Annotated in this window: 37 protein-coding genes and 2 pseudogenes; 21 read left to right on the top strand and 18 right to left on the bottom strand. The window is 34.0% G+C overall.

What is annotated here, in order from left to right; translation table 11 throughout:
- Window positions 1–466: 466 nt before the first annotated feature.
- The 6 genes from POF52_RS28585 (at window position 467) to POF52_RS28560 (ending at window position 6,867) form a co-directional block, all read left to right on the top strand.
- Window positions 467–997 carry a MerR family transcriptional regulator gene (locus POF52_RS28585; protein WP_074683099.1) on the top strand — a complete coding sequence of 177 codons (531 nt, stop codon included), beginning with the start codon at window positions 467–469 and terminating at the stop codon, window positions 995–997.
- 1,125 nt (window positions 998–2,122) lie between these two features.
- The gene (locus tag POF52_RS28580) at window positions 2,123–3,424 is read left to right on the top strand and encodes a replication protein (protein WP_271997205.1); all 1,302 of its coding nucleotides are present in this window, start codon (window positions 2,123–2,125) and stop codon (window positions 3,422–3,424) included.
- Between the two features lie 109 nt (window positions 3,425–3,533).
- On the top strand, window positions 3,534–4,316 hold the full coding sequence (locus tag POF52_RS28575; RefSeq protein ID WP_271997202.1) for a plasmid stabilization protein: 783 nt from the start codon (window positions 3,534–3,536) through the stop codon (window positions 4,314–4,316).
- A 19-nt stretch (window positions 4,317–4,335) separates the two neighbouring features.
- The gene (locus POF52_RS28570; RefSeq protein ID WP_200508728.1) at window positions 4,336–4,632 is read left to right on the top strand and encodes a hypothetical protein; all 297 of its coding nucleotides are present in this window, start codon (window positions 4,336–4,338) and stop codon (window positions 4,630–4,632) included.
- 811 nt (window positions 4,633–5,443) lie between these two features.
- Window positions 5,444–5,668: a helix-turn-helix domain-containing protein gene (locus POF52_RS28565; protein WP_053488680.1), complete on the top strand. Its 225-nt coding sequence runs from the start codon at window positions 5,444–5,446 to the stop codon at window positions 5,666–5,668.
- 371 nt (window positions 5,669–6,039) lie between these two features.
- Complete coding sequence (locus tag POF52_RS28560; protein WP_271997196.1) at window positions 6,040–6,867, top strand: STAS domain-containing protein; 828 nt, start codon at window positions 6,040–6,042, stop codon at window positions 6,865–6,867.
- A 295-nt stretch (window positions 6,868–7,162) separates the two neighbouring features.
- Here the strand turns inward: POF52_RS28560 and POF52_RS28555 are convergent, their stop codons facing one another.
- From POF52_RS28555 to POF52_RS28540, 4 genes are all read right to left on the bottom strand, one after another.
- Window positions 7,163–7,339, bottom strand: a complete 177-nt coding sequence (locus tag POF52_RS28555; protein WP_034655793.1) for an aspartyl-phosphate phosphatase Spo0E family protein — start codon at window positions 7,337–7,339, stop codon at window positions 7,163–7,165.
- A gap of 308 nt (window positions 7,340–7,647) precedes the next feature.
- On the bottom strand, window positions 7,648–8,352 hold the full coding sequence (locus tag POF52_RS28550; RefSeq protein ID WP_271997192.1) for a hypothetical protein: 705 nt from the start codon (window positions 8,350–8,352) through the stop codon (window positions 7,648–7,650).
- A complete protein-coding gene (locus POF52_RS28545; RefSeq protein ID WP_271997191.1) occupies window positions 8,349–9,482 on the bottom strand; it encodes an FtsK/SpoIIIE domain-containing protein in 1,134 nt (377 codons plus the stop codon). The genes POF52_RS28550 and POF52_RS28545 overlap by 4 nt, the downstream gene beginning before the upstream one ends.
- A 12-nt stretch (window positions 9,483–9,494) precedes the next feature.
- Complete coding sequence (locus POF52_RS28540) at window positions 9,495–9,794, bottom strand: hypothetical protein (RefSeq protein ID WP_271997188.1); 300 nt, start codon at window positions 9,792–9,794, stop codon at window positions 9,495–9,497.
- A gap of 548 nt (window positions 9,795–10,342) precedes the next feature.
- On the opposite strand from POF52_RS28540, the gene POF52_RS28535 reads away from it, so the two are divergent.
- The 3 genes and pseudogenes from POF52_RS28535 to POF52_RS28525 all read left to right on the top strand — a co-directional run.
- The gene (locus POF52_RS28535) at window positions 10,343–11,752 is read left to right on the top strand and encodes a GH1 family beta-glucosidase (RefSeq protein WP_271997185.1); all 1,410 of its coding nucleotides are present in this window, start codon (window positions 10,343–10,345) and stop codon (window positions 11,750–11,752) included.
- Between the two features lie 88 nt (window positions 11,753–11,840).
- Entirely contained in the window at window positions 11,841–12,548 is a 708-nt protein-coding gene (locus POF52_RS28530) for a GntR family transcriptional regulator (protein WP_271997182.1), read from the top strand.
- 191 nt (window positions 12,549–12,739) lie between these two features.
- Window positions 12,740–13,216 (top strand): annotated as a pseudogene (locus POF52_RS28525) (quercetin 2,3-dioxygenase); the annotation flags it as partial.
- A gap of 561 nt (window positions 13,217–13,777) precedes the next feature.
- Here POF52_RS28525 and pdxR read toward each other — a convergent pair.
- On the bottom strand, window positions 13,778–15,157 hold the full coding sequence (gene pdxR, locus POF52_RS28520; RefSeq protein WP_271997179.1) for a MocR-like pyridoxine biosynthesis transcription factor PdxR: 1,380 nt from the start codon (window positions 15,155–15,157) through the stop codon (window positions 13,778–13,780).
- A 111-nt stretch (window positions 15,158–15,268) separates the two neighbouring features.
- On the opposite strand from pdxR, the gene POF52_RS28515 reads away from it, so the two are divergent.
- Both POF52_RS28515 and POF52_RS28510 read left to right on the top strand, forming a co-directional pair.
- Window positions 15,269–15,901 (top strand): FMN-binding negative transcriptional regulator, encoded by a 633-nt coding sequence (locus POF52_RS28515; RefSeq protein ID WP_271997176.1) that lies wholly within the window; start codon window positions 15,269–15,271, stop codon window positions 15,899–15,901.
- A 427-nt stretch (window positions 15,902–16,328) separates the two neighbouring features.
- Window positions 16,329–17,105 (top strand): arylamine N-acetyltransferase family protein, encoded by a 777-nt coding sequence (locus tag POF52_RS28510; protein ID WP_271997174.1) that lies wholly within the window; start codon window positions 16,329–16,331, stop codon window positions 17,103–17,105.
- Between the two features lie 704 nt (window positions 17,106–17,809).
- On the opposite strand, the gene POF52_RS28505 is transcribed toward POF52_RS28510, so the two are convergent.
- The 3 genes from POF52_RS28505 to POF52_RS28495 form a co-directional block, all read right to left on the bottom strand.
- Window positions 17,810–18,292, bottom strand: a complete 483-nt coding sequence (locus POF52_RS28505; RefSeq protein WP_271997171.1) for a hypothetical protein — start codon at window positions 18,290–18,292, stop codon at window positions 17,810–17,812.
- A gap of 184 nt (window positions 18,293–18,476) precedes the next feature.
- Window positions 18,477–18,653, bottom strand: a complete 177-nt coding sequence (locus POF52_RS28500) for a hypothetical protein (protein ID WP_271997168.1) — start codon at window positions 18,651–18,653, stop codon at window positions 18,477–18,479.
- A 202-nt stretch (window positions 18,654–18,855) separates the two neighbouring features.
- Entirely contained in the window at window positions 18,856–19,440 is a 585-nt protein-coding gene (locus POF52_RS28495) for a LysE family transporter (protein WP_271997165.1), read from the bottom strand.
- Window positions 19,441–19,553: 113 nt separating this feature from the next.
- Here POF52_RS28495 and POF52_RS28490 point away from each other — a divergent pair, with 113 nt between their 5' ends.
- Entirely contained in the window at window positions 19,554–20,108 is a 555-nt protein-coding gene (locus POF52_RS28490) for a helix-turn-helix domain-containing protein (protein ID WP_028409913.1), read from the top strand.
- 38 nt (window positions 20,109–20,146) lie between these two features.
- Here POF52_RS28490 and POF52_RS28485 read toward each other — a convergent pair whose 3' ends face one another.
- The gene (locus POF52_RS28485; protein ID WP_271997162.1) at window positions 20,147–20,482 is read right to left on the bottom strand and encodes a YolD-like family protein; all 336 of its coding nucleotides are present in this window, start codon (window positions 20,480–20,482) and stop codon (window positions 20,147–20,149) included.
- Between the two features lie 14 nt (window positions 20,483–20,496).
- Complete coding sequence (locus tag POF52_RS28480; protein ID WP_271997159.1) at window positions 20,497–21,762, bottom strand: Y-family DNA polymerase; 1,266 nt, start codon at window positions 21,760–21,762, stop codon at window positions 20,497–20,499.
- 148 nt (window positions 21,763–21,910) lie between these two features.
- Here POF52_RS28480 and POF52_RS28475 point away from each other — a divergent pair, with 148 nt between their 5' ends.
- Window positions 21,911–22,144, top strand: a complete 234-nt coding sequence (locus POF52_RS28475) for a hypothetical protein (protein ID WP_271997156.1) — start codon at window positions 21,911–21,913, stop codon at window positions 22,142–22,144.
- Between the two features lie 209 nt (window positions 22,145–22,353).
- Here POF52_RS28475 and POF52_RS28470 read toward each other — a convergent pair whose 3' ends face one another.
- Together POF52_RS28470 and POF52_RS28465 are read right to left on the bottom strand one after the other, a co-directional pair.
- A complete protein-coding gene (locus POF52_RS28470; RefSeq protein ID WP_271997154.1) occupies window positions 22,354–25,536 on the bottom strand; it encodes a DEAD/DEAH box helicase in 3,183 nt (1,060 codons plus the stop codon).
- Window positions 25,526–26,458: a hypothetical protein gene (locus POF52_RS28465; protein ID WP_271997152.1), complete on the bottom strand. Its 933-nt coding sequence runs from the start codon at window positions 26,456–26,458 to the stop codon at window positions 25,526–25,528. The genes POF52_RS28470 and POF52_RS28465 overlap by 11 nt, the downstream gene beginning before the upstream one ends.
- Window positions 26,459–26,664: 206 nt before the next feature.
- Between POF52_RS28465 and POF52_RS28460 the strand changes: the two genes are divergently transcribed.
- The 4 genes from POF52_RS28460 (at window position 26,665) to POF52_RS28445 (ending at window position 31,116) form a co-directional block, all read left to right on the top strand.
- Window positions 26,665–27,498 (top strand): putative phage abortive infection protein, encoded by an 834-nt coding sequence (locus POF52_RS28460; protein WP_271997149.1) that lies wholly within the window; start codon window positions 26,665–26,667, stop codon window positions 27,496–27,498.
- A 401-nt stretch (window positions 27,499–27,899) separates the two neighbouring features.
- Window positions 27,900–28,874 (top strand): thermonuclease family protein, encoded by a 975-nt coding sequence (locus tag POF52_RS28455; protein ID WP_271997147.1) that lies wholly within the window; start codon window positions 27,900–27,902, stop codon window positions 28,872–28,874.
- Between the two features lie 623 nt (window positions 28,875–29,497).
- Entirely contained in the window at window positions 29,498–30,403 is a 906-nt protein-coding gene (locus POF52_RS28450; RefSeq protein ID WP_271997144.1) for a LysR family transcriptional regulator, read from the top strand.
- A 125-nt stretch (window positions 30,404–30,528) separates the two neighbouring features.
- A complete protein-coding gene (locus POF52_RS28445) occupies window positions 30,529–31,116 on the top strand; it encodes a LysE family transporter (RefSeq protein ID WP_074897602.1) in 588 nt (195 codons plus the stop codon).
- A 774-nt stretch (window positions 31,117–31,890) separates the two neighbouring features.
- Here the strand turns inward: POF52_RS28445 and POF52_RS28440 are convergent.
- A complete protein-coding gene (locus POF52_RS28440; protein WP_271997141.1) occupies window positions 31,891–32,571 on the bottom strand; it encodes an NAD(P)H-dependent oxidoreductase in 681 nt (226 codons plus the stop codon).
- A 317-nt stretch (window positions 32,572–32,888) separates the two neighbouring features.
- Between POF52_RS28440 and POF52_RS28435 the strand changes: the two genes are divergently transcribed.
- Window positions 32,889–33,464 carry a TetR/AcrR family transcriptional regulator gene (locus tag POF52_RS28435; protein ID WP_271997214.1) on the top strand — a complete coding sequence of 192 codons (576 nt, stop codon included), beginning with the start codon at window positions 32,889–32,891 and terminating at the stop codon, window positions 33,462–33,464.
- A gap of 293 nt (window positions 33,465–33,757) precedes the next feature.
- On the opposite strand, the gene POF52_RS28430 is transcribed toward POF52_RS28435, so the two are convergent.
- Complete coding sequence (locus tag POF52_RS28430) at window positions 33,758–35,203, bottom strand: DHA2 family efflux MFS transporter permease subunit (RefSeq protein ID WP_271997139.1); 1,446 nt, start codon at window positions 35,201–35,203, stop codon at window positions 33,758–33,760.
- Window positions 35,204–35,365: 162 nt separating this feature from the next.
- Window positions 35,366–36,268: an NmrA family NAD(P)-binding protein gene (locus POF52_RS28425; RefSeq protein ID WP_271997137.1), complete on the bottom strand. Its 903-nt coding sequence runs from the start codon at window positions 36,266–36,268 to the stop codon at window positions 35,366–35,368.
- Between the two features lie 163 nt (window positions 36,269–36,431).
- Between POF52_RS28425 and POF52_RS28420 the strand changes: the two genes are divergently transcribed.
- The 3 genes and pseudogenes from POF52_RS28420 to POF52_RS28410 all read left to right on the top strand — a co-directional run bounded on the left by POF52_RS28420 (window position 36,432) and on the right by POF52_RS28410 (window position 38,469).
- Window positions 36,432–37,046 carry a TetR/AcrR family transcriptional regulator gene (locus POF52_RS28420; RefSeq protein WP_064107349.1) on the top strand — a complete coding sequence of 205 codons (615 nt, stop codon included), beginning with the start codon at window positions 36,432–36,434 and terminating at the stop codon, window positions 37,044–37,046.
- Window positions 37,047–37,071: 25 nt separating this feature from the next.
- A pseudogene (locus POF52_RS28415) lies at window positions 37,072–37,170 on the top strand (arsenate reductase); the annotation flags it as partial.
- Window positions 37,171–37,302: 132 nt separating this feature from the next.
- Entirely contained in the window at window positions 37,303–38,469 is a 1,167-nt protein-coding gene (locus POF52_RS28410; RefSeq protein WP_271997133.1) for an MFS transporter, read from the top strand.
- A 452-nt stretch (window positions 38,470–38,921) separates the two neighbouring features.
- Here POF52_RS28410 and POF52_RS28405 read toward each other — a convergent pair whose 3' ends face one another.
- The 3 genes from POF52_RS28405 to POF52_RS28395 all read right to left on the bottom strand — a co-directional run.
- Window positions 38,922–40,253, bottom strand: coding sequence for a DUF4179 domain-containing protein (locus tag POF52_RS28405; RefSeq protein ID WP_271997131.1), 1,332 nt, complete (start codon window positions 40,251–40,253; stop codon window positions 38,922–38,924).
- The gene (locus POF52_RS28400) at window positions 40,243–40,716 is read right to left on the bottom strand and encodes an RNA polymerase sigma factor (protein ID WP_442956662.1); all 474 of its coding nucleotides are present in this window, start codon (window positions 40,714–40,716) and stop codon (window positions 40,243–40,245) included. Before POF52_RS28400 ends, POF52_RS28405 begins: the two co-directional genes overlap by 11 nt.
- Before the next feature lie 588 nt (window positions 40,717–41,304).
- A partial coding sequence (locus POF52_RS28395) for a DMT family transporter (RefSeq protein WP_271997129.1) occupies window positions 41,305–41,783 on the bottom strand: 479 nt, incomplete at its 5' end.

The raw sequence follows: 41,783 nt of genomic DNA, 5'->3' as shown, positions 1-41,783 counted from the left end.
TGTCGACATGTTCTTTATTGCCCGGACATGATGCAGGGCGACATTAAAACTGAGGATTATCAGGTTGTGTTGCCTGTCGACACGCTCTTTATTGCCCGGACATGATGCAGGGCGACATTAAAACTGAGGATTATCAGGTTGTGTTGCCCATCGACATGTTCTTTATTACCAGGTACAATACAGATTGATGTAGAATTATAATAGGGGGAAACTATGTTATTCTAATTAATATAAGTTTCCCAATTAATGCTACATAGATATACTTTGAAATCTTTTTACTATCAATAAAAGGAATTTGGTAAAGGACCTTTTACAAAAATGATGTAGCCTTAAAACATTATAACTACGAAAAATTTCTAATTCCCAGTAACTTATTAGTTAGCAAACCAATTTTCTAAAGAAAATTGGTCTATAAAGGACTTCACTTTACCATATAGAATTCTACATATAAAAGGAGGGTGTCGCTATGGAAAACGACACAACAAGATCTGAAAAAGCATATTGGACAAACGAAGTTGCTAAAAGATTAGACATAGCAGTTACAACAGTACGCAAGTATGCTACTTTGATGGAAAAACATAATTATAAATTTATACGTAATGAACATGATCAAAGGGCCTTTTTGGAACGTGACATAATTGTTTTAAAAGATATTCAATCCCTAAGTAAATCACCTGGTATTACATTAGAAGAAGCTGTAAAAACTGTCCTCGAAGATATCCCTAAGACACCCGTGTCGCCACCCGACATAAAGGAGAATGACCAGTTACAAGCTATAATTAAACAATATGGTAATGAATTTACTACACTAAAAAATGAGAATGCTGAGCTGAAAAATATGATGTTAGAATTACAGGATATGATGAGGGAGCAAAAAGAATATATTGCTGTTTCACTTGAAAAACGTGATAAACAAATTACTGAGTTTTATAAAAAGACTATTGAAGAAAAACAAGAGAGAAAAAAAAGTTGGTTCCAGCGTCTCTTTAATAATTAATTACTATTAACCTGAACTTGAGCTAAAATAGTTCATTCAAAACTGTATCGCCCATCGACATAGTATTTTTCCCTAAATAAGATATAATTTAGGATTAAAATAGTAGTTAGTTATTTATATGTCGCCCTGCGATATAAAATTAAACTTTAAGTACAACATAAGTTAGACTTAAAATAATAACTAGTTATTTATATGTCGCCCTGCGATACAAAATCAAATTTTAAGTACGACATAAGTCGAACTTAAAATAATAATCAGCATTCATATGTCGCCCTGCGATATATGCTCCCTTCCACAAGTTGAACTATAGTTCGACTTGTTTTTTTTATACAAGCACTTTAAAAGAGTATTTGTTTTACTAAATGATCTTTAAACCCTAATTATTTAATGTTTAGAGATACTTACATCTCTAAAATCCACGTTGTATGCATAGTAGGATACATTTGAATGTAATATAAAATGAAAATTCAACTTTAATACCAAGAAAAGGGATTATAAATGTTACAGTCATGAACTTATTTTTATAAAAAAAATGGATGTAAAAGAGGATTATAAAAGCTGAGAGGAATAAACAATATTATTTCTAATAGATAAAGACTTATATATCTTTCTTTTTTAGGCAGGGTGAGAAAAAATCACCCTACCCAAACTAATCTTTTCGCATTAACATAGAGAGAGAGTAATTAATCTATTACCTTTGAACAAACCTTGTCTTAAACATTTCATTTTCTAATTAAGTACTCTATTCTGTAATAGTTTCATTTCTACGTAGATATGTAATTAAAAATAATTGTTTCAAGAGATATTATAATTTTTATTGAATTTTGAGACGAGTTAACGCTATAATAAAACTAACAAAAATGACCGGAATAGAAAAAAGACTTCAACTGTTTAAGAAGTGTTGACCGCACTCTTAAACCGTTCCCCCTAATGACGGTAGGGAAAACACTTGTCGAAGTCTCTTGTTAATAGAGTTAGTTTTTCTATAAGATAAAACTTATGTTTTTATTTTATACGAAATAGCTATCTATTTCAAGGGCTTAGTTCATCAAAATCAAGGCATTGTTTTCCTTTTTCCAGGGAAACAGTGTCTTTTTTGTGTTCCTTAAAGGAGACGATGAACAAATGACAAAGATCTTGACCTGTTATTTAAAAGATGTAGATACCTTCAATGGACGGTTCAAATGGTTATGGACCAATAAGTCCACACTTCGGAAAAAGAAAGAAGAGTTTTTAGAAACTCTTCGTACCCACTTTAAACAACAACAATCAGCTATACATAAAGAATTTCCTAAAAAGAGAATGGAAATGCTTGATCACGTCATCTATAACCTAGTGGCTACGGGTATTCAAGCGATCCGTTCTGAAACGCTTATGAAGAAATTTAATGTTTCCAAAAGTACGGTTTCTCGTTTTGTACGCTCATTAAAAGCGACACCTTTTATCATTGTCTCTCGTTACATTAAAGAAGACACAAAAGGTGCTCATCCTGACAGCTATGTATTTATCCTTAAAAGCCATAAAAACTTTGACAAAATTTGTGATGAGATCTTTTTTGCCCATGACACGACAGAAGTTCAAAACTTCCAAAAAGAAGAAATGACAACTCCTGTGACAACTCCTGTGACGAATCAAGAAATGGCTGAAAACGTTGATATAACAGGCGTAGAGACTGATAAATCGCCTAATGCCTTTATTAACCTTGATTTACCTGTAAATCATATAAATAATCATTTAATGTCTGTTTCACAGTCCTTCAGCTATATCAAAGGTGTACCTAAGAAAGTGAATCAAGTCTATGCAGGTAAATATGGTCATCAACTACAAGACTTCTATGCTCGTATTCAAAATGCAGCAAAAGCCGTAAAACGAGATACAGAGATTACGATTGAGAAAGAACAAGTACATGAAGTAGCTTATTCAGCTATTGTTGGGTTAGATAAATATGTACATGAAGCCAATCAACAAGGCAATCCTTTATCCCTGGGGGATATGTGTCGATTAATCTATCAAATTGCAAAAAATCAATTCTACGAATTGGTAAATCCTAAAGGGCAGGATTATTCATCAGTATACGCAAACCAACAAGAAGTTATACATAACGAAAGCGAAACAACAACATTGGCCAAACCAAAACATATTATCCGTAAGGAACTCGTTCCTGATTGGTTAAAAACTGAACAGGACCAAGAAGAGAGTGCACAAGAAACAAATATTTCTTTGGATCAACAGCTTGAAATGATTGAACTGAAGCAAGATTTAGGACAAGAACTTACGCCAGAAGAAGAGGACTTGCTGCAAGAACACAGTTCTACGTACAGTTTGCTAGAAATGGCGCAGTTGAAACAGGATTTAGGACAATTCTTAACCCCAGAGGAGCAAGAATGTTTGCGTCAACATAACCAGTTAAAAGACACAGCTTCCTAATCAAAAAAAGTAGAAATCTCTTAGAAGCTGATGTTTTAATAGAATATGTTTATTTAGAACCGTGTTCTAAATAAACAATAACTAAAAATCTACGCAGGAGGAGACTATTATGCCACATAAAATTACGTTAACCGGATCAGCTACAGGACCCTTACGAGAATACGATCGCTACGTTGCCTTTGATATGCGTGAAAAAGGCTCACCGTCTGCGCCTAAAGGTCTGAAGAAGAGTACGTTTATTTCGTACACCGTGTTTGTTGCCAAGAAGGCCTTTAATAAAACAGGTCTTACGAAAAAAAGTATTATGCATGAAAAAATCCTCATTCAAGGGGAACCAACGTTAGATATTCCGATTGATGAATGTCCTGGTGAGGTAGGAGTGATCTGTTTCCAGATTACTGTTCTCCCGAACAAAAATGATAAAGAGAAGAATCAGTCAGATGCGAAAAAAGAACCTAAACAAGAGGCTTCTGCGCCTTCTCAAGAACAAAAAAACACGGAATCTACTAAACAGGAAGAACAAGAACCTATTTCTCAACCTGCAGCAAAAGAAGAGAAGAAAACTGAAACGGTAAAGCCAGAAGCGAAAGAAACGCCTGTTTCAGAGAAAAAGGCTACGCCACAAAAGAAACAGCTACCCACTCAGCCAAAAGGGACGCAGGATGTGTTGAGTTTCGATGAAATTGTGGTACCTGAAGAGTTCCTGAAGACACGACCAAACCCCGAAAAAACACAAAAAGTTATTGAATTTGTGAAGCGTACTGGTTATTTAGATGAACCCTTAACAATTGATAAAGAATCTAAGGTCTTAAAGGATGGTTATCGTCGTTATGTGGTGGCTAAGACGATTAAAATGGACAAAGTTCCAGTTGTCTATGAATATCAAAAATAAGGGGATAGGAGTCTACTAGATGAATAATAAACAAAAAGCGATTGAATATATTCAAAAGGCATCTGATGAATTGGAAAAGCATCGGGAATTTCTTGCAAATTTAGGCCTGAATGTATCCTTTTTGAATACGGCTGAAAGAAAGCTAGATCAAGCCGTCCATTGTCTCGTTCATTCAATCGAAGAGCCGGAAGATGATAATGAAAAAGAAATTAAAGAAGTTTCTTTTCATGAAGATGAAAAGATTATTGTGTTCAAAAATGGGGATATCAAAACAATTAAATATTTTAATCAAGCAGAGAATGCAGATAAAAATTAGATCATTTTAAGAATTATTTAAATGGGAAGGGTAGCTGGTGTAGCTACGTCCAAAGCTTACGTTATAAAAGCACGATCAAGCCCTGAGAAAACTTAAAAGGTCATTAGTTTCTTGAGACGTACGGGATACTTACTAGATGAAATGTTTGTTAAACATTACAAAGTAGCGAGTAGCACCCAATAAAAAAAGAGTTTCCACAAAAATTTTCTCCAAATAATAAAATGTTACACTAGAAGTGTATAATCTTTTATTCTAAAAAAACTCGGTTTCTATAAGAATAGGCTTATTGATTATAAGAACATTCATTTTGAAATTCTGGTTTACTATTCAATAAATAATGTTAATTGTAACTAATTTCCTTGATGTGTACCATTTACATCCAATAAATTGATGTTATCGCCATATTCAATGGGAAGTATTCCTTTGATAAAATAAAATGGCAACCCTTTTTCATCGGTTTTTTCTTCATAGGTAATATCCCTATTATCTAATATTCAGGATTCTTTGTTAGTGTGCACGCATTTTATAATGCGTGCCTTTTTTTATGGTAATTGTATATATCTATGAATATTCACAACAAAGACCGCCCAATATGTATCAGTGTATAAGGCGGTCTTAACTGTATTCATGCTATATGATTATGACAAAAATATCGACATTATTCTAAATAACTTTATAGATTTAAATACACCCATTTTTCTATCGTACTTTATTATATGATGCATCTACATTATATTTCCTATTTCTTTAAGAAAAATTCGAATACTTTTAGGAAAAAGTGGCAAGCCTTCTTAAAAAGGAGGTTTTTACGTTGTGGAGTGGCGGTAAAAAAAGAAGTAAGCTTGGCAGATTTCTAGATAGACAGGGTTATTCTCAAACTGAGTTAGGCGAAGTTGCTAAACTTAATAAGAATACAGTAAGCAAAATTTGTAATGATCCAACTTATACTCCTTCTGTAGTCACTATAAAAAAGGTAATGAAAGCCTTAAAAAAGCTTGACCCTAAATTGAAATCTGAAGACTTTTTTGACATATAAAAAGGCGCAATTACGGTGCTTTTACTTATTCCCTCGACATATAAAGGAAATGACCCTCTATCCTGACAAATAGAAGGTCATTGATTCGTGCCTGCCTGTCAATAGTCACTCTTCAGAAGGTGACATCTCTATTCATATCCAACATATATGTAATTTAAACTTTTCACATAAAGATTTGGTTAACATAAGATGTATTACAGCAACTACGTAATTAATAGATCTCTTACTAAGTAAAGTAAGATAATTTTAAATACAACCACTAAATATTACGGTTTAAGTTATTTAGCTTTTGTATAAAGGAATCCGTTTTACCAAAAACTTATATATGTTATGCTTTTACTACATAATCATGATGTTTAGTAGGTGAAAAAATGGAAGATGTATTGCTAAATAAAAAATTACAACGGATTACGACTGTAATCTTACATAAAAAAGAAGAATTAGCTGAGCAAAAAAGACATTATCATTTTTATAATCAAGATGTTTATGTTCAACTAGTTCCCTGGCGAAAGAATTTAATTGAAATTTATGCAGAATCTATATCTATTGATGAAGAGCATACTTTTCAAATCTTAGAAAAGTGGGGAATCGAAGTAGCAGATCTCTTAACAACTCTTCAACTTCCTTTAGATATTGCTTTAGAAGAAATCAGTTATTATCGAAATCAAATTGGAGAAGTCATTACAGAAGAAGCAAAGAAAGAAAATCTTTCTTTTGATTTATTCTCTAAAGTGATATCTAGATACAATTTAGTTGTAGATAAAGCTGTACATTGGGTAAGTAAATCTTATATGAAAGATTATACAGATAAAATTCAATCTGCTCAGTACGCTATAGATGAACTGTCTATACCTGTAGTGCGTATAACAAAAGAAATTGGTGTAATTCCTCTTGTAGGGGAGATTGATACACATAGAGCTCAAATTTTAATGGAAAATGCATTGAAACAAGGTAACACTTACAGACTGAGTTGGTTAATTATTGATCTATCTGCCGTACCTATCATTGATACTATGGTTGCAGACCAACTTTTCAAAGTGGTTGCGGCTTTGAAACTTATAGGAATAGATATTGTATTAAGTGGCATTCGCTCTGAAATTGCCCTTACAATGGTTCAGTTAGGTGTAAAATTAAATGACATCGTCACTTTTAACACTCTTTATGGGGCATTAAAATACACAAGTTCTCGAGTTAAGTAAACATTTACATATCAATAAATGATTGTAAGACAAAAAGCCTTGCCTACTATGGATTAGAACGTCATCTTTATAATTAGCATTCCTACTAAAAAAGCTATCTCGCTTATTAACGCCGAGGTAGCTCTTTTTGTGTAAATAAAGGCACAAAAACACCTTTACTTTATTATCCAAATTATTTATAATTTACAAGTCGATTAGTAAGTTAATCACCACTTACTAAAAAGCTATCGCTTTCTCATGCTAGGCCAATGCTAATAGAATGCGATAGCTTCTTATGTATAAAGAAAGACAAAACTTACTTTGTTAATCTAATCTTATGTAATTCATTTAACAATTGATCAATGAACTGGCTGACTTGAAGTGCGTTGTCACTTGTCATTCCTTCTTCTAGTGCTACTTGAATCATATTCTCCCGGGCTTTTTCTATCTCTATAATCAAAGTCTGTTTTAAAACACCCTTATAACCCTGCAATGACCATCCCACCCATTTACCAAAAATGTTAATATTTATAACCTATTTAACAATAAATATATTACGCTCATATATCAACAGTTAACCTCTAAAGGGGACAGTTATATAACTTGTAAAACGGACCTAATAGCTCGAAATCTGGAAATAAGGGGATGAATAGCCGTCTTAAATTTATACACTTTAATGAAAAATATAGATTTAATGGAATAAATTTAATATTATTTAATTGCTGTAGCATTCACATTTCAACGAGTGTGAAATCAAAAAAGCTGCCTCATTCCCTATTTTGAGGCAGCTTTTTATATTGTTTACCATCCCGTTAGATTGATTTTAATCCTACCAGACGATACTACTGGCTTTATTGGTTTTGCATCTCTTTGCTGTTCAGAAGAACTCTTATATCTCTCCATGAGCTCATGTATATTTGCTACTTGTATAATGCGGATATGATCAGAATGAACAGCATAACGAACAGGTGTAATCAGAATAACAGAAGGGAAGATAGCTGATCGATCCTCTGGCTGCCAGTGCAATGCCTTCCATTCATCCGAAAAGAAAAACTCTTCATAGAGGTTAATCTTCGCTTGCATTTTTTGCTCCGAATACTGATTTCGTTGAATTTCGATCCAAAAAGGAGATCCTTTGAAAATGCAAAACAGATCTGGTTCAATGCCTCCTTTTTTTCCTGTGGGCTTATCTTCGACAATGACCTGTTTAGGTGTGCTATACGTACACATTTGTTTATAGATATCTAGAATTGAAAGAAAATGGAGGATTTTTTGAGAGTTCTTTTTGATTTTCGCATCTATTGGTAAATAAACCGTGGGAGAATACTGCTGTGTGCGTTCAATGAGCCCTAATCGATATAAACGTACCATCACGCTATTACACGCATTTATGGGAGATTTCAGTTGTTTAAAGAACAGTTCCACCAATGAGTCTCGGTCCACAGCTCGAAACTGATTAATAAACCCTATGATGTCTTTATCACGCTGCGATAGTCGAAAACTCATCGCTGTTCCTCCTTCTCTAATAATCCAAAGAGGGGCTGTGACACAACCTCTAGTTGCGGATCAGGATCCTTCACACGTGTTTTATGAGGAGAAAGTATTTCCTTGCAAGCTCCTTCATCTAAGAAATAGGCTTGAAACTCTTTCACATCATCAATTTTAATTCTCATGCGCCCCCTGGCTGCGGCATCAATCTCTTCTGCACCTACAACTCCGGCTACCTTCGCATTTGTAGCATCAGCTTGCCTTCCAGAGATTCTTACTCGTAAGTTGGCTTTTAACGCTGAATTCAACAAATCGGCATCTGGACGCTGCATGGCAATAATCGTATGAACACCTAACGCACGACCTTGGCTGGCAAACTGTTGGATCATTTCTACAAGATCTGTTTCTCTTTTTACTATAGACATTTCATCAATTACCACGACAATTCGAGGCAGCTTAAATGGAAGCCTGCTAATATGTGTGACTCCATGCTCTAACAATAAATCGCCTCTTCGGTACATTTCAGCTCGTAATAAAGCAAAAGGTTTTCTCATATCCTTGGCCTCAAAGCAAAGCGCATCCACATGCTCAATCCCATGAAATAAGCCTAAATCTGCTCTTTTGAGATCGACTAATACTAATCGCAGATCTTCAGGAGATGTATATTTCACCCATGTTGTGAGTATAACGCGCATGAGGCTGCTTTTTCCAGCTCCAATTTCGCCAGAAATCAGTAAGGTTTCTAAATCCGCAAAATCCCATGAGACAGGGCTTCCATAGATATCTTGACCAATACATACTGGAAGCTCCATTTTCTCTATATGAGGATGAATTAAATCATATTTGTATTCGAGCATCTTAGGTAGGCTTTTGTGATGAACGGTAATGCTGAAATTCTTCAGGTTGCCATTTATCTCAATATTGCTGCCTAATACTTGGCGTAAGGCCCATCTTTTTTTATTTAAAAGTTCAGGATCAATACCGTTCAGTAAGGAAAAAGCATACCGAGTGTAGGTGTTCTGATGATCGATCCGATGGATCTTCGGAAATTGATAGGAGGTACGATCCCCATGCTTTATGACCCGATAAATCTCTGCTGTACGAAACGCTTTAATAAGCTTTCCACGCAATTTTAGTTTCTCAAACATCTAAAACCCTCCTCAAAACATAAATTTCACAAAAAAGTAAATCAAGGCGCTATAGAAGGTGACAGGCAGGATAAAACGCATCACCTTTGCGAACTGATCAACAAGGTCGATGACACCCCATCGCTCTAATATTCGTTCGATGATAGCAATTCCTAAGACAATGCCTCCTATAATTAGAATAGTGGGGTCAAGCATAGCTAGGGGACTAAATGGAACAAAGGAATAAGCCTTGAAGGGACGAGGTCTCGTAAGAGATGGTTTGTGAGGTGGAGGGAAGATTTTTCGAAAGGTAAATACTTTTGCTTTTCTCATGTTGATACCTTCTTTCACTCTTTTAATTTTTTTGCTTGTTACGTACCTGTTTTTTCAGCTCAACCCATCCGGTCGCCCCCTTCGCCTCTTCGGCTCAGCTCCCTTACAGATTCCACGAAGGGCTTCACTAGGCCTATACAGCTTGTATTAACGCGGTATCGTTACTGAACTAGATACTAATTAGGTAATGAAGTCGTAATTCTTTAGATACTATGTAGCTACTGCAGTAAGCTTGCCTGTCCACTCTAAAATTAAAAAAGAACCTTTACTGCAGTAAGTAAGGGGTAGATGGTTATGTAAGAGATGCTGGGCTTTTATATACTGAGGTTTGTCCTAATGTTCCATTTTTTTATGCAATGGATGAGAGGTCAGAAAGTGTCCAGACAACTAGATCTTCTCCAATTAAATAAAAATAAAAAGGTCTTTATCATACATTTTCTGTAGTCAAATGCAAAAAATAAGTATATAATCTATATTAAATTTGTACCTATAAATTTAATATATAGTAATGAATTTTAGATATTAGTATAAATGTAAGGAGTGTTATCATGAAATTTGCAAAAGATTTTTTATTTGGAGCTGCATCAGCTTCTTATCAAATAGAAGGTGCATGGAATGAAGATGGAAAAGGTGAAACCAATTGGGATGTTTTTTCAAAGATTCCTGGAAAAACATATCAAGATACAAATGGAGATGTAGCCATTGACCATTACCATCGCTACAAAGAAGATATTAAGTTAATGGCGGAGATGGGGTTAGAATCGTACCGTTTTTCTATTTCATGGGCACGTATCTTGCCAACTGGCGATGGAGAAATCAATCAAAAAGGATTAGATTTTTATAATCAAGTGATTAATGAATGTTTAAAGTATGGAATTGTTCCATTTGTGACGCTGTATCACTGGGATCTACCTTTAACACTGGAAGAAGACGGCGGATGGACAAATAAACGAACAGCTCACGCTTTCGTTAAATATGCAGAGGTTTGTTTTAAAGCATTTGGAGACCGTGTTAAACATTGGATTACGTTTAATGAAACCGTTATGTTTTGCGGATTAGGCTATTTAAAAGGCGCTCATCCACCTGGTATTCAAAACGATGAAAAGAAGTACTTTCAAGCTACACATTATGTGTTTTATGCACATGCCAAAGCTGTAGAGAGCTATAAAAAGCTCAAACAGTATGGAGAAATTGGTATCACACATGTTTTCTTACCGGCTTATAGCGTTGATAATAAAAAGGAAAATATCTTAGCTGCTAAACATGCGAATGAATATGAAACGTTTTGGTATTATGACCCGATTTTAAAAGGAGAATATCCATCTTACGTCGTACAGCAATTAAAAGAAAAAGGATGGACTCCAAGCTGGACAGAAGAAGAACTCAATACATTAAAAAGAAATGCCGAACACAATGATTTCATTGGCCTTAATTATTATCAACCGATTCGCGTAGAGAGAAACAATGAAACCGTTTCGTCTATGGAGCACTCAAGGGAAACCTCTACTTTAGCTCCTGGAAATCCATCATTTGACGGCTTTTATCGCACCGTAAAAATGGCAGATAAAACCTATACAAAATGGGGATGGGAAATTTCACCTCAAGGATTTTTAGACGGGCTGCATATGTTAAAAGAGCGTTATGGTGATATTAAAATGTATGTAACCGAAAATGGGCTTGGTGATGAAGATCCGATTATTGATGGAGAAATTGTAGACATCTCTCGTATTAAATATATTGAAGAACATTTAAAAGTGATTAAGCTTGCTATACAAGAAGGCATACACCTAAAAGGATATTACGCTTGGTCTGTTATTGACTTGTTAAGTTGGTTAAATGGTTATAAAAAACAATACGGATTCATCTATGTAGATCATAACGATAACTTAAACCGAAAGAAAAAACTCTCGTTTCATTGGTACAAGCATATTATTAGAACGAGAGGAGAAAACCTATAAGTAAAAAGAAAACCTCTTGATTTTGATCAAGAGGTTTTGTGTATAATAGAGGCAGTAAATTAATGAGAATGCAGACTAGGGAGATTATATGGCTATAAAATATAAAGAAATTGCAGATCGTTTAGAAAAAGAAATTCAAGAAGGAAAGTTTAATCAAACAAAGAAACTACCGACGGAAGAAGAAATGATAAAAGAATTTGAAGTAAGTCGTAATACAATAAGAAAAGCAGTGACTCAGCTTGTTAATCGCGGTTATATCTATCAAGTTCAAGGAAGTGGCATGTTTCTACGTGAAGAATCAGTCACAGACTATATTAACTTAGGTAGCCTTAGAGGGTTAACGAAAGACTTAAAGTCTAAAAAAGTGGAGACTAAAGTTCTCTCGCTTCACGTAGTAGAAGCTGATGAATTAACCGCAAAAGGCTTACGATGTGCCCCCGAAACCAAGCTATATTATGTGAAACGCCTGCGAATTGTAGATGATGAACCTTTTTCTATTGAAATTAGTTACTTTAAGAAAGATGTGGTACCTTATCTAAATGAAGAGATTGCATCGAGTTCTATCTATAGTTATCTAATCGATGACTTAAAATTAAATATTGGATTTGCTGACAAAGTCATTAACTGTGAAAAGGTTGATGAAGAAAATGCTGAACTCCTTCATATCGATCCATTTGATCCAGCATTGATTATTGAAAATACCGTATGTTTAACAAACGGAACAATCTTTGAATGGTCTAAGTCAATCTTTCACTTTCAAAAAGCAAAAATCTTAAATCGAATCAATTTTAAATAACATCAGCATTAAGCAGTTTAATTATGAATTAATCTTTTACTTTTCTATTTCAGATTTCATTTTTAATTTAAAAAGAGAATTTTGACTTTTATATGATAGCTTTCTATACTTAAACCGATTTTTGATATTGAGTTTTGACAAACGAGAAACCTATAGATACTGAAGCTAAACTTGTAACAAACTCAAAACGTCCTGATGAAGTAGTTCCATACGTTCTTGAATCTGGCGAAGGTGAACGCCTTTTAACAGGGGACCAGCTTCACCGAATAGTAGCAGCACAAACAAATACGAATGGACAGTTTATTGTGGTTTCATCTGAAGGTCCTAAAGGAGATCGTATTGTGGATCATTACCACGAACATCATACGGAAACATTTTACTGCTTAGAAGGGCAAATGACCATGTGGGCAAATGGCGAAGAAATTGTGTTAAATCCGGGAGATTCTCTTCATGTTCCGGCTCATACCGTTCACTCATATCGTTTAGATTCTCCTTATACTAAAATGGTAGGCGTACTGGTTTCTGGTCTGTTTGAACCATTCTTCCGTACGTTAGGAGATCAATATGAGTATCACATTTTCCCAGTTGAACCTCAGCCACTACGTTTTGATCGAGTTATTAAAAATATTGACAACCTTGATTTAAAAATGCCCGACCAAAAGAAATAGATTGAACGTTACATGTTGCGCCATCTGTGAAAGAAGTATTTTTAACGTTATGTATAACCCTTGTTTTTACAATTAGAAAAGCAGTCTTTTAATTATTTAAGGACTGCTTTTTCGCTTTATTCTACACCAAGCCTACCTCTTTCTCCTTCATTCCTATATGAAAAAACATCTGAAGCCTGTATAGCAGAAAGGAATATATAGAAAAGCTGTTAGGGTTTATTTCCTTTAAATATGATCTTTCTTTTTTCCTGCTTAATCTGTTTTAAGCGTAGCTTTATCTTTTTAACTAAAATTCTATATATTATTTCGCTAGTGGCGCATATACAAATTAAGATTATAGAAAAAGGCCCCTTTAAATCCTGAAAGGCCCAGTTATCATATATTTATACTTTATATACTCTTCTTCATGTCACATTCATCTGCCATTCTTTTAGCGATAGACTCTTCATTAAAGAGAAATGTACCATCTGAATTGCCTCCCAATTGTTAAATTATGTCTAACTATTGAGGGGGACAGATCATACCATACATCAAGGTGCTAAAAGGATTATGAGAAGGCTTTTATGACCAAGCCTTTTTTAAGAGTTCCACACCTCTCGTAATTTCATCGTGAGAAAGATTGCTAAAGCCAAGCTTAATAGTTGGTTTATCGGGATTATTTTTAATGACGTAAAGTGAGATAGGATACACTTTAACATTATAAAGGGAAGCTTGTCTGATTAGCCATTCTTCTGAGTGATTCAGATGCACTTTCACTAATAAATATAAACCAGACTGTTCCCCAATAATGGATATACTTTGATCAAACTCTTTCTTTAACATTGATACTAAGTGTTGCATTTTTCGTTTATAAACCAGGCGCATCCGTTTAATATGTCGACTCCATTCTCCCTCTTCCATGAATTTAGCCATTGTGAGTTGGCTAAGAATTGAAGTGGTACTTTCAAATTGAAGAAATTTATTTTTGTAATGATTTAAAATGGGTTGGGGCAATACCATATAACTTAAACGGATTCCTGGGAGAAAAGCCTTCGAAAAATTCCCTAGATAGATGACTCTTGTCGAATCAATGGAGGAAAGAGCAGGAAATGGCTTTTGTGTATAGCGAAATTCACTATCATAATCGTCTTCGATAATATATCCATGCATCTTGTTAACCCAATGAATAAGCATTTGCCGTTGTTGAATAGACATGCTTGCTCCAATTGGGCTTTGATGGGAAGGGGTTACATATATTAATCGTGACTTCATTTGTTCTAATTGTGAAAGATCAGCACCTGTTTCATAAACGGGCAGAGTTTCAAGCATAAAACGATGGAATTGAAAAGCTTCTCTAGCGCCGTCATAACCAGGGTCTTCAACTATAATACTCTGGAATTCATCTTTCATTATATGTCCAAGAGATACAAGCATTTGTTGGGTACTACTACCGATGATAATGGAGTCTGCATCTGCTTTTACTCCTCTAGATTGTAGCAGGTACGCAGAAATTTGTTCGCGCAGGCATTCTTCCCCAAATGGTTCTCCGTATCGAAAGCTGTCCTTTAATGTTAATACCTGATTGGAAATTCGCCTCCAAATTTTTAGTGGGAAATGTGTTTGATCAACGGCATCTGCCCTAAAATTAACTACTGGAGGTTTCTTTGACTCTTTTTGCTTTTTATTATGGGAGATTAATGATTCCTGAAATATTAGGGGTTCTAACTCATTTGCAAAATAACCTTTTCGTCCCTCCCCGCGAATGTACCCTTCAGCAACCAGTTGTTCATATGCCATTAATGTTGTATTTCGGCTTACATGTAAGGAATCTGCGAGTTGACGAATGGAGGGCAATTTCTCATTCATCTGAATGTCCCCTTGCTCAATAAATAATTTAAATTTCTCATAGATTTGTTTGTATTTAGGAGAATTATTTTTGAAGGTAAAAATAGTATTTTTCATTTGCATTCCCTCTGTCATGTATATTTGTTTGATATTGTACCTTTTTTCATGTCAGTTTGTATAATATTATTTTTTTATCGAATATTTGTTTTTAATGCTTAAGTTGAAAGGATGATTAGTGTGTACATTCCTAAGCAATATCGTATGAATAACGAAGAGGCAGTTCAAATTATGAAGTCTAACTCGTTTGCTTTATTAATTACTGTTGATGAACATCGTCCCTTGGCTACGCATATTCCTTTGGAAATTCGAGAAGATGAAGGGAAAATCTATGCGACTGGGCACATTGCATACGGAAATATGCAGAAAAAAACTTTAGACAATAATAGCGATGTGTTACTCATTTTTCAAGGGCCGCACGCTTACATTTCATCTAGTTGGTATCAGGGTGAAGAGGTTCCTACATGGGACTATCTAGCTGTCCATGCGTATGGAACAGCTCGTATAATCACAGAAGATGAGCTGACATTGGCTTTGGATACCATGCTTAAACACTATGAATCTCACCGGGAAAATGGTCGGACCTGGGACACGTTTGATCCAGAGTTGCTTAAGCGTGAAATGAAAGGAATAGTTGGCTTTGAAATTGAAATTACATCTATTCAAGGTGCAGCTAAAATGAGTCAGAACCGTAATGCAACCGATTATAAATCGATTGTTGCAGAGCTTGAAAAATCACATGAACAAGAGGAAGTTCAGGTTGCACAATGGATGCGCGAGCAACGTAAAGAGTTATTTAAATGATTAGTTTAATATTTTTTGAGTTGGATCATATTGTGAACGCTGTATAGTAGAGTACGTTCAAAGTTACAAAATCAAATAACTGGTTATTTTCATACTATTCTAAGGGTTGTAGTCGATGTCTTAATAACTCAGTTTTAAAAGATATTTAAAATTTATTTTCTATTTTAGTTTTTTGTTCTTCTTATACTTTTACTTCACATATAGTTTTCAACACTACCTAACTAAATATTGTTTTCTTAATTATTTACATCCAAGTATTTATAGAAATATTCGTATCCGAGTAGTCAAAAAGCGAGTGTTCATTGTTCAGCAATCGCGCCCGATTGTTAAAGATCGCTTCAACTACCTTGTTGAAGAAAAGCCCCGTAACCTAATGTATCAATGGTACATTAGGTTAGCCGTTCATAGTAGAAAGGATAGAAACAAAATGACGAATTTAAATATACTATTCCGAAAAAGATTAGGAATCCCATGCGACAAAGTAATTACATTTGAAAACTTAAATGCTGTTCTCGAAAAGGCAGCGAAGGCAATCCCGTTTGAGAATTTATGTATTATAGAGAATAGGACAAATGAAATTACGAAGGAGAATTTGATAAAAAAAATATTAGAACAAAACGAAGGCGGTCTTTGTTATGAACTAAATTCTATTTTATATTTCTTCTTGATTGAAAATGGCTTTAATACAAATTTAATCCGTGCTATTAGATACGACTACAATAATCAAAAATGGAGTACAATGGGAAAAACTCATGTGGCTAATATGATCAAACATAACGGGCAGTTCTATATAGTGGATATTGGATTTGGGGGGAACTCACCATTAAAAATTGTTCCAGTAAATGGAGAGACGGCGACATCTAATAATGGTGAATTTAAAGTAGAAAATATAAATAGTGAACATGGGGATTCTGTTTTTTATATAAAATTAAAGCATAAAGATACCGATTGGAAAATAGGTTATGCCTTTGATTCTAAAAAAGTCATGAAGGATTTAGCTGAATTAAATGAAGTACAAAAGATCAACATTGAACATTCAGAATCAAAATTTAATAAGAAGTCGTTAATTACCAAATTTACGGATAAAGGGACTATGACATTAACAGACACTTCATTTACTGAATGGGTGGATGGGAAGTTGAAGAAAAAAGAGATCGATAAAAAATTATTCCTTGAAATCGCAAAACGTTATTTTGGTCTTTAACCATTTTCCTCCATTGGCTCCGGCAGGCCGTCACTTTAGCCGTTAATTTGCACATCTAATTTAAAGACAAATCCCTTCATATGGGGGAGCATTAAGAAAATGAGAATTTACAATGTTGAAGATAATCCAAAATATAAAAAGTCTAATTTCTCGGTACTATAAGTGGAAAATTAGGCTTTTGTTACTTCGTAAAAGCGCCCGGTTGCGTAAGATTGTAATTAAGGAGAAATACATATATATACTTTTAATCTTGTAAATTATTTTGCACATCTAAACTTCTTTTTAATTCTTCTACAGTCAAATGCGCTGCTCTTTTTATAATTGAACAAATAGATACTGGTTAATGAGTGAAGTAGTAATTCCTTAGATACTATGTAGCTACAGCAGCAAGGTTGCGTGTCCAATCGAAAAATAAAAAAGACCCCTTACCTCAGTAGGTAAGGGGTAGCTGATTATGTAAGAAGTAAGGGGTTGTTATATGCTGTAGGTTGTCCCAGTTGGTTACCTTTTTCGTGAAATGGACGAGAGGCTCTAAGTTGTCTATGTCTATACGTCTAAAGAGAACATAAGAGGACAATTCCTTCATATAACCTTAATTGAAGCGAAGAACGATTTCATATATTCAATAAAAACTCTAAAGTTTTGCCGATTATTGCTATCACTTATATAGAGTTGATTGCTTGTGAATGACATGCTTTTGCATCTCAATCCCTGTGATTTTGTAGTCGTATCAGCAAATGGTTTAACCTATCTGTATCTTTTTTAAAACACTTAAAAATACGAAGCGTTACATGATAGTTTTCTCCACCTCTAGAGGCTACCAGTTCATGTTCTTTCAATTCTTTCTCTACTTCATGTTCAAGCACTGTTACAACATCTAATTCATCTACCTCGTTTAATGCAACTCTGCAAGCAAGTAATGCGATGCAATAGTGATATCCAATGCTATCGTAGTCAGGAAAGCAACTGTCGCCAAGCAACTTCAGCTCGTACGGTTGTATAGTTTTAATCACAACTTCTGTGATCTCTTTAGAATCAGCAAATGGCGCCATACGTAAACAATGTTTGCGATTGAGTGGGGTAGTAGAAAATGATTTTATTTTTCGTATCAATTTCTTTAACAGTTCTTGATTTTCATCGCTTAGAGAGTTTTTTTTAGTTTCTAATATATCAACTATGCGTTCCATATTCATACTCCTTGTTATCAATGTATCTTTAGTTTACCACTAAAGGCTAATGCGAAATTTCCGTTAAAATCAGTAGGAGCAATAATAACGTTTTTTAAGACATAGGCGTAAAATGAGTTAAGATACCGTTAAATAAAAAAGAGAAGGGTAAAACCTTCTCTTTTTACTATATAGCTCTTTATGATTAGATACTCTTCTTCATACCGCATTGGCGACATTCACGTAAGAAAACGCCACCTTTTACGGAACTTTTGAAGTAAGCTGAATTGCAATTATCACATCGACCACTAATCTTATCTGGATATTCAGCGTAGTCATACACTTTATCAAGATCTATTTCTTCCTGCTGTTTCTCTTCCATGTTTTTCACTCACTTCTTATGTTATTATCTGAACTTGTCAAATTATATCTTTAAATTAATACAAAGTATAATATATACGTTATAACGACCAACAAGGGGTTAATATTTCGCATAACACAAGTACTGACCCTTTAACAAAACGAATATTTACAACGTTAAAATTTTTCCGATGTTAAAATGTATCCTTAATTAAATAAGAAACTTATTTTATAAGAATTGAGACTGCACTATACATTAATAATAAAGCCATAACTATATTAAACTGGCTTTTATACTTTGAGAGAAATTTTTGAAAAACCGAACCAAATAAACTCCAACAGAAAGTACTTACAAAGCCCACAAAAGCTAGAAATAAAGAATACATTATTAAACTAAAATTCGAGTCGTGATATGGAAGAATAAAGGTTGCTATAGCCGTTATACCATACAGAATACCTTTTGGATTTATAAATTGTAAAAGCATTCCCATTAAAAAACTGTTATTCCTGTTTTCATCGTTATTTTTATCATCATCTTTACTCAAAATAATTTTTATAGCTAGATAGACCATATAGATTGCTCCTAAGACCGTCATGAAAAACTCAATTTTCGGGATGGAATTTTGGAGTAAAACATTAAAATAACTACATAACAACATTACTATAAGAAAGCCTGCACCTACTCCTAAACAAAATTTTGTAGTCTTTCTCAAACCGTATTTGTTAGCAAATAACATGGCCATAATATTGTTAGGACCAGGGGTAAAACTGGTCACAAAAATATATAGCAAAAATGATAATAATGGCATATTTGTACCTCCTCCAATATGTATATTATAATGTTCAAAAAGGACGATATAACGTCGTGCTTTTTATTTTACATTACGGTCGTTATATTGTACATAGTGATAGGAGTGTATTTATGGAGGAAATAAATCTTATTATCGCCAAAAACCTAAAAAATTTTAGAGAAAGTAAGAAATTAAGTCTCGAAAAAGTTGCAGAATTAACTGGGGTAAGCAAGACAATGATAGGGCAAATCGAAAGAGGAGAATCAAGTCCTACAATTACAACTATTTGGAAAATAGCTAATGGATTAAAAATTTCTTTTACTTCATTAATAAATAATCCTCAGCCAGACACCAAAGTCATTTCAAAAACCGACATTCAAATATTATCTGAAGACAACGGAAAATATCAAGTCTACCCTTATTTTCCCTTCGAGGATGATAGGCGCTTTGAAGTTTATTCTGTAGAAATAGAAGAAGGTGGATCTCTAGACGCTGATTCGCATAGGGAAGGGACTGAAGAGTTCATAACTGTCTTTGAAGGCGAACTCACTATAAGTGTAAATAGCAATGAATATACGATAAAGAGTGGGAATGCTATTAGGTTCAAAGCTGATAGAGCTCATTCTTATTATAATCGCGGAAAAACATTAGCTAAATTAAGTATGATTATATATTATCCAGTTTAAATCTCGTTCTTCAAGAACGAGATTTTATTTCTGTGGCCTTACTGGAAACGAACATCAATTAGTTCACTTAACTTCATTTTGTTTTTTAATTCAAATACTTCATCGATAAAAATAAACAAATTCCCCAGGGAATCAACAAATTGGATGAATCCCTTTTCTGTAATACATTGTCCCTTTTTGTAGTATGTAAGATAAACTTGTTTATTTGTATGTAATGCTTCAATCAATGTGAAATTAATTTGTTCTATTTGCTCTTCTGTTAAAAGAGGTTGAGGTACTTCTAGTTGCTTGTTTATGACTTCCTCTAACCCTATGTATTGCTCTGGCATACTCACAAAAGGGCGCCATTTTTTCATTCCTCTATCGTAATTCATAGTATCATCCTCCTTTAAGATTTATGGCCGCCTATAAGACCATTTCTATAACGAGCTGTTGAGTGATCCAGATAGCTTGAAGCCCGTAGCACACTATTCTTGCCATAACGCATACGAATTTCATCAATCGTTTTGGCAAGAGCATAGGCTCTTTCACGCTGATCGATATCCTCAAATAAGCTCATTTGCTCCTCTTCTTCAATGCTTGTGTTGGATAAGGAAATCCCAATGGAGCGAATCGGCATTCCATTATCGAAATTATGTAAAATAGTTAAACAATAAGGGAAAATATCTTGGCTTAAGTTCGAAGCTCGCCCCATTTTCTTTTGTCTAGAGAAGCCTCCACCTGTTTGTTTGCTGTAGCCAATGGATAAATGGACAGTTTGAGCCACCACTTGATGCATGCGTAAACGAAAACAAACATCGTCCAATAGCTCCAATAGTAATAGTTCCACTTCTTTTCGGCTTGTATAATCTCGAAAGAGAATCTGACTTTTCCCAAAGGAACGGGAACTAGGGATGTACACATCGGAAATACGACTAAAATCAATCCCATTCGCATGCTGGTGGATTTCTTCCCCCAGGACACCAAATTCTTTTTGTAACATCTCCTTAGAAGAAAGAGCGAGTTCTTTTATGGTATAGATGCCTAAACGGTTTAAGCGTCTTTCTGTAGCTGACGAGATCCCCCAGAAATCCTTCATTGGATGAATCGACCATAACTTAAAGGGAATATCCTCATATCGCCAATAAGCAACTCCTGTTGGGCTGTGCTTCGCTTCATGATCTAAGCTGACTTTAGCTAGTAAGAGATTCGGACCGATTCCTGCGGTAGCTGTCAGTCTGGTTTTACGATAGATCTCATGAAGTATTCGGTGAGCTAGCTCCTCTGGTGTTCGAGCAAATAAATGCAAAGAAGCTGTCGCATCAATAAACAACTCATCAATGCTATACGCATGAAAGTCTTCAGGAGCAACATACTGTAACACCAAACTAGAAATATAGTTCGAAGCTTTGATATATCTCTCCATTGATGGATTCACCACATGGATATCTTTCCTTTTAGGAATTTCAAAGAGGCGACTTCCTGTTTTGATTCCTTCTTTCTTTAATAAGGGTGTGGCAGCTAACACAACAGATCCCGACCGTTTGACATCTCCTACAACCGCAAGCCTTGTTTTCAAAGGATTTAACCCCCGTATGACAGAGGAAACCGAAGCAAAAAAACTCTTCATGTCTATGCAAATAATGACTCTGTTTGGTAGATGCCCATAATCCATTGGAATAACTCCTCAATAAAGAACATTTGTTCCTTATTATATACGAACAAATGTTCTTTATTCAATGGAATATCATTCCTTTTCCCGATTATTGTTACTATAATGAGAAGAACAAATACTCTAGATGTATGAGAATGAAGGGGAATCTATGGTTAAAGCTTTTACCGCATTTTTACTGACTACTATTATTTCTTTTATTGTAATGGTTGGTGCCTTACTAATTTGGGTTGCTATACAAGCAAATCACATAACTGATGATCCATCACTTGCAGACGGATTAGGGTTTGCGGTTGCTTATGGGGGAATAGCTGCTATTTCGGTTTCAATACTTTTTGTAATCATCGGAGTCGTTATTTCTTATTTGAGAAATTTAACGTTATAGTGGTGTGAATACATACTTTTTTTATTACAAAAGGAGAAGCTCCTAAATGGATAAAGTTAGAATTTATGCATTAAAAGATGTTAATGAAAGGAAAATAAAAAGAACCCTGAGTAATCAGCGTTCTTATACTTATAGTTTTTAATAATTGATGTTAGTGATTTGATGAAGAATAAAGATTATCCATAATAAATAATTAAAGTGTATTAAAGCTATTTTAAAATGACCAACAGTGCTTTTTCTACATTTTTGTCTAACTCTATTCCATCAATTTTTCCATTTGTTTTCCACATTTTAATTAATGATTTTATACTTGTATTTCTAGAGATGTTTTTTGATAATTGAATTGAAATTTTTCTTGGGATTTCCAATTTTCTTAATGACAATGCTATATCATTAGATACTCCTAATCGGAAATAACTAGATAATGATAAAAGCTTATCAGGTAGTTCATCAGGTTCTGATTCTTCATTTACAATTAAATCTACTATAGAAACGTAAGCTGTGGCTATATGACTTATATTTCTGATACCTTCTTTAATAATTTTTATAGCTTTTGCTATACTTGTTTGGTTGCTCCTGCTTAACTTTTCTTCATTTAAAGTGCCTATCTTATATTGATGCAAAATTTTTGCCAAATCTAATATTGAAGAACCCTCTATCCAACCTTGCAAAAATTTAATCATAACTTCATTGCTTGTAAATAACTCATGGATATTTTGTTGAATAAAATTAATATCTAGTTTGGAAATACATTCAAAAAACCACGACAACCATATTTCTTCTTCTTGATCATTTATAAACAATTCTTTCAAAGATACTTGATCTATGGTATCTAATATAACTTCGATAACGCTTGCTTTATTAGCTGACTTAACAGCAGCTTTTATAATTAGTTCTTTTTCTGCTGATGCAACGGTATCTAACCAAGAATCCCATTTTTTAAACACTTGATCAAATGTTTCATCTTCTAAAAACTGCATTGCTAGGGTTTTTCTCAACAAATCTCTTCTAAGTGGTTTAGATTGATTTCCTAATACATTGGTCATTAAAGTAAAGTTATCATCTATTCCATCTTCATTTAATTCTTTTTCAGCTATTTCATTAATAATTCCTAGTAGACCAGAAGTGGTTTTTTCAACGCCATCTACTCTTTCAAGATAAGAGGTGGAATCTTTATCTAATGAAAAACTCTTTTCTGAAGTTGTAGATGGATATTGAGGAACAACTATCCCTAATGATTGTTGACCAAACCCTGGTCTACCTGCACGCCCCAGCATATTAATTACTTCGGCCTTAGACAATGGCTTTGTTTCTTGTTCCGAATATTGTTTAGTCGTATTAACAATTACTGCAGAAGCAGCTAAATTCAGCCCTTGTGATATTGTCCCAGTAGCACATAGTACTCCATTTTTACTCTTTTTAAAAAAGTCTTCTACTGCTAGTTGTTCCTCATTTATTAGAGCCTGTGTATGTATCCCGATCCCGTCTATAAGTCCAGAATTTAGTTCTGATACAAACCCCAGTTCTTCATTTGCTAAAGTTAAATAGGATTTAGTAACTTCTGTTAAGCTTTGTGGAAAAACACCTAGTTTTTTATGTTTACCTATTTCAGATAATAGATGCCTTGTTCCTTGTGAGAAAATCATTACAGGCATATTAGAAGACGCTAAATAATTCCCTAACTGTCTAGATATATCATTTCCATAACCTTCTACTGTCCAAGAATCACCATAATATGGACTATTGATTTTTTTAAACCTTACATCCATTTTAATCGGTAAATCTAAGGGATACGCTTGTCGTCCATCTTCTAACCACACATCTTGTACACAAAAGTATAACTGTACAGAGAGTTTAGTTTTAAATGTCTTTTTTTTACTTTTTTCAGCTTCTCTTTTAGCCCGATTAATTTCTATTTCAGGGTGACTAATAAACCCCCGTAAAGTCCTTGCAGGTCTCCATTTAGTATTTGTTATCGATAAATTATTAGTACTACTCAATTTTTTTAACCAATTCTGTAATTTAGGAGAATCATCAAGAAGAGCTGACATAATTAAAAACGCTGTATCTGATAGTTGAGAAACACGACTCAATAACAGATCTAAAAGAGCTCCTCTTGATCCGTGGTAAATATTATGAAATTCATCTACTACACAAAGGGTACACTTTGCTACTAATTCATTGTTATTAGCAATTAAAGATACACACTTTTCTGGAGTCATAACTAAAATTATATCTTCATTTAGGTCATTAATATTTTCATGAAATAAATCTATTTCATCCACTAGTACACTGTTCCCTTTACCATTGTTATGAATGTCCATAATTTTTTTCATATTTTTAGTAATCTGCCTGCATAAAGCTAGAGTAGGTGCTAGATAGATAATAACAGATCCTTGTTCAAGATATGAAATGACTTTATGTTCAGCTATCAAACTTTTACCAGTACCTGTAGGAATAGCTATTATATTATTGTTATTTAAATCTAAAAGTCCTTTTTGTATAGCATCTTTGTGTGGAGGCCATATAAGATAAACGCCTTCGCTAATATAACGGCTCATATGCTGGTTCCATATCCCTTGATTATAATGGGAGGGGCTCTTTAAAGTAGATATAGCTCTTCCTTGGGACATTTTTTCAAAAAGAAGAAGCAATAGTGCTAATAAAGAAATTGTTTGTTCATTACAATCACTAGAATTTAAATAAAGCTCTAATAATTTGGAATTAATATCTTTACTCCATATATCGTGTATATAGCAATATTCCCTTGAAAGTTCATTTAAACAATTATTCAAGTTCCATAAACAAGCTTTTCTACAGTTTTCTTCTAACGATTCAAAATTAACTAACCTGGAGACTTTGGGAGCCTCAACTTTGATATAAACTTGGGACATCTTTAGTCGAGTAAAGTTGTAAAGTTGCTTTATAACAATAGCTTCTAAACTTTGGTCATCATTAAGAAGTAAAATAGCTTCATTAAGCTGGTTAGTTATAGCTTCTGCGTTTGGGTCATACCCTGAAATATAATATAATAAAGATGAAATAATTCTATTTAAAAACTCATAACCATCTAAACTTAATATAGTTTTATCTTCTAATAAAGGAGGACATAAAGTCTCATAGGCATAAGCACAAACAAGTGCAGCAGCTTCTATTTCATTAGTCGTTAAACTTTTATCGAATACAATCCTAAATAATAGAGATTCTGCTAGTCTTTTTAAAGTTCCAGAATCATAACTCTCATCATTTTCAATATCATCGATGTTCTTAAGATTTTTCTTAGAAGCTTCTATTGTGATTTGTAGCAATAATATTCTTATTTCTTCCCCATCGATTTTATCTAACAAACTTGATGCAATTTCATATTTTTCTTTAGCAAATCTATCCAACATGTGTTTTCTCTTCTTTCTTTTCAATAAATTTAACAATTTTATCTGAAACCGCATTATAGAAATCATCTAGCCTTGCAGTCCAGATGGCTTCACATTGTCTGAATTGAGCATAAGTAACGTTAGGTGTATTAGTCTTAAATTCTCTAAACTGTGATCCCTGTTTTGGCTTTTTACTCCGATGTTCAATTGTTAAACGATAAATTATTTTCTTTTGCCAAAGAATATGCTGAGAAATGGCAGCGCTTAACTGATTATTATCTGGACTTTCGAAGCTATTGGCTACAGTTCTCATGACTTGTCTAATATCAGGCCAATGCTTACCACTATCAAATTTATTGAACGCATTAAGTGCTTCCATTGTACCCTCGGCAGGTTTTTTTCTGTTTTTTGATTCACCAATAACTAAATAATATTCTTCATTTAAAGTATCCTTAGCAATAGCAGCTAAATCTAATCCCTGTTTTTTAGAACTTAAATGCATATAATGGACACCCTGTAAAGCAAGATTAAAAGGAGTGCAAGCATTAGTATTCTCAATAGAATTCAACATTACGTGAGACATCAATTCTAAAATAAATGGATTTCGTTGATTTTTTATATATTCTTCAAACGTTTTTTTGTCTTTTGTGTATTCGTAGCCAGTAAAATAGTATTTAATTTCTTTAAGTGTTGTATCCTCAAATTCTTGATCAGGAAGCATCCTTTTTAGTGCGTTATAAGATGTTTGCCAAGCACCTGATTTAACTATATAACATAACGAAGCAACTAGAAGAACTTGTTTCTCGGATTGGGGATTGAAATTTTTTAATTCGAATTCTAGATGAGAAGGATCTTCGGAGTTAGGCCAATTCTTATGATCAACTTCCCATAATTCATATAATTCTTGTACTATCTCTCCTACTGTCTTATTTAAATCTAGCAAAATTCTCACCCTTCGGTTCGTAATAATTTATCAAATAATGTAAAAAATATTATTATTTCATTTAACATAAGAAATATTTGGATTTTTTATTGAGGCAAAGTGCTTAATTTGTACTTTAAAACATATATACCAAAATATTCATTTAGTGGTACTATATGATTATATTAAAGTAAAAAAAAGAAATTTAAAAGGAGGAAAGTATCGATTTGGAGCAAAATGAAAATTTTTTAAAAAAATTATGGAGATACCTTAATTTTATTTGGGCTCTTCCGTTGTTAGGTATTATATTGGTTTCTGTATTTAATTTAGATTTTAGTTCGTTAGGTACATTTGGAGATTTTGTAGCAGGAACAACAGTGCCCCTATTAACTTTTGTAAGTTTTCTTGCAGTAGTTGGAACTTTAAGAATGCAAAAAGATCAATTAGAAATGCAACGACAAGAATTGCAAAATTCTATTGAAGAAATGCAAGCAACTAGGGAGGAAATTAAAGAACAAGGTAAGACAATGGCTATACAAAGGTTTGAAAGCACATTTTTTAATATGGTAAATTTACATAATGAAATTGTAAAAACAATAATCGATAAAAGTAGTTCCAGTGGTAACATAATTGGTAGAGCAGTCTTCCCTATCATATTCAATCTCTTCAAAAACAAATATAATGACTTATTGCGTAATGGTAGTTTAAACGGTGCCCATGAAATTGAAAGGGTCCGACAAGCATATAATGAATTTTTTGTGAATAGAGAATTTCAACTAGGTCATTATTTTAGAAATTTATATCGTATTATAAAATTTATTGATGAAGCAACCCTGTCTGATGAAGAAAAAAGAAATTATATCGGTATTATTAAAGCTCAATTATCGTCTTATGAATTAGCCATTTTGTTATATAACGGACTAAGTGAAAATGGAGAGAATTTTTTACCTTTAATGAGAAAACACAATTTGCTTGATAACTTAAACCCTAAATTACTAATACTTTTTGACACACATTATAATTTATACAAAAACAAAGTTAACGAAGAAGTTCTCTTGTAATTATTAGGAATACTCCATATAAATTAAGAACATATGTAGACAGTTCATTTGAAAGTAACTTATCTACTATCTTTATCAGTAACGCAGTTTTTTAATAACCCCATAATACCATTTTTCTGTATAGTTACTTTTTATAGTTCTGCTGCAAAGATAATTTAGATAAAACGTAGGTTATGAGTTTTCTGCTAACTTACGGATTATGATACGATAACCAACAGTTTATCAATGAGTTCTTTTCGATTTTAGGCAGATTTCACCCCTTGATGAACTTACTTCTTTTTAATCATATGCATCTCTTCTATGCTACTCGGTAGCCTTATTTTATGAGGGGGAATTTTCAAATCGAATTATGGAAATATAGTACAATAAATTGTCAGCTAAAATATGGGGGGATTGAAAAGATGTTAATGCTTTTTGGCATTATTGGATTTTTATTGTTTATCGTGTTCCTTGTTAAAGGATTTATTTCGATATTCAGAAAGAAGAATTTCAAGAAAGATTTCATGATTGCTCTTGCTTCATTTATTCTTTTCGCTGTCATGGCAACTATCGACGGTTCGAATGATCCGAAAGAGGTTGCGAAGAATAAAGAACAGGTTGCAACTAAAGAAGTAAAAGAAGCTTCAAAAGAAGTGGCAACTAATGATTCAAAAGAGAGTTCTACAGATGAATCAAAGAACGCAGCTAAAAAAGCAGATGTAAAAGCATCTTCTGCATCTTCTCATGGTGAACAAGCTACAGTAACACGAGTCGTTGATGGTGATACGATACATGTCTCTTTAAAAGGAAAAGATGAGACGATCCGCATGTTATTATTAGACACACCTGAGACCGTAGACCCGAATAAACCTGTTGAGCCGTTTGGGAAAGACGCATCAAATTTTGCGAAACAAACATTATCAGGGAAAACAGTTGGCATTCAAGTTGGCTCAGAACCAAGAGATAAGTATGGCCGATTGTTAGCCTATGTATGGGTAGGAAATAAAACGTATCAGGAAATGGTATTAGAAAAAGGGCTAGGAAGAACAGCTTATTTATATAACGATACATCGATGTTAGATCAATTCCATAAAGCACAAGATATTGCAAAGAACCAAGGAATTGGCGTATGGTCAATCCCTGACTATGCTCATGTTGACCATAATCATGGATATCATTATCAAGAAGAGAAGAAGGAAGAGACTGTACAAACTCCTGTACAGAAGCCAGTTCCGAAACCAGCACCACAACCGACTCCAGAGCCAGCACCAACAACAGAGTTTTTCCAAAACTGTACGGATATGAGAACCGTTTATCCAAATGGTGTTCCTTCAAGTCACCCTGCTTATCAGGCGAAAATGGATAGAGATAAGGATAATTTCGCTTGCGAAAGATAATAATAGAAGGCAGTCAATATGACTGTCTTTTTTTGTTTACGGTATACCATAATTCTTGATAGAAATATGGAAGGGTTCTGGTGAAAATCTAATGAAAGAGGCCTGAAACCAGTCCTCCTGTATGTGTTTCTCTCCCTATTCTTCCAATAAAAACGTTCGTAAAAGTGCATGGTTTTCATAAGACGTTCGTAATTCATTTCTGAACTTAAACGAACGATAAAAATGATAGATTTCTTATGTAAAATAAAAGTCCGTAAACGTATACTTTATTGAACGCTCTTTCCTCATAAAACTAATTGCGTAAAATTAATTTGTATATATAAGTTTTACCTTTTCCTCTTCTTGGAAAAGATACACTTAATCATCTTGCATAAAGAGAAGGACTGTTTGTAAAAAGAAAAAGCCCCTTGTCCAGGAGACAAGAGGCTTTTTCTTTATTTTTTCGGTAAGATGAGTTTTGGCTGAGCTGAAGTAGAATTATAACAATCGGGAGGGTTCTGTTTTTAATAACAAGTTGCCAATTACATTTTTATTTCTTAGAAAAATTCGATACATTCAGCTAAGTTTCCGTCTATAATAAAGATTCTTGTTGGATATTGTTATTTAGTAAGGAGGAAAAATATTTGACGCTGCAACAATTAAAATACGTTCTTGAAGTAGCAAATAAAGGATCGATCAGTGAAGCTGCGAAAGACTTATTTATATCGCAACCAAGCCTTTCAGCTGCGATTAAAGAATTAGAAAAAGAAATTGGAATTAATATCTTTATACGAACAAATAGAGGGATAAAAGTTACCAATGATGGGACAGAATTCTTAGGATACGCTCGCCAGGTTTTACAACAAGCAGAATTATTAGAGGATAAATACATTAACTCCACTCCATCCAAACAACGTTTTTCAGTTTCTACACAGCATTATACTTTCACAGCTAACGCTTTTGTAGAATTAGTGAAAGAATTTGGATTGGAAGAATACGAGTTTACTTTACGTGAAACCAAAACATTTAATATTATTGATGATGTTAGGAATTTGAAAAGTGAACTTGGTATTATATATTTAAGCTCATTTAATGAACAAGTCATTCGCAAATATCTAGATGAAAGTAACCTCTTTTTTTCCGAATTATTTACAGCTAATCCTCACGTATTTATTAGTAGGGAAAATCCCTTAGCTAGTCAAAGTTCTGTATCCCTTGATGATTTAGAGAATTTACCTTGTCTAACTTTCGAACAAGGTGACTATAACTCTTTTTACTTTTCTGAAGAGATACTCAGTACAAGAAGTGTAAAAAAGGGTATCAAGGTAAGTGATAGAGCAGCTATTGTAAACTTTATTATAGGATTAAATGGATATACTATCTCATCCGGTATATTTCCAAAATATCTTCATGGAAAGGATATAATTTCAATTCCCCTTGAGGTGGAAGAGAAAATACGAATTGGTGTAATTGTCCATAAAGATATTACATTAAGTAAGCTGGGTGAAATTTATATAGAAAAGTTAAAGAATATAACGTTCGATATGTAAGCTTATTCTAGGTAATGGCTTGATATAGCTTAAAACTATATCAAGCCATTGCTTTTTAGTTTTATCCTAAATCAAAATGGAGTGCTATGATAATCATCAATAAGAAGTATAGAGAGGTATAAGAAATGGAGATACAAGTTATTCTTTCTTTTTCAGTGTATGCAATTATCAATGCCTTTACTCCGGGTCCTGGAAACCTTTTAGCTTTAAATACGATGAGTATTCACGGCTGGAAAAAAGGTAAAAAATTGTTTCTAGGCATCTTTGTAGGCTATTATGTAGTTCAAGCAATATGTGCTGTTTCTATTTTTAGCTTGAATCAGTTTTTGAACCCGATAATGGAAACTTTAAAATATGTAGGTGCTGCATATATAATATGGCTTGCCATTCACATAGTAAGGAGCAGTCCAACTTCAACTAAAAGTAAGAACAAGCTATTATTTTGGTTTGGATTTTTACTGCAATTTGTAAATATCAAGATATATATATTTGGTATTACTGCTCTTACAGGATTCGTTATGCCCTATTACAAATCATTTTTGATGGTATTTTTATTTGCTTTAGCAATCGCTACAATTGGCACAATTGCAACATTAGCATGGGTTGCGTTTGGTGCTGTTTTTCAAAGTGTATATATGAAGCATTTTAGAATATTTAATATTATTATGGCACTCTTACTTGGTGAATGCGCATTAAGCATGGTTATACAATAAAAGGCTTTCAGACAAATAAAGGTAAGGAAGACTCCACTCATCAATCAACTGCATTTCCAATCATTGATCCATTTTTAAACAAATTAGAAAAGATAACTTCAATTTATTAGTCTTGGTTTTTAATGAAGAAAGCAAAAGCAACCTTATTCTCTAATGGCATTCGAGTGAGGTTGCTTTTTAAGGTAACTCTATAACTGCAGACAAATTATAGCGTATTTTTCCCAAAAATACTATATTTCAAAGGACCAACATATGTATAAAAGGTGCACTTTTTATGCACCCTTTCTTCCATTTATCTGTAAGGAGATTGTTGGCGCATCAAGGATGTATAAAAAGCTGCATAAAGCAGAAATCGTAACCTCATTGGAACCTTTGCCTACCAAGGGTTCTTTTTTTTTGATGTGTTCCGGAAAGAGGTATTATGTTAACTAGAATTGTATAAAGTATGCATGCGATCCTTAGAAACCTTTTTCAGCAATCGGGCCATTTAATGGAATAAGACTTGATATTTATTTTAATAAATAAGATTGTGAAGTAAAGGGGCAGGTTAGTTTAAGTACAATGTTTTATCTTTGTTTAACAATCGGGTCATTTTAGTTAAAGAACGAAAAGAACTGTAGATTAGTTTCTACAGTTCTTAATAAATGTCCAAGGATAATAAAGTTTATATAAAACAGACAAGGATCTGCAAGTTGTACAACAGTATTAATAAGGATTTAAAAATGGCATCTGTTATTTAAAAAAAGAAATCTCTTCCCAACCTGTCTGAAATCATTAATTAATCCACTGCACAATATCCTTCATATCTTTTCTTCCTCTAGGGAATTTAGGCTCATTTGCTCGGTATCCAAATGCAACCATAGCCGAAACAGCTAAGTGACCATCCTCTAGTAAGTTTTCTTCGGCAAGAAGTTTTTCTACCTTATCGATATAAAAGCCTTCTATTGGACAAGAGTCAATTCCAAGTAACGCTGCTACAGTCATCATATTGGCAAAGGGAAGATAGGTTTGTCTTTTTGCCCAATCCAACATTGTAGACTCATTTACTAGGATATTTTGTTGATCTTCTTGGAATTCTTTATAAATGTCTTTCATTTGATCATACATTTCAGCTGGAAACCCCGTAATATTAAGCGTTTGGTTTTTTACATATTCTGAGTCGTACTTTGTATCCTTGATTGTTCTTGCAAGAATGATAACGAAATGGCTCGCAGTTGGTAGATGACCTTGTGCACCTGGAGAAATTTCTTTTAGCTTTTCTCTAAATTCCTGGTTTTGAACAACGAGGAATTTCCAAGGCTCATAGCCACATGAGCTTGGTGAAAGTCGAGCTGATTCTAAGATTACATTGAAGTCATCCTCTGAAATTTTTTTCGTTGGATCAAAGGCTTTTATAGCACGTCTAAAATTAAACGCGTCAAGAATTTCTTGTCTGTTCATCACACTGTGTGTCATATTCAAACACTTCCTTTTTAATTATTTTTAGGTACTAGTCTTTATTAGCATTCCATCGATAAGAAAAAAGCATTGCATGATTATATTTTATTTATCTTTGAAGAGCTTTTATATAAGAGACTGACCTATTCATCCCTGTCAAATATTAAATATACAGTATCTAACAACTTTTGCTTAAACAACAAAAGTTGTATACTTATATACTAGAATAGAATTTGTTTATTCTCAATCATCAATGTTGACGTTTTATCGCTTAAACAACAAACACATCAAATTGTTGTCTATTTATAGAAAAGGGAGGGATAAATTTGAAGGAAATGAAAGTTGATCCACGTATTATACGGACAAGAAAATTGTTAATGGATGCCTTTGTAAAAACAATTCAAAAAAAGGAGTTCAAAGACATTACAATAAAGGACATTACAGGGGAAGCAACGGTTAATCGTGCTACTTTTTATTCTCATTTTCAAGATAAATACGACTTATTGGAAGCCTCCATTACAGAAGATATATTAGAAAGCATTGTGAAGCACTTGAATCATTATGATAGGTTAAATGAGCAGACTATTGTAAATATCTTTTTTACATTAACTGAGTTTCATACAAAACAACGTAAAGAATACTTTCCACAATGTAAAAGGAGTATAGAATCCTTTTATTCAATAATTGAACAAAAAATAAAAAAAGAACTTAGAGAATTATTTTATTCTCTATTATTAAAACAACAACCTAACATGGATTCGGAAGATTTAAAAATTGGTGCTACTGTGTTGAGTTGGGGAATTTATGGAGCATCTGTGGATTGGGAACATAATAGTTCTCTTTCAGCAGAAAAATATATAAAAAAAGCCTTACCTTTTATAGTGTCGGAAATAAAAAATTTTAAAGAATGATTATTGATCATGTATTTTTTCACAATATCTGTTTATCTTAGTAAGCGTTACTAAACAATCGGGCGCTTTAATTAAACAAGCAGCTAAAAGGATCTTCCAGTCGAAGATCCTTTTTTAGTGCCGAAAATACGTTTTATGTTAACTGATAGTCAAATAAAGTGATGCAGCAAGGTTAAATCAAAGGAAGAGTAGTAGTAGATTTAACTTCATAAAAAACTAATTCCTAATAAAAAAGACTTCACAACTAGTGAAGTCTTTTTTATTAGCTATCATGCAGATTCAATTTTGTATAATTAATTAGCTTCTTCTCTCAGCTTAACTCTTTTAATGAAAAATGAAATCACTAAGCCAACAATTGCCACAATGACCGCAAAGATAAAAGAATGTTGAACCCCGTTGGTAAAGGCAAGAACTTGATTTAAAGGATCCATTTTATCTGATACCGTCTCAAGGAATTTTCTTGATCCTGATGAGAGAATGGAAATACCAACAGCTGTTCCAATTGCACCAGCAACCTGCTGCAAAGTGTTCATAATAGCAGTTCCATGAGGATACAGTTCAGGTGGAAGCTGATTTAATCCATTTGTTTGGGCTGGCATCATAATCATCGAAATGGCTATCATAAGCGCAATGTGTAATCCAACAATAAACCCTGTTGAAGTTTCCAGCGTTACGGTTGAGAAACCATACATTATGCCGACTACAATCGCAAGACCTGGAATAACTAACCATTTAGGGCCGAAACGATCAAATAACCCGCCCATAACTGGTGAAAGGATGCCGTTGATAACTCCTCCAGGAAGAAGCATAAGGCCAGCTGCAAAGGTTGATAAAGCTAATGATGTTTGTAAGTACAGAGGTAAAATCATCATTGCAGAAAGCATTACCATCATACAGACTAGAATCAGGAGAAGACCAATTGTAAACATTGGATACTTAAAAGCTTTAAGGTCTAACATTGGCTCTTTCATCTTCGTTTGACGGATAGAAAATGCAACTAATGCGATAGTTCCAATCACAAGAGATAGAATAACCTGTAGACTTCCCCAGCCTCCACCTTCTCCAGCGCTGCTAAATCCAAATACAATTCCTCCAAAACCTATTGTTGAAAGAACAACAGAAACGATATCAATTTTCGGCTTTGTCGGTGTAGTAACGTTTTGCATAAAGAACGCCCCAAATATTAAGGCTGCGACTAGTAATGGAAGAGAAATCCAGAAAATCCAATGCCATGTTAATGTTTTTAAAATTAAACCTGATACGGTAGGTCCAACAGCAGGGGCAAACATAATCACTAATCCAATAATCCCCATTGACCTTCCGCGTTTATGGGGTGGAATGATAACAAGGATGGTGTTAAACATAAGTGGTAAAAGTAACGCAGTTCCAATTGCCTGCACCACCCGTGCAAGCATTAGTACACCAAACGTTGGTGCGATAGCTGCAATGAATGTTCCAATGATGGAACAAACAAGAGATGTCATGAAAAGCTGTCTGGTCGTAAATCGTTGAAGAATAAAACCTGAAATGGGTACCAGAATTCCTAGTGTTAACAGGTATCCTGTTGTCAGCCACTGGGCGGTGGTTTCGTGAATACCAAAGCCAGAAATCAAATCTTTTAAAGCCATATTTAAAGCTGTTTCACTAAACAAACCAATAAATCCAGCAATCAGGAATGATGTAATAATAGGTATGGTCCTTATAGGAGAACTTTCTAGACCTTCTTGTTGCTTGTTCATATTAATCCTAGCTCCTCTTTTATATTGTATATATTTAATCAATCAACCTATACTCTATAAATTATAGGTTGATTGATATTCATGTTCGATACGTTGAACCGACATATGCTGTCTCCCTAAAGTATGGTCAATTATCCCATCATCGCGCTCTAAGGGCGTCGCTTAAAAATTCTGGCGTGCCCATTCTGCCATAGTGATCCCAGGACGCCCCAGAACTGTTAAGACGTCATCGCGAACAACATTCTGAAGGGTCATTTGACCAGCCGCAGCTAATTTCATTGTTATGACAGCACTCTCCATATAGGCACGTTCGGGAGCTGATGTAATCTGAGCAACATACGCTTCCAAGTCCGCAGGATTGAGAGTAATACACTTGATCTCTTTTCCTGAAGCCTCAGTTAGAATATCAGCGATCTCAGGACCTGTCAGCACTTCCGTGCTCAACCAGTAATTAGCACTCCCGTGTTTCTCCGGACCCTCTCTCAACACGGCAGCAGCGACAGCAGCAATATCTTCTGCGAATACCCAGCCTTGCGGTGCGTCGCTCCAGTTGACTGTGAAAGAATTTGTCTCTGTTATTGAAGCAAAAACTGTGTCCGTAATCACGTTAGGGTGAAGGTGCGTCCAAGCGATTCCACTTGCTTCGATATAAGTTTCTACAAGATCATGCCAGTTAAAATGCGGTATAAAATCCCGACGCGAAGTGAATACACCCAAATGAACGATATGACTCACGCCCGCATTGACCGATGCATCAACAAACTTTTTACTTTGGTACAGCATATCAGAAGTATAACCAGTTAGTAAGAATACCCGGTCGACGCCCTCTAGAGCTTCAGTGAAGGTCTCCGGCCGATTAAGGTCAAGTACAACTGCATCACGGCCCTCAGCTCGCCACTTTTCCGCAACTTCTGAACGACTTGTTGCAAGCCGAATTACGACACCCTCATCATTTTTATCAAACTCTTTGACTACACGTGATCCGACATTTCCAGTTGCGCCGATAATCAATACTCTCGCTACTATATTTTGTTTTGTGAAATTATTACTTGATGATGTTTCCATATATTATTCCTCCATATCTTTTATATATAGAACGTTCCAGTTCCGTAAAAAATCATAACACAGATAATTATAGAACGCAATATTACCGAATTGTTTTGATGAAAATGGTATGATATATATATAATTAAAAAAGCTTACCTAGAGGAAAGGTGTCGAAAGTTTTATGACATATGAAAAACAGCAACAAACAGAAGAAAAAAGAGGGCGCCCTCTAGATTTATCACGCAATAAGGTAATTCTTGAAACAACTATAAATTTGCTAGCTGAAACCGGATATGATTCCTTAACAATAGAGGCGGTCGCTTCAAAGGCAAAAGTGGGAAAGGGTACCATCTATAGGCGGTGGTCTTCTAAAGCGGAACTTGTGATTGACGCTGCCATTTCGATGAGTCGTTTCGAAATAGCAAAAGAGAAATTGAATAAAAATCAAGACTTGAGAGGCCAGTTGATTGAGCTTCTTTCTCTACTATTCCTAGAGGATAATAAAAATTATCAGAAAGCGATGAATGCAATTTGTAATTCTGTTTCTTGGAATGAACAATTAGAAAAAGGGATGCGTGAGGCTTTTCACTGGCGTTACAGAAACATGATTGAATCGATTCTTGAACCTTATGTAAAAGAAAATCAAATCACTGACGACGATATAGAGCTAATTACAGATATTGGCCCTGCCTTAGTTATGTATAATATTTACTCTGGAAATCGGTCTACTAAAGCTGATTATGCAGAACGCATTGTTGATAAATTAATGATGCCAATAATATTAAAACAAGTGTAATTACTGAAATAGTGAACCAAACCTTAAAGCCGAAGGAACGAATGAAGAGAAATGGGCATTTTTCCAACGTGTACGTGATGAAATTGGTGAGCGTATTCACCGTTTTGCTGAAACAGGTAAATAATTAATCAAGAAGCAGCCTATCAATATTTAGGCTGCTTTATTTCTTCCTAGAAGATTGTTTATGTTCACTAAATTTGTATAGGTTATACCTTTAGAGAATAAACATGAAATATAACATTATAGGGGGAATGTAATGAACGGACAAGGGAGAGTAAGTCTAAGCATTGGATGGATTACCTTATTTTTGATGGGGACTGATTTATTTGTTGTATCTCCATTATTACCATTCATTTCACAAGCATATAAAATTAGTTCTGCTACGGCTGGATGGATGGTAACAGTCTTTGCAATTACGTATGCTATTTCAGCTCCATTCTTTGGATGGCTCTCAGATAAAAAAGGCAGAAGATTTTTAATTACATTGGGGTTATTACTGTTTGCTGCTTCTAATATCCTAACAGCCTGTGCCCCATCCTTTTTGTGGTTGATTGTTAGCCGGATTTTAGCTGGGTTCTCAGTAGCTTCAATTACCCCTTTAATATACGCTATCATTGGAGATATCGCCCCACCAAGTCGGAGAGGAACATGGCTTTCAATCGTTGTTTCTGGTCACTTAACAGCCCTTTGGGCTGGAACACCACTAGGTACATTATTGGAACATTTTCTCGGTTGGCGTTCCGTATTTATTGTAATGGCCATACTAGGAGTTATATTGATGTTTGTAAATTTCAAAGCATGGAAGTCTGTTCCTAGTAATGAATTAACAACAAATTTATTAAAAGGAAATCTAATAAGAATACTCGGTTCCGTAAGCGTTACTGCCATTTGGGCCATTTCAATGTACACCCTGTATGTTTATTTAGGTGCAGCTTTACACTTTAAAAATGGATTTTCACCGGCAGAAATTGCATTAGCTGTTACCTTTTACGGTATTGGTGCGGTTTTAGGAAGCCTTTCAAGTGGACAATTAACTGATAAGTTTGGGGAAAGAAATATATCTATAAATACATTAATTATATTGATTCTAATACTCCTTTGCTTAGGCGTATTTTTCTCATCCGGTGATTGGTTGTATTTCTTTATGTTTATATGGGCTTTAGTTGGCTATGCAGGGTTCACATCTTATCAAGCTCGACTAGCCGTTGAGTATCCTTTGGAACGAGGGGTTGTAATGGCATGGAACAATACAGCTTTATATATTGGAATTACCCTCGGATCAATACTTGGTGGTTACGTTATATCAAATTGGGGATATTCTACTCTTCCATATGCTTGTAGTATTGCGGCTGTTTTAAGTTTTATAATTAGCACCCAAAAAAGAAAGGTGTTAAAGGAAAAAACAACTTTTATCAGTAGATAAAAGACATAATATATTCAATAACTATATGTTTTCAATGACTTAAATTCACTAAAAATAAAAGAATATAGTTTTTTATCTAAAGAAGTAAATAGTGAAACACTATTATAAAAAATGGAGTTTCGCTATTTACTCTATATGACGACAAATAGACGCTTTTTCTAGAAAGTGTGTGAAAAGTAAAACTTCCTTCGATAATAAGTGTTCGTATTGTTCTGAAAACTGTTCGTAAATGTCATGTGTTAGATTAGAGTCGTTCGTATATTTTTTACATACATAAACGAACGGAAATAAGCGTTCGCCAAATGAAATTGGAGTTTGTCCGTAAAAGTATACTTTTACGGACTGTGTGTCTTGTAATCTTAATAAATTAATATTAAGGTAGCCCTTAAAATAGTGAACAATAAAAAAGCTAAGTTTCTTATTCATAGGATTAAGAAACTTAGCTTTATCTTTTATCTAGATACTTTAATAACTATACCATTTACATTGATTGCTTTGATTTTCGATAAATCTAAAGGAGAAGAAGGTAGAAATTTAGCTTTAACACTTTTATTGTCACTAAAGTTTTGTAATGAGTCGAGTGATTGAATGCTTCCATTTTTCATTTTCACACTCACTTTCATATCATCAGTATCTTTAAATTGGCCTTTTCCGTATAGCGTCACACCTAGTGATGAAAGGGTCATTTTAGTTGCTTTCCAACTGCCAAAGTCTTCATTAAAGCTCAGACTTTTTTCGTTTTCTACAGAATGCAATTTAAATGTAGTGCTCCAATCACCTTTTGTATAATTACCATTAGATACAAGGTCTCCCATAAGCTTTAACTTTCTAAGATCTTCATTATTTACATCAAAAATATATTCTACATAGTTATTTCCGTAAACAGTTTCCCCTGATTCATCTACTCCATAAGAGATGTTAGAAGAAGCATTTATCTTCTTTCCGGAAGGATCAACTAAATAAAAATCTCCGTGGCTATCTATATCTTCATCGGACCACTTTGTTTGAACGTGAAGTTGACCATCCACAAATCCAATATTTGATACATGCATAAATTTTATTTTTGGCAGAGAAAGAGTGGTTTCATTAGGCTTTAAGATTTCTATACTTTCTCCCTTGTCGAGTTGGTCAGTAATTTCCCCACCTCCTCCGGATGTACTATCCGTGCTAAGAGAAATTGTCTCTACTCTTTTATTCTTTAACTCTGACAGATCAGTATCTATCTTGATTCCTTCATGCTTATGCTTTTGGCTAAGGAAAGAGCTTATTCGCAAATTGATTTTTTTATGATTAAAGTTTGTGCCTCCGTTTGCTTGAATTCGTAATGTGGCTGTATTTGTATCTTTATTGTAATCAACAATTTGGCTATTAAACATATGCCCTTCAGTTAGTGTGTAATCATAAAGATCTAGCGTTTTATCTAGGCGGTTACCGGTTAAATCTTGCATCGTAACATAAATAACAGCCATTTCGTTATCATTCATGGCACCTACAACTTTCATTTTTATTCCTTTATCTTCACTAGTGGTCTCAATAGGTTGAAGAAACAAGGCAATGTCGGGACTAACAAGAGATAGTAAGTGGTTGAAGCTTGGAAATGTCGCTGCGCCGACACCTGCGGAACCCATAAGGAATAAAGCTGCAGCAGCCGGAAATACAATTGCTTTTTTAAACGTTCTTCTTGGTTGCTCTGATTTAGCCTTTTCTACACCGAGTTTGGCTCTCATATGTAATTCTTTTGGAATTTCAATTTGTTCAAGTTCTTGTTTTAGTTTATTCTTCATAAATACCAACGCCTTTCACTTGTTTACGAAGTTTAGCTAAAGCACGATATAAAATAGATTTGGCCGTGCCTAAAGGAATGGTCAACGTCTCAGCTATTTCCCTAAAAGAATAGCCTTCATAAAATCGTAAAATAACGACACTTTTTTCATCTTCATTTAATTCTTCCACTAATTGGTGAAGGGATAATGTAAGGGGAATATCTTCAATATCTGAACCGATAATTTCCTCATGTTCTGGATGTAATTGAACGACTTTGCTATTTTTTCTTAAATGATCTATTGCGCACCTAATGGTAATCTTGATTAACCATGTCTTAAAGTATTCCGGCTTTTTTAATGTATCTATCTTTTTAAAAGAACGGTATGCTACTTCTTGAACTACGTCCAAGGCATCGTCCTTATTTTTGACATATACATAAGCCATTCGATAAATATCTTGTTCATATGTCTGAAAAAGCTTCATAAAGGCTTTATCATTACCTTTTTGAGCTTTTTTAACGATCCTAATAATTGAAATTCATCCTCTCTACTTTTCCTTTTATACCTATTAGACAAAGTTACTTGGCATTTGGCTTAAAGTTTTAATAAAAAAATGGACCAACGGTATAAGAAGCTTCTAATTACCTTTTAGCCAAGATTTTTTTGATTAAGAGCATGATAAAGATTGTAGAAAATATAAAAAGCTACCCCGCCATTGGCAAGCGAGATAGCTTTCTAGTAGAACTGCTAATTATAAATTATTAAAATATAACCGCAAGTAAACAATATCTCATCTCTTCCATATAGACTACATTTTACCGTACGAACATACATATATAACGTGCAATTTTTATACATCCTCCTCCCATTTAGATATCGAGTAAACGCAGTTATATCAAGGATAATATATATAAACCTGCATAAACCATAAATAAAAAAACAAACGAGCCCTTGTATAACAAGGACTCGTTTTTTACGTATACCGGAAAGAGACATTATGTTAACTAATTCTGTATGTTATATACATGTATTTATAATAAATAAAATCTTATACAGGCTTCAAATGAAAAAATTATGTTTGTATTTCCGATTCACTGGAAACTGCATTAAAAACAGTTTTTGTTTTAAAATATGAAAACAAATAGCAGCCACTAATTACAATTATGCTACCTATTCCTTCAACCCAGCTCATTTCTTCTCCTAATATTATAAAGGCTAGGATAGATGTAAATATAGGATTAAAGTTTAGAAACAATCCTGATGTATTAGCTCCCAATTTTTGAACACCAATATTCCACAGAACCATACAAACAACTGTTGAAATAATGCCCGTATATAAAATAGATTTTATGAAAGAAGAATCCATTTGGATAACCCTAAAACTCGAAATATTAAAAGGTAGAAGAACAAGCAACCCAAATATCCCCGAATATAAAGTAGACATCATGGGACTTATCGTTTGCATAGCCCATTTACTACATACTGAATATAGCCCCCAGACGCCTACTGCTCCTAACATATATAAATCCCCTATATTGAATTGTAATGAGA

This window comes from Priestia sp. AB (assembly GCF_028369225.1).
Taxonomy (GTDB): Bacteria; Bacillota; Bacilli; order Bacillales; family Bacillaceae_H; genus Priestia; species Priestia megaterium.
The sequence above is the reverse complement of the archived record's forward strand: the minus strand, read 5'-3'. Positions and strand labels throughout refer to the sequence as shown.

Bases quoted from the DNA above. Each gene is read 5' to 3' on its own strand.
- POF52_RS28585 (WP_074683099.1), top strand. From the start codon at position 467: ATGGAAAACGACACAACAAGATCTGAAAAAGCATATTGGACAAACGAA.
- POF52_RS28580 (WP_271997205.1), top strand. From the start codon at position 2,123: ATGACAAAGATCTTGACCTGTTATTTAAAAGATGTAGATACCTTCAAT.
- POF52_RS28575 (WP_271997202.1), top strand. From the start codon at position 3,534: ATGCCACATAAAATTACGTTAACCGGATCAGCTACAGGACCCTTACGA.
- POF52_RS28570 (WP_200508728.1), top strand. From the start codon at position 4,336: ATGAATAATAAACAAAAAGCGATTGAATATATTCAAAAGGCATCTGAT.
- POF52_RS28560 (WP_271997196.1), top strand. From the start codon at position 6,040: ATGGAAGATGTATTGCTAAATAAAAAATTACAACGGATTACGACTGTA.
- POF52_RS28550 (WP_271997192.1), bottom strand. From the start codon at position 8,352: ATGAGTTTTCGACTATCGCAGCGTGATAAAGACATCATAGGGTTTATT.
- POF52_RS28545 (WP_271997191.1), bottom strand. From the start codon at position 9,482: ATGTTTGAGAAACTAAAATTGCGTGGAAAGCTTATTAAAGCGTTTCGT.
- POF52_RS28540 (WP_271997188.1), bottom strand. From the start codon at position 9,794: ATGAGAAAAGCAAAAGTATTTACCTTTCGAAAAATCTTCCCTCCACCT.
- POF52_RS28535 (WP_271997185.1), top strand. From the start codon at position 10,343: ATGAAATTTGCAAAAGATTTTTTATTTGGAGCTGCATCAGCTTCTTAT.
- POF52_RS28530 (WP_271997182.1), top strand. From the start codon at position 11,841: ATGGCTATAAAATATAAAGAAATTGCAGATCGTTTAGAAAAAGAAATT.
- pdxR (WP_271997179.1), bottom strand. From the start codon at position 15,157: ATGAAAAATACTATTTTTACCTTCAAAAATAATTCTCCTAAATACAAA.
- POF52_RS28515 (WP_271997176.1), top strand. From the start codon at position 15,269: ATGATTAGTGTGTACATTCCTAAGCAATATCGTATGAATAACGAAGAG.
- POF52_RS28510 (WP_271997174.1), top strand. From the start codon at position 16,329: ATGACGAATTTAAATATACTATTCCGAAAAAGATTAGGAATCCCATGC.
- POF52_RS28505 (WP_271997171.1), bottom strand. From the start codon at position 18,292: ATGGAACGCATAGTTGATATATTAGAAACTAAAAAAAACTCTCTAAGC.
- POF52_RS28500 (WP_271997168.1), bottom strand. From the start codon at position 18,653: ATGGAAGAGAAACAGCAGGAAGAAATAGATCTTGATAAAGTGTATGAC.
- POF52_RS28495 (WP_271997165.1), bottom strand. From the start codon at position 19,440: ATGCCATTATTATCATTTTTGCTATATATTTTTGTGACCAGTTTTACC.
- POF52_RS28490 (WP_028409913.1), top strand. From the start codon at position 19,554: ATGGAGGAAATAAATCTTATTATCGCCAAAAACCTAAAAAATTTTAGA.
- POF52_RS28485 (WP_271997162.1), bottom strand. From the start codon at position 20,482: ATGAATTACGATAGAGGAATGAAAAAATGGCGCCCTTTTGTGAGTATG.
- POF52_RS28480 (WP_271997159.1), bottom strand. From the start codon at position 21,762: ATGGATTATGGGCATCTACCAAACAGAGTCATTATTTGCATAGACATG.
- POF52_RS28475 (WP_271997156.1), top strand. From the start codon at position 21,911: ATGGTTAAAGCTTTTACCGCATTTTTACTGACTACTATTATTTCTTTT.
- POF52_RS28470 (WP_271997154.1), bottom strand. From the start codon at position 25,536: ATGTTGGATAGATTTGCTAAAGAAAAATATGAAATTGCATCAAGTTTG.
- POF52_RS28455 (WP_271997147.1), top strand. From the start codon at position 27,900: ATGTTAATGCTTTTTGGCATTATTGGATTTTTATTGTTTATCGTGTTC.
- POF52_RS28445 (WP_074897602.1), top strand. From the start codon at position 30,529: ATGGAGATACAAGTTATTCTTTCTTTTTCAGTGTATGCAATTATCAAT.
- POF52_RS28440 (WP_271997141.1), bottom strand. From the start codon at position 32,571: ATGACACACAGTGTGATGAACAGACAAGAAATTCTTGACGCGTTTAAT.
- POF52_RS28435 (WP_271997214.1), top strand. From the start codon at position 32,889: ATGAAAGTTGATCCACGTATTATACGGACAAGAAAATTGTTAATGGAT.
- POF52_RS28430 (WP_271997139.1), bottom strand. From the start codon at position 35,203: ATGAACAAGCAACAAGAAGGTCTAGAAAGTTCTCCTATAAGGACCATA.
- POF52_RS28425 (WP_271997137.1), bottom strand. From the start codon at position 36,268: ATGGAAACATCATCAAGTAATAATTTCACAAAACAAAATATAGTAGCG.
- POF52_RS28420 (WP_064107349.1), top strand. From the start codon at position 36,432: ATGACATATGAAAAACAGCAACAAACAGAAGAAAAAAGAGGGCGCCCT.
- POF52_RS28410 (WP_271997133.1), top strand. From the start codon at position 37,303: ATGAACGGACAAGGGAGAGTAAGTCTAAGCATTGGATGGATTACCTTA.
- POF52_RS28405 (WP_271997131.1), bottom strand. From the start codon at position 40,253: ATGAAGAATAAACTAAAACAAGAACTTGAACAAATTGAAATTCCAAAA.
- POF52_RS28400 (WP_442956662.1), bottom strand. From the start codon at position 40,716: ATGAAGCTTTTTCAGACATATGAACAAGATATTTATCGAATGGCTTAT.